The 43,289-nt window shown below is 42.4% G+C and carries 39 protein-coding genes and 2 pseudogenes; 14 read left to right on the top strand and 27 right to left on the bottom strand.

Going from position 1 to position 43,289, the window contains the following annotated elements:
• Positions 1-200: 200 nt before the first annotated feature.
• Entirely contained in the window at positions 201-767 is a 567-nt protein-coding gene (gmhB, locus tag ABR397_RS16855; RefSeq protein ID WP_350306773.1) for a D-glycero-beta-D-manno-heptose 1,7-bisphosphate 7-phosphatase, read from the bottom strand.
• A 184-nt stretch (positions 768-951) separates the two neighbouring features.
• Here gmhB and metN point away from each other — a divergent pair, with 184 nt between their 5' ends.
• The 6 genes from metN (at position 952) to proS (ending at position 6,602) form a co-directional block, all read left to right on the top strand.
• A complete protein-coding gene (metN, locus tag ABR397_RS16850; protein WP_350306772.1) occupies positions 952-1,983 on the top strand; it encodes a methionine ABC transporter ATP-binding protein MetN in 1,032 nt (343 codons plus the stop codon).
• A complete protein-coding gene (locus ABR397_RS16845) occupies positions 1,976-2,629 on the top strand; it encodes a methionine ABC transporter permease MetI (RefSeq protein WP_350306771.1) in 654 nt (217 codons plus the stop codon). Before metN ends, ABR397_RS16845 begins: the two co-directional genes overlap by 8 nt.
• 64 nt (positions 2,630-2,693) lie before the next feature.
• The gene (locus ABR397_RS16840) at positions 2,694-3,509 is read left to right on the top strand and encodes a MetQ/NlpA family lipoprotein (protein ID WP_023044732.1); all 816 of its coding nucleotides are present in this window, start codon (positions 2,694-2,696) and stop codon (positions 3,507-3,509) included.
• 196 nt (positions 3,510-3,705) lie between these two features.
• Positions 3,706-4,053, top strand: coding sequence for an Rcs stress response system protein RcsF (gene rcsF / locus ABR397_RS16835; RefSeq protein WP_350306770.1), 348 nt, complete (start codon positions 3,706-3,708; stop codon positions 4,051-4,053).
• On the top strand, positions 4,050-4,757 hold the full coding sequence (gene tsaA / locus ABR397_RS16830) for a tRNA (N6-threonylcarbamoyladenosine(37)-N6)-methyltransferase TrmO (protein ID WP_350306769.1): 708 nt from the start codon (positions 4,050-4,052) through the stop codon (positions 4,755-4,757). Before rcsF ends, tsaA begins: the two co-directional genes overlap by 4 nt.
• Before the next feature lie 126 nt (positions 4,758-4,883).
• Positions 4,884-6,602 carry a proline--tRNA ligase gene (proS, locus tag ABR397_RS16825; RefSeq protein ID WP_350306768.1) on the top strand — a complete coding sequence of 573 codons (1,719 nt, stop codon included), beginning with the start codon at positions 4,884-4,886 and terminating at the stop codon, positions 6,600-6,602.
• Positions 6,603-6,722: 120 nt separating this feature from the next.
• On the opposite strand, the gene nlpE is transcribed toward proS, so the two are convergent.
• On the bottom strand, positions 6,723-7,388 hold the full coding sequence (gene nlpE, locus ABR397_RS16820) for an envelope stress response activation lipoprotein NlpE (protein ID WP_350306767.1): 666 nt from the start codon (positions 7,386-7,388) through the stop codon (positions 6,723-6,725).
• Positions 7,389-7,720: 332 nt separating this feature from the next.
• On the opposite strand from nlpE, the gene rof reads away from it, so the two are divergent.
• A complete protein-coding gene (gene rof, locus ABR397_RS16815) occupies positions 7,721-7,987 on the top strand; it encodes a Rho-binding antiterminator (RefSeq protein ID WP_350306766.1) in 267 nt (88 codons plus the stop codon).
• A gap of 41 nt (positions 7,988-8,028) precedes the next feature.
• Here the strand turns inward: rof and tilS are convergent, their stop codons facing one another.
• The gene (gene tilS / locus ABR397_RS16810; RefSeq protein ID WP_350306765.1) at positions 8,029-9,357 is read right to left on the bottom strand and encodes a tRNA lysidine(34) synthetase TilS; all 1,329 of its coding nucleotides are present in this window, start codon (positions 9,355-9,357) and stop codon (positions 8,029-8,031) included.
• A gap of 33 nt (positions 9,358-9,390) precedes the next feature.
• On the opposite strand from tilS, the pseudogene ABR397_RS25475 reads away from it, so the two are divergent.
• Positions 9,391-9,465, top strand: a pseudogene (locus ABR397_RS25475) (IS200/IS605 family transposase); the annotation flags it as partial.
• 170 nt (positions 9,466-9,635) lie between these two features.
• On the opposite strand, the gene accA reads toward ABR397_RS25475, so the two are convergent.
• From accA to rpsB, 17 genes are all read right to left on the bottom strand, one after another.
• Positions 9,636-10,595 (bottom strand): acetyl-CoA carboxylase carboxyl transferase subunit alpha, encoded by a 960-nt coding sequence (gene accA / locus ABR397_RS16805; protein ID WP_350306764.1) that lies wholly within the window; start codon positions 10,593-10,595, stop codon positions 9,636-9,638.
• Positions 10,596-10,608: 13 nt separating this feature from the next.
• Positions 10,609-14,091 carry a DNA polymerase III subunit alpha gene (dnaE, locus tag ABR397_RS16800; RefSeq protein ID WP_350306763.1) on the bottom strand — a complete coding sequence of 1,161 codons (3,483 nt, stop codon included), beginning with the start codon at positions 14,089-14,091 and terminating at the stop codon, positions 10,609-10,611.
• 57 nt (positions 14,092-14,148) lie between these two features.
• Positions 14,149-14,736: a ribonuclease HII gene (gene rnhB / locus ABR397_RS16795; protein ID WP_407072884.1), complete on the bottom strand. Its 588-nt coding sequence runs from the start codon at positions 14,734-14,736 to the stop codon at positions 14,149-14,151.
• Positions 14,736-15,920 carry a lipid-A-disaccharide synthase gene (lpxB, locus tag ABR397_RS16790; RefSeq protein ID WP_350306761.1) on the bottom strand — a complete coding sequence of 395 codons (1,185 nt, stop codon included), beginning with the start codon at positions 15,918-15,920 and terminating at the stop codon, positions 14,736-14,738. Before lpxB ends, rnhB begins: the two co-directional genes overlap by 1 nt.
• Positions 15,921-15,924: 4 nt before the next feature.
• Positions 15,925-16,713, bottom strand: a complete 789-nt coding sequence (gene lpxA / locus ABR397_RS16785) for an acyl-ACP--UDP-N-acetylglucosamine O-acyltransferase (protein ID WP_350306760.1) — start codon at positions 16,711-16,713, stop codon at positions 15,925-15,927.
• Positions 16,714-16,716: 3 nt separating this feature from the next.
• A complete protein-coding gene (fabZ, locus tag ABR397_RS16780) occupies positions 16,717-17,169 on the bottom strand; it encodes a 3-hydroxyacyl-ACP dehydratase FabZ (protein ID WP_021324819.1) in 453 nt (150 codons plus the stop codon).
• Positions 17,170-17,289: 120 nt separating this feature from the next.
• Positions 17,290-18,318 (bottom strand): UDP-3-O-(3-hydroxymyristoyl)glucosamine N-acyltransferase, encoded by a 1,029-nt coding sequence (gene lpxD / locus ABR397_RS16775; protein WP_350306759.1) that lies wholly within the window; start codon positions 18,316-18,318, stop codon positions 17,290-17,292.
• Positions 18,319-18,321: 3 nt separating this feature from the next.
• A complete protein-coding gene (gene skp / locus ABR397_RS16770) occupies positions 18,322-18,819 on the bottom strand; it encodes a molecular chaperone Skp (RefSeq protein ID WP_350306758.1) in 498 nt (165 codons plus the stop codon).
• 126 nt (positions 18,820-18,945) lie between these two features.
• Positions 18,946-21,339 (bottom strand): outer membrane protein assembly factor BamA, encoded by a 2,394-nt coding sequence (bamA, locus tag ABR397_RS16765; protein WP_350306774.1) that lies wholly within the window; start codon positions 21,337-21,339, stop codon positions 18,946-18,948.
• Positions 21,340-21,373: 34 nt separating this feature from the next.
• Positions 21,374-22,729: a sigma E protease regulator RseP gene (gene rseP / locus ABR397_RS16760; RefSeq protein WP_350306757.1), complete on the bottom strand. Its 1,356-nt coding sequence runs from the start codon at positions 22,727-22,729 to the stop codon at positions 21,374-21,376.
• Between the two features lie 29 nt (positions 22,730-22,758).
• Entirely contained in the window at positions 22,759-23,607 is an 849-nt protein-coding gene (gene cdsA, locus ABR397_RS16755) for a phosphatidate cytidylyltransferase (protein ID WP_350306756.1), read from the bottom strand.
• A gap of 9 nt (positions 23,608-23,616) precedes the next feature.
• The gene (gene ispU, locus ABR397_RS16750; protein WP_407072885.1) at positions 23,617-24,312 is read right to left on the bottom strand and encodes a (2E,6E)-farnesyl-diphosphate-specific ditrans,polycis-undecaprenyl-diphosphate synthase; all 696 of its coding nucleotides are present in this window, start codon (positions 24,310-24,312) and stop codon (positions 23,617-23,619) included.
• Positions 24,313-24,600: 288 nt separating this feature from the next.
• Complete coding sequence (ispC, locus tag ABR397_RS16745; protein WP_350306754.1) at positions 24,601-25,797, bottom strand: 1-deoxy-D-xylulose-5-phosphate reductoisomerase; 1,197 nt, start codon at positions 25,795-25,797, stop codon at positions 24,601-24,603.
• Positions 25,798-25,938: 141 nt separating this feature from the next.
• Entirely contained in the window at positions 25,939-26,496 is a 558-nt protein-coding gene (gene frr / locus ABR397_RS16740; RefSeq protein WP_350306753.1) for a ribosome recycling factor, read from the bottom strand.
• Positions 26,497-26,615: 119 nt separating this feature from the next.
• The gene (pyrH, locus tag ABR397_RS16735; RefSeq protein ID WP_350306752.1) at positions 26,616-27,344 is read right to left on the bottom strand and encodes a UMP kinase; all 729 of its coding nucleotides are present in this window, start codon (positions 27,342-27,344) and stop codon (positions 26,616-26,618) included.
• Positions 27,345-27,493: 149 nt separating this feature from the next.
• Positions 27,494-28,351, bottom strand: a complete 858-nt coding sequence (gene tsf / locus ABR397_RS16730) for a translation elongation factor Ts (RefSeq protein WP_350306751.1) — start codon at positions 28,349-28,351, stop codon at positions 27,494-27,496.
• A gap of 150 nt (positions 28,352-28,501) precedes the next feature.
• Positions 28,502-29,227 (bottom strand): 30S ribosomal protein S2, encoded by a 726-nt coding sequence (gene rpsB, locus ABR397_RS16725; RefSeq protein WP_350306750.1) that lies wholly within the window; start codon positions 29,225-29,227, stop codon positions 28,502-28,504.
• A 428-nt stretch (positions 29,228-29,655) separates the two neighbouring features.
• On the opposite strand from rpsB, the gene map reads away from it, so the two are divergent.
• From map to ABR397_RS16705, 4 genes are all read left to right on the top strand, one after another.
• Complete coding sequence (gene map / locus ABR397_RS16720) at positions 29,656-30,453, top strand: type I methionyl aminopeptidase (RefSeq protein WP_350306749.1); 798 nt, start codon at positions 29,656-29,658, stop codon at positions 30,451-30,453.
• 137 nt (positions 30,454-30,590) lie between these two features.
• Positions 30,591-33,239 carry a bifunctional uridylyltransferase/uridylyl-removing protein GlnD gene (gene glnD, locus ABR397_RS16715; protein WP_350306748.1) on the top strand — a complete coding sequence of 883 codons (2,649 nt, stop codon included), beginning with the start codon at positions 30,591-30,593 and terminating at the stop codon, positions 33,237-33,239.
• A 49-nt stretch (positions 33,240-33,288) separates the two neighbouring features.
• Positions 33,289-34,113 carry a 2,3,4,5-tetrahydropyridine-2,6-dicarboxylate N-succinyltransferase gene (dapD, locus tag ABR397_RS16710; protein WP_350306747.1) on the top strand — a complete coding sequence of 275 codons (825 nt, stop codon included), beginning with the start codon at positions 33,289-33,291 and terminating at the stop codon, positions 34,111-34,113.
• Positions 34,114-34,325: 212 nt separating this feature from the next.
• On the top strand, positions 34,326-34,712 hold the full coding sequence (locus ABR397_RS16705; RefSeq protein ID WP_350306746.1) for a DUF3461 family protein: 387 nt from the start codon (positions 34,326-34,328) through the stop codon (positions 34,710-34,712).
• A 59-nt stretch (positions 34,713-34,771) separates the two neighbouring features.
• Here ABR397_RS16705 and ABR397_RS16700 read toward each other — a convergent pair whose 3' ends face one another.
• Positions 34,772-35,221 (bottom strand): flavodoxin, encoded by a 450-nt coding sequence (locus ABR397_RS16700; RefSeq protein WP_350306745.1) that lies wholly within the window; start codon positions 35,219-35,221, stop codon positions 34,772-34,774.
• Positions 35,222-35,765: 544 nt separating this feature from the next.
• Here ABR397_RS16700 and ABR397_RS16695 point away from each other — a divergent pair.
• Positions 35,766-36,932, top strand: coding sequence for a hypothetical protein (locus ABR397_RS16695; RefSeq protein WP_350306744.1), 1,167 nt, complete (start codon positions 35,766-35,768; stop codon positions 36,930-36,932).
• Positions 36,933-37,065: 133 nt separating this feature from the next.
• Here ABR397_RS16695 and truC read toward each other — a convergent pair whose 3' ends face one another.
• The 3 genes from truC to ABR397_RS16680 form a co-directional block, all read right to left on the bottom strand.
• Positions 37,066-37,836: a tRNA pseudouridine(65) synthase TruC gene (gene truC / locus ABR397_RS16690; protein WP_350306743.1), complete on the bottom strand. Its 771-nt coding sequence runs from the start codon at positions 37,834-37,836 to the stop codon at positions 37,066-37,068.
• A 1-nt stretch (position 37,837) separates the two neighbouring features.
• A complete protein-coding gene (locus ABR397_RS16685) occupies positions 37,838-38,170 on the bottom strand; it encodes a YqcC family protein (protein ID WP_350306742.1) in 333 nt (110 codons plus the stop codon).
• Between the two features lie 207 nt (positions 38,171-38,377).
• Positions 38,378-38,491 (bottom strand): helix-turn-helix domain-containing protein, encoded by a 114-nt coding sequence (locus ABR397_RS16680; RefSeq protein WP_407072883.1) that lies wholly within the window; start codon positions 38,489-38,491, stop codon positions 38,378-38,380.
• A gap of 57 nt (positions 38,492-38,548) precedes the next feature.
• Here ABR397_RS16680 and tnpA point away from each other — a divergent pair, with 57 nt between their 5' ends.
• A complete protein-coding gene (tnpA, locus tag ABR397_RS16675) occupies positions 38,549-38,974 on the top strand; it encodes an IS200/IS605 family transposase (protein WP_350306741.1) in 426 nt (141 codons plus the stop codon).
• Positions 38,975-39,505: 531 nt separating this feature from the next.
• Here the strand turns inward: tnpA and syd are convergent.
• From syd to ABR397_RS16660, 3 genes and pseudogenes are all read right to left on the bottom strand, one after another.
• Positions 39,506-40,057, bottom strand: coding sequence for a SecY-interacting protein (syd, locus tag ABR397_RS16670; RefSeq protein ID WP_350306740.1), 552 nt, complete (start codon positions 40,055-40,057; stop codon positions 39,506-39,508).
• 1,041 nt (positions 40,058-41,098) lie between these two features.
• Complete coding sequence (locus ABR397_RS16665) at positions 41,099-41,545, bottom strand: hypothetical protein (protein WP_350306739.1); 447 nt, start codon at positions 41,543-41,545, stop codon at positions 41,099-41,101.
• Between the two features lie 177 nt (positions 41,546-41,722).
• Positions 41,723-41,923 (bottom strand): annotated as a pseudogene (locus ABR397_RS16660) (hypothetical protein); the annotation flags it as partial.
• Between the last annotated feature and the right edge of the window lie 1,366 nt (positions 41,924-43,289).

The raw sequence follows: 43,289 nt of genomic DNA, 5'->3' as shown, positions 1-43,289 counted from the left end.
CTGCGTATACTACGCTTTTCGCCCGCAGAGTCAAGCGCTTATTTGCTTTGCTCTGCCTGGCCTCACACGCTTTGTCAGCGTTGTGTCGGTCAGTGGTGGCGCATTATAGGGCGTTCTTCGCCGCTGGCAAGCGTTTATTTAAAAAAAACTTTTGTTAGCGCAATTTTTCAACAAGACGGTGATATAAAGAACAAAAAAGCCTACTTTCTAATGCTTTTAATCGCTTTAGGCAAGTCTGCAAGGTTATTTATTATCAAATCAGCCGCTTGTTCTGCTTCATTTGTAATTGGTTTACCTGTACGAACTAATACCTTAGTACCAACTTTCGCCATCACCGCCGCTTGCATATCTTCCAATTTGTCACCAACCATATAAGAAGCAGCCATATCAATGCCAAGCTCCTTCTGTGCATCCAGCAGCATACCTGGTTGTGGTTTACGACAATCACAACTCTTCTTATATTGTTCTTCAGTCGCATCTGGATGATGGGGACAATAATAAATGCCATCCAAATCTACTCCGCGATCTGCCAGTGACCAATCCATCCACTCTGTCAGTTGCAAGAATTGTTCTTCATTGAAAATACCACGGGCAATACCTGACTGGTTTGTGACTAATATCAGCGCATACCCCATTTTTTTCAATTCAATCATGGTTTCAATGGCACCATCGATAAACTGAAAATCATCTATTTCGTGTACATAACCATGATCGATATTTATTGTTCCGTCACGATCTAAAAATACGGCAGGAATACCTTGTGTCACCCGATTGCTCCAAGCAATGTAAGAAGTTCTCAGTATCGCATGATTTAGCCATGAATGAGAATGCAACAATTAATTTATTCCCAGTTGACTTAGACGTCTAGACACCTTAACATCCGATTTAACTAGTAGTTTGTTTTCTCAAAATGCTCAAACTACCAATTTTCGAATTTTTATAAGAATAAAAATGATAAAACTGTTTCATATCAATAAAATATTCCAGCAGGGTGCCCGTTCTATCAACGCACTTTCAGATATCAGTCTGCATGTTCCGCAAGGACAAATTTATGGTGTCATCGGTTCATCCGGTGCGGGCAAAAGTACGTTGATTCGCTGTGTGAATATGCTTGAGCGTCCAACTTCCGGGCAAATACTGGTTGATGGCCAGGATTTGACTATCCTATCTGATAGTGATTTAACCCATGCGCGTCGCCGTATTGGCATGATTTTCCAACACTTTAATTTGCTGTCTTCGAGAACAGTTTTTGGCAACATAGCCTTACCTTTAGAATTAGATAATGTTCCAAAGGCGGAAATAAAAAAACGGGTAGATGAGTTATTAGAACTTGTTGGCCTTGCAGATAAACACGATGCTTATCCGGCAAATCTCTCTGGTGGACAGAAACAACGTGTTGCTATTGCTCGTGCTTTAGCCAATTCACCTAAAGTACTTTTATGTGATGAAGCAACCAGTGCTTTGGATCCAGCAACAACCCGGTCTATTCTGGAATTATTGAAAGATATTAATCGCCGTCTAGGTCTGACTATTCTGTTAATTACACATGAAATGGATGTCGTCAAACGTATATGTGACCAGGTTGCCGTTATCAGCGGTGGGCAGTTGATTGAACAGGATATTGTCAGTGAAGTGTTTTCTCATCCCAAAACACCTATCGCTCAGGCATTTATCCAGTCAACTTTGCATTTGGATATCCCTGAAGATTATGTGCAAAAAATGCAAAGCACCCCAGCCCCAGAACTTAGCCCATTATTGAAACTGGAGTTCACCGGTCAGTCTGTAGACGCACCTCTGATTTCGATGGCAGTACGTCGTTTTGATATTGATATGAATATATTAAGTTCCCAAATTGATTATGCCGGTGGAGTAAAATTTGGTGTGATGTTAGCGGAATTACACGGTGAAAATGGCGGTGTTGAGTCAACAATTAAATTTTTACAAGACCATCATGTGAAAGTAGAGGTTCTCGGTTATGTCTGAAGGGATGATCTTATTGCTGGCTAAAGGCGTCTGGGAAACTCTGGTAATGACTTTTGTTTCTGGTTTCTTTGGCTTTATTATTGGGCTGCCGATAGGTGTCTTGTTATATGTCACCCGCCCTGGTCAGATTATGGAAAACAGTAAACTCTATCGTTTTCTTTCAGCGATGGTGAATATTTTCCGTTCTATCCCATTTATTATTTTACTGGTATGGATGATTCCTTTTACCAGATTAATTGTTGGAACATCTATCGGTTTACAGGCCGCCATTGTTCCATTAACCATAGGTGCCGCACCATTTATCGCCCGTATGGTGGAAAATGCTTTATTGGAAATTCCATCAGGATTAATTGAAGCAGCTCGCGCAATGGGAGCGACTCCGTTCCAGATTGTGAAAAAAATTCTGTTACCTGAAGCGTTACCAGGTTTGCTTAATGCAGCTACAATTACCCTGATTACGTTAGTAGGTTATTCCGCAATGGGAGGTGCTGTAGGTGCAGGCGGATTAGGCCAGATTGGCTACCAATATGGTTATATCGGCTATAATGCAACAGTAATGAACACCGTATTAGTGTTACTGGTTATTTTAGTTTACTTAATTCAATTAAGTGGTGACCGTTTAGTTAAAGCCACAACACGCAAATAATAAAGTTATTTTAAAACAATACCGGTATCGGTGCTAATAAATCAGTATTCAATAGGGGTAAAGTATGTCTGTTAAATTAAGAACCATCGCAACTATCAGTGCTCTTTTAGGTTCATTAATTCTGGCTGGTTGCGGGCAGGAAAAACAAGATCCAAACCATATTAAAGTAGGCGTTATCGTTGGTGCAGAACAAGAAGTTGCTGAAATTGCAAAAAAAGTAGCTAAAGATAAATATGGTCTTGATGTAGAACTGGTCACTTTTAATGATTTTGTATTGCCAAACGAGGCCCTGAGTAAAGGTGATATTGATCTAAATGCATACCAGCACAAACCTTACATGGATCAACAAATCAAAGATCGTGGTTACAAACTGGTCACTGTTGGCAACTCTTTTATTTATCCAATTGCGGGTTATTCCAAGAAAATTAAATCCCTAGATGAATTACAGGATGGTTCTCAAATTGCGTTACCAAATGATCCAACGAACTTAGGCCGTTCTTTATTACTGTTACAGAAACAAAACTTAATCAAACTGAAAGATAACATAGGATTATTACCAACAACTCTGGACATTGCTGAAAATCCTAAAAATCTAAAATTGGTTGAGCTGGAAGCGCCGCAATTACCACGTTCATTGGACGATCAAAAAATTGCTCTGGCAATCATTAATACGACATATGCCAGCCAAATTGGCCTGACTCCGGCAAAAGACGGTTTATTTGTCGAAAATAAAGATTCTCCATATGTAAACCTGCTGGTTAGCCGTGAAGATAATAAGGACGCTGAAAACGTTAAGAAATTCGTTAAAGCATATCAATCCGATGAAGTTGATGAAGCTGCCAATAAAATTTTTAACGGTGGTGCGGTGAAAGGCTGGTAATCTTTCATATTACACTCATCGATATTAGAATAATCAGGCGGACAGATTGTCCGCCTGATTTGTTATGGCATCATGGTTTCGATATTTTTTTGTTAACCTGATTCTATTCTCTTAACTCTGACAGTAAAAATTCGAGGATCTATTAATGCGTAAGCTGTTTATCTCTTTGTTAGCTCTATTCATAACAGGATGTTCAATGCAACAGACAGCATTTACTGACTCTTCTCAGTTATCGGATATGAAGCTCAAACAAGCATTAACCGAAGAAAAAAAGAATCTTTCTTCATCCGTAAAATTGTATACCAAGAGTGAAGAGTTAATAAATGCCGCATTTAAAGATTTAGGAATTGTTTCTGGTCAATCATGCCGTGGTTCTTTACAGGATCCACCAGCTAATATCGCCGTAGCACGTAACCAGATGATAACGAAGGCCGCTCATTTGAATGCTAACGCAGTTTTATTACATCAGTGCGAGATGTTATCAGGTCAAGGATGCTACCAGATAGCAATATGTGAAGGTTCAGCTCTGCTTATTACTCAATGACCGATTTTCATTTCACACAAATAGGGGTTATCCATTCCCCTTACAAAGAAAAATTCGCCATTCCACGCCAACCAGGTCTTATTGAAGATGGAGGAGGACAATTGGTACTTCTTCCACCCTATAATCAACCAGATGCAGTTCGTGGTTTGGAACAATTTAGTCATCTGTGGGTTATTTTTATTTTCCACCAAACAATGGATGGCGGCTGGAAGCCAATGGTACGTCCTCCCCGTTTAGGCGGCAATGCAAAAATGGGCGTATTCGCAACCCGTTCAACTTTCAGACCGAATCCAATTGGTATGTCTCTGATTGAACTTAAAGGAATTGAATACAGAAAAGGCAATGTTACTCTGGAATTGGGCAGCCTGGATTTAGTTGATGGCACACCGGTTATTGATATCAAACCTTATCTGCCTTTTGCTGAATGTCAGCCACACGCTGTAGCAGGCTTTGCTCAAGCAGCACCTTCTGCCGGTATGGAAGTGATATTTTTACCTGCCGCCGAACAACAGCTCATCTCAGTTCAAAACACTTACCCGGATTTACGCCGTTTTATCAGTCAGGTCTTGGCTCAAGACCCTCGTCCTGCTTACCGGAGAGGAGAACAGGAAAATCGAGAATATGCCGTTCATTTACTGAATTTTAATGTACGCTGGAGAATCTGTGGCACATTGACTGAAGTGTTTTCCATTGAACCCCTTTAAAAATCAGTATATGCCCTTTTGACATCTTAAACTCGCTGGTAGACTAAAGACTTATTTTCGTTTTTTTATTAGCTGGCAAATTTCTGCCAGTCAGAAGCAATTTGCTGCTCTAATGGAACCCTAACAATGCGCACTAGCCAATATCTGCTCTCTACATTAAAAGAGACTCCTGCCGATGCAGAGGTTGTCAGTCATAAACTGATGCTTCGTGCGGGCATGATCCGTAAGCTCGCTTCAGGTCTGTATAATTGGATGCCTACAGGTGTCCGCGTACTAAAAAAAGTTGAGAAAATTGTTCGTGAAGAGATGAACAATGCCGGAGCAATTGAAATATCTATGCCCGTCGTACAGCCGGCAGATTTATGGCAGGAAAGTGGTCGCTGGGAACAATACGGCCCAGAATTACTGCGTTTTGCTGACCGGGGGGATCGCCCTTTTGTGCTGGGTCCAACTCATGAGGAAGTCGTTACTGATCTGATCCGCAATGAAGTCAGCTCATACAAACAGTTACCGCTGACTTTATTCCAGATCCAGACTAAATTCCGGGACGAAGTTCGCCCTCGCTTTGGTATAATGCGTTCTCGGGAATTCTTAATGAAAGATGCTTACTCTTTCCATACCACCCAAGAATCACTACAAGAAACTTACGACAATATGTACGAAGCCTACAGCAAAATCTTTACCCGTATTGGTTTGGATTTCCGTGCTGTTCTGGCAGACACCGGTTCTATCGGCGGTAGTGCTTCCCATGAATTTCAGGTTCTGGCTGCCAGTGGAGAAGATGATATCGTTTTCTCAACTGAATCCAATTACGCAGCTAATATTGAATTGGCCGAAGCTGTCGCTCCTGCTTATGATCGTGCAACACCAACAGAAGAGATGTATCTGGTAGACACCCCAAATGCAAAAACAATTGCTGAACTGGTTGAACAATTCAATCTGCCAGTTGAAAAAACAGTTAAAACTCTGATGGTTCATGCAGCAGAAGATACAGGCCATAAATTGATCGCCTTACTGGTCCGCGGCGACCATGAACTTAATGAAATTAAAGCAGAGAAATTATCTTTGGTTGCCAGCCCTCTGACTTTTGCTACCGAAGAAGAGATTCGTGCAATTATAGGTGCTGGTCCAGGCTCACTGGGACCTGTCAATCTACCAATACCTGTTATTATTGACCGCAGTGTGGCGGTGATGAGTGACTTTGGCGCAGGTGCCAATATTGATGACAAACACTATTTCGGGATCAACTGGGAACGTGATTTACCAATACCAACAGTCGCTGATATCCGTAATGTTGTTGAAGGTGATACCAGCCCGGATGGTAAAGGAACATTACTCATCAAACGCGGCATTGAAGTTGGTCATATTTTCCAGCTTGGCACCAAATATTCTGATGCAATGAAAGCAACCGTTCAAGGCGAAGACGGCCACAATCAGACCGTCACTATGGGTTGTTATGGTATTGGCGTTACCCGTATTGTCGCCGCAGCGATTGAACAAAATCACGATGACCGCGGTATCATCTGGCCTGATGCAATTGCACCATTCCAAGTCGCTATTCTGCCAATGAATATGCATAAATCATATCGTGTTAAGGAAGTTGCAGAGAAGCTGTATGCCGATCTGCGCACCAGCGGTATTGATGTTATTTTCGATGATCGTAAAGAACGCCCAGGCGTGATGTTTGCTGATATGGAGCTTATTGGCGTGCCACACACTATCGTTATCGGTGACCGCAATCTTGATAATGGCGAAGTAGAATATAAATATCGTCGCAATGATGAAAAACAGATACTGAAGCTAGACAATGTTGCTGATTATTTGAAGCAACAACTTAGTTGTTAATTAGGGTTATTACAATAACTCATTGAGCAGTATGGTGATAATGGTCAGACCACAAAGACGCAGTAAGTAAACTCGTTTTACTCTTCTGGCCCATTATCACCATTCATACTGAAACTAGAATTATTTCTTCATATTACAAGATTTCGATTTATCGAAATGAATTTTACCTGTCTGAACCAAAGCAGAATTAAATAGCCCATCCTCCATTGAAGGACTCACGCTATAATAGCCCTCAACTTCAACATAAACCGGCGTTCCACCTTCTACGCCAGCTTGATGATAGCCTTGCTCCAAATCCAAACTTTCCGGCACATCATAACGCTTACCTGTACTACAATCGGTGAATGAAGCGGCATCAGCTAGGTAACTGTATTCACCCGTCAGTTTTTCTGGTTTTACCCGTTTCAGCTCATAGTTGAATGACGATTCAATTGTGTTGCCTTCCATATCCAGCATTACCAGATTTCCATCCTTCGGCAGATAGTAATATTTCTGGTCATCTGATTTTGCCAGACGGATTTTTTCTCCATCTTTCGCCCATTGACCGGATTCAAAGAATGACTGATCACCATCACGAGAACCAAGATAAGTTTGTTCCAGAATATAAGTACCATCATCATCCAATAACAGTGTGGTATCAATACCAGAACAATCTGCACAAGGAAGAACACCATGAAAAGTCTGATCCATTGGCTGTGAACTCGTTTGCTGTACCAAGTTACTTTTACATCCCACCAACGCAGATACGCCCACAGCAACTAACGCTGTTAAAAGTTTTTTATTCACATTTATCTCCAAACAGTATAATGAGCTCTGTAACTCATCTTAATTAGTAACACAAAGAACATAAGATTATTGCAGCTTAATAGCGCAAATACCGCCCTTTTTAAGGATGTTACTCAATAGTAGCGAAATGATATGAGCCGATTTTAATACTTTTGTCAGGAACTTGCTGTGAAATAAGACTTTTATTTATTTACCGTTCAGATGGAACAACCAAAGTTATTCATTAATCACGATTGATTTCCTGTGCTATAGTCATTAATAGTGCTTTTGAGTTACAATTTTTAACAACCACAGGCGGCAATAACCGCCACTAACCATAGTGGTGAGCAAATATGTCTATAAATACTGAATATCAACCAATTAACTGTGACGACTATGACAACCTTGAATTGGCTTGCCAACATCAGCTCCATCTACACATAAAATTACGAGGTGGTGAAGTTATTGAAGGGAAAGCCTGTGATTTGATTTTGAAAAAGAAAGTTGAATACCTGATAATCGAAGCAGCAGATAATCCCCGAGAACTGCGGTTGGATCATATCGCCAGTTTCAGCCACCCTGAAATCGGTACTGTTATTGTTGAACATTCCGAATCCTGATAAGAAACAAGAAACAGCCGCCTCTGGCGGCTTATAACTCTTTATTTTAACAACGTTTTATTCCAGTTAATTGTCAATACTCTCTGCCCTTCTGCCGCTTCGCTTCCTTTAGTGATAAAAATACCTAATGCAGCTATCAGTTGTTCATTGTAATAAAGCAATGGAATTCGCTCTCTAAGCCACGGGGCAACCCCAAGCTCCTGCCACAATTTTTTACTGTGTCGGGAGTGTTGACGACCCACAATACTCATCATTCCCTGAACACCAAAGCGGATAGTCACCCGCTCATTATTAGCCGGAGTCCTTACTTGAATACCACGATCAGAAATATTCAGTTCTCCCAAGCGATCCGGTAATACCAACGGATTACAAATATCCCACTCAAGAACAGTGTCTCTCAAAGATTGCAATTGAGGAACCAACCAAAGTTTTTGCTTATAACGCCGTACATTATACTGCCCAAATTGTAGCAGGGGTTCAGCATCAGTACGAGCAAGAACCACCTCATACCAAAGCCTGTGAAGCTGCTCCCGTGAGGGCATTTTCATATCATGGTAACCAAACCAACGGCGTAACAAAGCATTTCGTTTAGCTTCTGAGCACGCTTCTAAAAGTGAAATACCTAAAGCGCCATCCTGAGTTACCAGCTCTTTCAGAGATTCATTCAACAGCTCATCCAGAAGCTGCTCCTGCTCACCACATAAACTTGCGCTACGAGCAACAGATTGTGGGAAATGCGGCCAGCGTTGATTCAGTAACGGCATAACATGTAAGCGCAGAAAATTCCTGTCATAACGATCATCCTGATTACTGCCGTCTTCGATCCAACTCAGACAATGTTCACTGGCATATATTTCCAACTCACTCCGGCTATAACCAAGCAGTGGGCGAAACAATAATGTATCAGCAAACTCGGCAACCGGAGGCATAGAAGCAAGACCAGCCGGACCGCTACCACGCTTTAACGCCAGCAAAAAAGTCTCCGCCTGATCATCAAGATGTTGAGCAGTTACCAAAATTTCATCTTTTTGTAATTCACACCTGAACATCTGATATCTGGCATCACGGGCAGCAGCTTCAATGCCCTTTTCACGAGCATCTATCGTTACTCTTTCAAAACAAAACTGCACTTGCCAGTCATCACAAATCTGTTGGCAATATTCAACCCATTGATCTGCTTTTGGATTCAAACCGTGGTGAATATGCATTGCTCTCAGCTGAACTTCCTGATTGTGCTGATTACGCCAATTGACCAACACATGCAGCAAAACTGAAGAATCAAGACCGCCACTGAATCCAACCAGAATTTTCTTATGTTCACCAAGCTGCTTAGCTAAAGTGAAAAATAGTCGCTCATCAATTTTTGTCATTACAGACTCAAGAGTTCCTTAATTTGCAACAATTTTGCATGCAGTGCAGGCGACGCAACGATTGAAACGTTGAAAACCTATGTCAGATCGCAGGAAACCCCTCGTTAGCTCCCCTTTATATCGCCGCCCGATTGGGCGACGGTTTACGGGGCAATTGCTAAGAACCACTGCTCCCCAGATAATATTTTCTACTATTTCGAAACAGTAAAGGATGGACGTAGCTGAAATTTATCAATTACAGTCACGTCCATCCCTTACTTAAGCAATTAATTCAGATCTCAACAGTAACCATATTGCATCAGGCGCTGATAACGACGGCTCACCAATTCTTCAGGTGACAAATGATCAAGAGTTGCCAGATCAGCCAATAACTGAGCTTTTAGTGATGCGGATATTACTTCGTAATTACGATGCGCGCCACCTAATGGCTCAGGGATCACGGTATCGATTAATTCCAGCTCTTTTAAGCGAGAAGCAATGATCCCCATTGCTTCTGCCGCCAGAGGTGCTTTTTCCGCACTTTTCCACAGAATTGAGGCGCAGCCTTCCGGGGAGATAACAGAATAAGTACTGTATTGCAGCATATTCACTTTATCACCGACACCGATTGCCAGCGCACCACCAGAACCGCCTTCACCAATCACAGTACAAATAACAGGCACAGACAAACGGGACATTTCACGCAAATTGCGGGCAATAGCCTCAGACTGACCACGCTCTTCCGCACCAACGCCAGGATATGCGCCAGGAGTATCAATGAAAGTAATAATTGGTAGTTTAAAACGTTCCGCCATTTCCATCAGACGCAGAGCCTTACGATAGCCTTCCGGCGCCGGCATACCGAAATTACGGCGGATTTTTTCTTTTGTTTCACGGCCTTTTTGATGACCAATAATCATCACTGGACGCCCATCAATACGAGCTAGACCACCAACAATTGCTTTGTCATCAGCGTAAGCGCGATCACCCGCCAGCTCTTCAAAATCAGTAAAAATATGCTGAATATAGTCCAATGTATAAGGACGACGTGGATGACGGGCAAGTTGAGCAATTTGCCAAGCACCTAAATCTGAAAAGATTTTGCGAGTCAATTCCAAACTTTTTTCCCGCAAACGTTGTACTTCTTCATCCAGATTTATATCTAATTTTTCATCTTGACGGCTAACTGCGGTTAGCGAATCAATTTTCGCTTCCAGCTCAGCAATCGGCTGTTCAAATTCAAGAAAATTCAGACTCATAACATTCCTACTTTTAGTCAAATTCTAATTCTACCTGCTCATTACCCAGCAGAGTCCGCAAATCTGTCAGAAGGTTATCCGTTGGCGTTACCCTCCACGTCGCGCCAAATCTTAAACGGGCGCGGGCGTCTTCCCTCTGGTAATAAAGATGAACTGGTATCGTTCCAGAACGATGTGGTTCCAAGGCACCACGAAGACGATTCAACAATTGATCATCAATTTGCCGGTCTAACAACGAGATAGCAAGCCCACGCGCATATTTTTCACGCGCTTCACTAATATCCATTAATTCACGGGCTGTCATTTTAAGGCCACCGTTGAAATCATCAAAGCTGACCTGCCCCGTAGCTATCAATATCCGGTCCTGTTCCAACAAATGCCGGTATTTCTCCAGGGCATCGGAAAATAGCATGACTTCCAGACGTCCTGAACGGTCATCCAATGTACAAATACCAATCCGGTTACCCCGTTTGGTTATAATCACTTTAGACGCCAGCACTAAACCTATCACAGTCGTTACTTGACCACGCGGTGTCGGATTCACATCTTTTAACCGTAATCCATTAGTATAGCGCTCAATTTCTTTTAAATAACGTGTGATCGGGTGCCCAGTTAAATAGAGCCCCAACGTTTCCCGTTCACCATCAAGAACAACCTGTTCCGGCCATTGAGAAATATTGGCATAAGAGCGCTCAACTTCTTCCGGCGCTTCAGCTAATACACCAAACATATCAGTCTGACCAATGGCTTCTGCTTTAGCGTGTTGATCTGCTGCTTTCAGGGCATCTTCCAGAGAGGACATCAGTGCCGCACGGTGCGGCCCCAGACGGTCAAACGCCCCTGACATGATCAGCTTTTCCATCACCCGACGATTTAATTTTTTAGTGTCAACGCGGGCACATAAATCAAACAGTTCTCTAAAATAGCCGCCTTTTTGACGAGCTTCGATGATCGCTTCAATCGGCCCCTCACCTACCCCTTTAATTGCGCCTATACCATATACGATCTCCCCATCATCATTAACATGGAAATGATACAAACCGCTATTAATATCAGGTGGTAATATTTTCAGCCCCATGCGCCAGCATTCATCAATCAGCCCAACGACTTTTTCTGTATTATCCATATCAGCAGTCATTACCGCAGCCATAAATTCAGCCGGATAATGTGCTTTCAACCATAAAGTCTGATAAGAGACCAATGCATACGCAGCGGAGTGAGATTTGTTAAATCCATAACCAGCAAATTTCTCTACCAGGTCAAAGATTTTCATTGATAGTTCGCCATCAATGCCGAGTTTTTTGGCTCCATCCTCAAATACGGAACGCTGCTTCGCCATCTCCTCCGGCTTTTTCTTGCCCATTGCCCGTCGGAGCATATCTGCACCACCGAGAGTATATCCCGCCAGCACCTGAGCAATCTGCATCACTTGTTCCTGGTAAAGGATAATACCGTAGGTTGGCTCCAAAACCGGTTGTAAAGATTCGTGCTGCCATTGTACATCTGGGTATGAAATCTCTTCCCGACCATGTTTGCGGTCAATGAAGTTGTCCACCATGCCTGATTGCAAAGGGCCAGGGCGAAACAGCGCCACAAGCGCAATCATGTCTTCGAAACAGTCGGGACGCAGACGTTTGATAAGATCCTTCATACCACGGGATTCGAGCTGGAATACCGCTGTTGTTTCAGCGCGTTGCAACATATCAAAGCTTTTGACGTCGCTCAGCGGAATCGCTGCGATATCAATTGGATCCAGATCTTTCTTCGCCCTGCGTGCGTTGATCATTTCCAGCGCCCAATTGATGATAGTCAACGTCCTCAGCCCGAGGAAGTCGAATTTCACCAACCCAGCATATTCCACATCGTTTTTATCAAACTGAGTAACCGGGTTCAAACCTTCCGGGTCACAGTAGAGAGGCGCGAAATCCGTGATCTTAGTTGGGGCGATAACAACCCCACCAGCGTGTTTTCCCGCATTACGGGTAACACCTTCCAATTTACGCGCCATATCTATCAGCGCTTTAACTTCTTCATCCGCCTCATAGATTTCAGGAAGTTGCGGCTCTGCGATAAATGCCTTTTCCAATGTCATACCAGGATCAAGCGGTATCAATTTGGAAATTCTGTCAACAAACCCGTATGGATGCCCCAGCACACGGCCAACATCCCGGATGACAGCTTTCGCGGCCATCGTACCGAATGTGATGATCTGAGATACGGCATCACGACCATATATATCAGCCACATGATCAATCACCATATCACGTTTTTCCATACAGAAATCGACGTCAAAATCGGGCATGGAAACACGTTCAGGATTAAGGAACCGTTCAAACAGCAAATCGAATTCCAAAGGATCGAGATCAGTTATTTTCAGAGCATAAGCCACCAAAGAACCGGCGCCAGATCCACGCCCTGGACCAACAGGAACACCATTGTCTTTCGACCACTGAATAAATTCCATCACGATCAGGAAGTAGCCAGGAAATCCCATCTGGTTGATAACCCGAAGTTCAACATCAAGCCGCTCATCATATTCAGGACGCTTTTCCGCCCGTACTTCAGGATCCGGGTAAAGAAATGCCAAACGCTCTTCTAACCCTTGTTTAGAGCTATCGACCAGATAATCTTCCGTGCTCATTTCTCCCGTCGGAAATTGCGGCAGGAAATACTCACCAAGGCGAATAGTGACATTACAACGCTTAGCAATTTCTACACTGTTCTCCAGCGCTTCGGGAATATCAGCGAATAGTTCACACATCTCCTGTTCACTACGCAGATATTGCTGAGGACTGTAATTTTTCGGGCGTTTTGGATCAGCTAATGTATAACCATCATGAATCGCCACACGGATCTCATGAGCATCAAAATCTTCACTGTCGATGAAACACACATCATTAGTCGCAACAACAGGCAAGTTCTTTTCTGTCGCCAGTGCAACCGCTGCATGAAGATAACTTTCTTCATCTGCACGGCCAGTACGAATTAGCTCCAGATAATAACAATCGGGGAAATGCTCCTGATAAAACTCAATGCATTGGTCTACCATAACCTGATTACCACGTAACAGGAATTTGCCAACATCTCCCATACGGCCACCAGAGAGCAGGACCAACCCTTCTTTATGGTTTATCAGCCATTCTTGTTTAATTGTCGGGCCAACAGCGCCATACCCCTTCTGATAAGCCTCTGATATCAGTAACGTCAGGTTATGATAGCCAGTATTATTGCGCGCAAGAACAGTCAGGTTAGCGTACTCATCACCGAGCAACTCGCTTTCCATACAGAAATCAGCACCAATAATCGGTTTTATTCCCGCCCCATGAGCACTGCCGTAAAATCTCACCAGCCCACACAGGTTAGTAAAATCAGTGATCGCAAAAGCTGGCATACCTAATTGAGCAACCTTTTTCACTAAAGGGCTGGTTTTGGCTAAGCCATCAATCATTGAATAGTCGCTGTGGACACGTAAGTGTACAAAACGGGGTTCGGCCATGTGTTTGTCCAGATAATATTGATTTGAAGAATAGCTGTATTCAGTCAACAAGTTAACTTAAAGGCCAATTGCTCTTTTAACCGGCGCAAAACTTTTACGATGATGTTTTGTCGCTCCCAACAGAGCCAACTTTTCTAAATGAAATGCCGTTGGGTAGCCTTTATGTTTAGCAAATCCATATTCAGGAAATAATTGGTCAAGTTCAACCATTTCCCGATCTCTAGTCACTTTCGCCACGATAGAAGCTGCACTAATTTCAGCAACCAGCCCATCGCCTTTTATCACAGCTTGTGCAGGCATTGACAATTTAGGGCAACGATTACCATCAATCAGTACATATTCAGGCGAAATAGATAAGCCAGCCACAGCCCTTTGCATCGCAAGCATAGTTGCATGCAAGATATTCAGTTGATCAATTTCTTCTGACTCTGCGCGCCCCAAACTCCAACACAACGCTTTTTCTGTAATCTCCAGATATAACGCTTCACGGCGTTTCTCACTGAGTTTTTTAGAATCAGCCAACCCGGCGATCGGCCTGGATGGATCTAAAATAACAGCGGCGGTCACAACTGCACCGACTAATGGGCCTCGGCCAACTTCATCAACTCCGGCAATCAGATTTGCCTGAGGATATATAAATTCCATCATTTTCCTGCTAATTCCAGTACAGCTTGTGCAGCTTGTTCATCAGCATGACAGCGGATGCTTTCGTGCAGATGTAAAAATGTCTGTTTCAATGCTTCAACTTTTTCACTACCTTGCAGTAATGACAACAATTCATCTGCAAGTTCCTGCGGCTGACACTTTTCCTGCAATAATTCTTTAACCAGCTCTTTACCGGATAACAAGTTCGGCAATGAAACATAAGGTGTTTTTACAAGACGTTTTGCCAGCCAGAAAGTAAAGGGTTTCATCCGGTAACCCACGACCATCGGGCATTTTGCCAGCATACATTCCAGAGCAGCCGTGCCAGATGCCAAAAGTGCGGCATCACTTGCAATCATAATTTCACGCGCTTTGCCATCCATAAGGCGAACATTCAGATCTGGCGTAGTTTCCTGTTTGATTCGCTCGAATTGTTCACGCCGTTTAGCATTCACTAACGGCACAAACACATGTAAATCTGGCATCTTTTGCCGCAATAACTGAGCAGTTTTTAAAAAATCAGCACCCAGCATCTCAACTTCAGAATGGCGGCTCCCTGGCAACAAAGCCAGGCAAACGGCCTCTTGCGGGATACCTAATAGCTCACGTGCTGCCGCTTTATCCGGCTGTAACGGCATAGCATCCGCCATTGTATGCCCAATAAACCGGCAAGGGACATTAAACTTATCGTAAAACGCTTTTTCAAAAGGTAAGAAGGCCAAGACCATATCGGTGGCTTTACCAATTTTGAAAACACGTTTTTGACGCCAGGCCCATACCGACGGACTAACATAATGAATAGTACGGATGCCCTGCTGTTTTAACCGGCCTTCCAATGTAATATTGAAATCCGGCGCATCAATGCCCACAAACACATCAGGTTTCAGTTCTGTGAAACGGGTTGTCAGATCCTTACGGATTTTCAGCAAACGAGGAAGACGTTCAAGAACTTCGACAACCCCCATTACAGCCAGCTCTTCCATCTCATACCAGGCTTCACAACCTTCAGCCTGCATAAGAGGCCCCGCAACACCAACAAAACGGGCATTGGGTATTTTGGCTTTTAATGCACGGATTAAACCTGCTCCAAGGATATCACCGGAGGTTTCTCCGGCGACTAATCCAATCGTCAGCGGGTGCAGACTATCAATAGAAGAAATGGTAGCCAAAGGAGTAACCTTCATCTACTTAACGGATAATGCCACGGGTAGAATTTGCCAGAAAATCGCTGAAGATCTTTACATGCTGATTATCTTCAGCCAACTTCGCAATTTCCTGCTGTGCTTCTTCTAAAGTTTTTCCGTTACGATACAATAACTTGTATGCATTTCTGATGAGATGTAATGAATCTTTATCAAAACCGCGACGTTTCAAACCTTCAATATTAATGCCAAAAGGTGTTGCATGATTACCCTGAGCAATAACATATGGAGGAATATCCTGCACCACACCGGAGCACCCACCCACCATAGCATGAGAGCCAATCTGACAAAACTGATGAATCGCGCTCATACCACCGATGATGACATAATCCCCCAGAATAACATGCCCTCCCAGAGTACCATTATTAGCAATGACACAACGATCACCGATAATACAGTCATGAGCGATATGTGCATTAATCATCAACAAATTATCATTGCCGATTTTCGTTAAACCACCACCTTGCTCAGTTCCACGATGAATGGTCACACTTTCGCGGATACGGTTACGATCACCAATTTCAACTCTGGTTGGTTCACCATGATATTTCAGATCCTGATTCATTTCCCCAATCGAGGCAAACTGAAAAATCTGATTATCACGGCCGATTTTAGTTATTCCATTGACAACAATATGAGATTTCAGCTCTGTACCTTCGCCAATTTCAACCTGAGAACCAATGCAACAAAATGGGCCAATACGAACATTGGCGCCAATAACCGCGCCATCTTCTACAATAGCGCTAGGATGTATATAAGCGGTTTCATCAATCATAGACTAGACCTCACGACGGCGAGCGCACATCATTTCTGCTTCGCAAACCACTTCTCCATCGACTTTTGCTACGCCTCTACAACGAGCAACCCCTCGACGCTCTTTAATAAATTCAACTTCTAAAATCATTTGGTCCCCAGGCACTACCGGGCGTTTAAAACGGGCACCATCAATAGCGGCAAAATAATAGAGTTCATTTGGCTCCAGTTTACCTACACTCTTAAATGCCAGAATTCCGGTGGCCTGTGCCATAGCTTCAAGGATCAGAACACCAGGGAAGATAGGTTTGCCTGGGAAATGCCCCTGGAAGAAGGGTTCGTTAAAAGATACATTTTTAACTGCACGTAGGAATTTACCTTCCTCAAAATCAAGAACGCGATCCACCAATAAAAACGGATAACGATGCGGAAGCAGATCTAAAATTTCTTCAATGTGCAGAGTATGATTATCACTCATCTAAATACTCTTCCTGTCTAAAAAGGACTAATTATATTAACGACACGGCCCGCTTAAACCCCAAATCCAGAGTTCCCAGGCAGGCCGCAAAAATAAAATACAACCAAAAATATAGTGCAATTACTCTTTTTTGCCTTCCAGCTTACTCTCCAATGACTTAAGACGTTTATTCATTTCATTGATATTCATGACTAAAGCTGCTGTCTTACGCCAAACTTTATTTGGTTGTAACGGAATACCAGAAGAGTATACACCAGGTTCAGTGATTGGGCGCATCACCATACTCATCCCCGTGACTGTTACCTTATCACAGATTTCCATATGTCCATTAATGACACTGGCGCCACCAATCATACAATAACGACCAATTTTCAGACTACCGGCCATGATCACACCGCCAGCAACTGCTGTGTTATCACCAATGATAACATTATGGGCAATCTGACACTGGTTATCGATAATGACGCCATTACCGATAATAGTATTGTCCAAAGCACCCCGATCGATAGTTGTGCAGGCGCCAATCTCAACCCGGTCACCAATAATGACTGAACCTAATTGAGGGATTTTAACCCAATTACCGCGATCATTCGCATAGCCAAAGCCATCAGATCCGATAACGGCCCCTGACTGAATCAAACACTGCTCACCAATTTCAATATCATGATAAACAGAAACATTTGCCCAAAGGCGGCTTCCCTCGCCAATATGCGTATTTTTACCAATAAAGCAGCCAGCCCCGATCACAACATTGTCACCAAGAACAACGCCGGACTCGATAACAGCATTAGCGCCAACGGAAACATTTTTACCCAGTATTGCCTGAGGTGAAATCACCGCAGAAGGGTGAATATCCTGTGCGGGAACCGGTGTTGTATCCATAATCTGGGCCATATAGGCATAGGCCAGATAAGGATTGGCAACAACTAATGCCGGAACATTACAATAAGGAAGATCTGACTCGCGAAGAACAACAGCGGCAGCCTGACATTCACCTAAACGTTCACGGTAACGGCTGTCAGACAAAAAAGTGATCTGTTCGTTATTAGCCGAATGCATTGGGGCAATACTGGTGATGACCACATCGCCATCACCATGTAATTGTGCATTCAACTGCTGAGCTAAATCAGCCAATCGAATTGAAGGCATCTATTATTTAACCTGTTTCAATACACTTGCCGTAATGTCTTTGCCAGATACTGAATAAGCAACAGCATTCGCATCAACCACAACGTCATAGCCTTCTTTACCTGCAACTACTTTGATTGCGTCCTGGATACGGCTCAGAATTTTATTGCGTTCTTCCATTTGGCGACGACGATTATCTTGCTCAAAAGTCTGGGCTTTTTTGCCGAACTCTTCACGTTTAGCCATAACGTCTTTTTCCAGATTAGCGCGCTCGCTGGATTTCATGGTAGAACCATCGCGCTGTAATTTCTGAATTTTGGTCTGCAAATCAGCTTCCATTCTTTGCAGTTCAGATGCGCGGCTTTTGAACTCATTTTCCAACTGTTTCGCAACAGCTTCACGGGCAGGCAACTGCTGGAAAATCTCACCGACATTTACAACGGCAATCTTGTCTGCTGCCTGAGCACCAGCAGAGAAAGCTAATGCAATACCGAGGCTTGCTGCACACAACAATTTCTTCACTATAAACTCCTTAAACCACGCTATCTGTAACATATTGGAAAACTTCGTTAATGCCCTGAAACCAATGATTTCAAAGCTTGCTTTATCAATAATCTGTTTTATCAATAATAAGATAAAAACGCATTATCACCAGGTTTTGCCAATATTAAATTGGAATTGTTCTGATCTATCGCCTTCGTAGTCTTTGATCGGCTTAGCATAAGAGAACACCAGCGGTCCCAAAGGAGATATCCATTGCAATGCAATACCCGCTGAAACACGGATATTACCTGGTTTACTGTAATCAGGTATACCTTTGGCTTTCATTACAGCAGAATCACTCCAGTCAGTATCCCAAACTGTACCTGAATCAATAAAGAATGAAGTTCGGACAGAATTCGAGTATTTACCATCAAGGAATGGCGTTGGTGTGATCAACTCAAGGCTGGCGACTGCCATTGCGTTCCCCCCCACAGCATCACGGGATGGGCTATTTTCCTTAGGACTTCCGTCCTTATTCAAGTAAATAGCCTTAGGACCGATATTGTTGGAACGGAAACCACGAACGGTACTGGCGCCACCTGCATAGAAGTTCTCATAGAATGGCAACCCTTTACCACCGATCCCATCACCATAGCCTAAACGACCGCGCCCCAAAATCACCCAAGTACGCGCATCATTAATTGGATAGTACGCAGACGTATCAAAAGTCACTTTATAGAATTCGTTATCCGAGCCAGGGATGGTTACTTTACCGTTCAGAGTCGATTTCACACCCGATGTTGGGAAGAAACCACGGTCAAGGTTGTTGTACGTCCAACCTACATTCAGAGAGAAATCATCCGCTTTAAAGTCAGCTTTTCTTTCAAGACTTGGATTCTCACCCATAGACTTCAGATAACGCCACATTGCTGCCTGAGGGAGCATCTCGGATAGAGAGTTATGAATATAGCCCAACCCAAAACGTAAGGAGTTATTTTCATTAATCGGGAAACCAAGGAAACCATCTACACCATAGCTTTGGTTGGTATAACCGGACAAATCAGCATCATCAGCTCTGAAATCGTTATAGAATACCCGGCCACCGAGACTCACCCCATTAACCGTAAAATAAGGATCAGTGAAAGAGATTTCTGCATAGGTTGAGTAATCATTCTTACTGGCATTAACCCCAACAGAGTTACCTGTTCCCAACCAGTTATCCTGCTGAGCGCCAATCTGGAAACTGACGCCACTTTCAGTACCGAAGCCAACTCCAAAATTCAGAGAACCGGTATTGCGTTCTTTAACTTTATAAACAATATCTACCTGATCAGAGCTGCCGGGTATACGCTGAGTTTCAACATCTACAGTTTCGAAATAACCCAAGCGGTTAAGACGTTCTTTACCCAATTCAACCAGATCACTCCCCAGCCATGCCCCTTCCATCTGGCGCATTTCACGACGCAAAACGGAGTCTTTACTGGTGTCATTGCCAGAGAAACGGATTTTACGAACATAGAAACGGTTACCTGCATCAATATTGACATGCAGTTTCACTGTTTTGTCCTGATCATTAATTTCAGGTTGAGTCATCACCCGTGGGTAAGCATAACCATAACGGCCAAGCAAATTTTTGATTTCACTTTCCATTTTAGTCACCTGAGTCCCGTTATACAGAGAACCAGGCTCAATGTTAGCCAATTTAGTGATTTCTGACTGATAACCCGCCATATTACCGTTCAGGTCAATACCAGATATTTTGTATTGATTCCCCTCAGTAATATTCAACGTGACATAAATACCTTTTTTATCCGGCGTCAAACTGACCTGAGTCGAATCAATGTTAAAACGGGCATAACCGCGATCAAGATAAAAACTGCGCAACACTTCAAGGTCGCCAGCCAGTTTTTGTTTCTGATATTTCTGATCAGCAGTCAGATTCCACCACGGCACATCATCTCTGAGTTGGAAACGATTCAATAACTCATCAGAAGAAAATGATTTGTTACCTACGATGTTAATCTGCTGAATTTTTGCCGAAACACCTTCAGCGAAAACCAGTTTTAAATCGACACGATTGCGTGGCAGTGGCGTAACAACCGCTTTTACACTGGCGTTGTATTTACCCACACTGTAATAGAAATCCTCCAGCCCTTTTTCGATATTGGACAACATAGTGCGGTCAAGTGCTTCACCGACCCGAACACGAGATGCCTCAAGATTCTGTTTCAGCATGTCATCTTTCACCGATTTATTGCCAGAGAAAGTAATGCTGGCAATAGTCGGCCGTTCTTTTACCTGAACAATAAGTGTATTGCCATCACGCAGGACACGAACGTCTTCAAAGTTACCAGTAGCAAATAGTGCATGAATGGTACGACCGATATCTTCATCGCTGACCGTATCACCTACGCGAACTGGCATGTTCAGTAATGCTGCGCCTACGGCAACGCGTTGAAGACCTTCAAAGTGAATATCCCGAACTACGAACCCGTCTGCACCGTACGCAGTGGCGCTGCCAAACAGCAGCGACGCTATGAGTAACTTTTTCATCGCCATCGTTGTAATGCGTCTTCCTAACCAGTCTTCCGCTTTAGAAGCGGGAGAAATCATTGAAAAGTGCAAGCCCCATCAATAACACCAATACTATGGCACCGATGCGATAGCTGAAGTCTTGTACACGCTCGGAAACCGGCCCGCCTTTTATCTTTTCGATAATCAAGAAGAGCAAGTGTCCACCATCTAACACAGGTAATGGAACCAAGTTAATGATCCCAAGATTGACACTTATTAGCGCCAAAAACATCAAATAATACACCAAGCCTGAATCAGCCGACACCCCTGCCCCTTTGGCAATAGAGATAGGCCCACTCAAGTTGTTAACTTTCACATCACCGACGATTAGCTTACCCATCATATTGACAGTTAACCGCATCAGCTGCCAGGTCTTGTCTCCTGCCTGATAAATGGCAGAGAAAGGCCCGTATTGCTGAACCATTTTATATTCGTCTGCTAATGGAATAACCCGCAGTTCCACACCGGCAAAGCCAACTTCCTTACCCTTGGCTTGCTGTCTTACTTCCGGCGTTATAGAGAGAGAAATAATATGACCAGCCCTATCCACTGAAAGTTCCAGTGGGACATTCGGATTATTACTAACAAAGGATGTAAAAGTATGCCAAGCATCTAATTCCTGACCATTGACTTTAACTATCCTATCCCCCTTTTGTAAACCGGCCTTTTCCGCGGCGGTACCAGGAGTCACATTCTCCAGTTGAGAATCCAAACGAGGGCTGACAGGCATAATCCCTAATGACAACACGGGATCCTGCTTATCGGGGTTAAAACTCCATTGTCGCAAATCCAGAATCTTCTCTACCGGATGCGATGAGCCTGGAGGTATAACCTGAACAGTCATGTTCTCATCACCTATCTTACCTATCAGAGCAAAACGAACTGAATTCCAGTCAGGCGTTTCGATACCATCTACGGATTTTAGTTCCATTCCTGATGAAATATTTGCTTGTGCCGCAATAGAATCTGGTTTGATATCTGCAACGACAGGACGTATTGCCGGCACGCCAATAATAAACACCAACCAATAAACCACAACCGCCAGTAAAAAGTTAGCAATTGGCCCTGCACTGACAACCGCAGCGCGCTGACCAATAGTTTTACTATTGAATGCCATATGACGGTGTTCAGGAGAAACAGGTGAAACACGCTCATCAAGCATTTTCACATAGCCCCCCAGCGGAATAAGGGCTATGACATATTCAGTTCCCTGACGATCGGTACGCCGCCATAGCGCTTTACCAAAACCAATGGAGAAACGTTCAACATGAATACCACACTTTCTGGCCACCCAAAAATGACCGAACTCATGCACAGTGATCAATATACCCAGCGCAATAATAAAAGCCGCCAGATTCCAGAGAATTCCCATCATATTCCTTTAAACGCCATCAAACAGAGAAATCAAAATACCAGCAATATCAGACCGGCAAAGACAGGGATCGCCGCAGTCAGGCTATCAATACGATCCATCACACCGCCATGTCCCGGAATTAGCTGACTGCTGTCTTTAATACCAGATTCACGTTTGAACATACTCTCAGTCAAATCACCAAATACAGAAGCGATAACGACAATAGCAGAACACAACATGAGTTTTTCAGGCATTACTGGCACTGGAGCATATTTACCAAATAACCATGAAATAATAGCCGCAGTTATTAAACCACCCACTAATCCTTCCAGCGTTTTCCCTGGCGAGACTTTTGGCGCCATTTTGTGTTTACCTAAAGTACGTCCGAATAGATAAGCACCAGAATCAGCTCCCCAAACCAATAACATGACATACAGCAACCACCATGCGCCGTGATATGAATTGTCATCATATCCCTGAGTCCGTAAAACCATCATTCCACAGTAAAACGGCACTAATGTCAGGGCTCCAAACAAGAGGCGCAATAACATGGATTTCTTCCAGATTAAAGCGGAAGAGGGATAGGTAATCACCAGAAGAGTCGCAACGATCCACCAAATCATCCCCATCCACAGGATAAAGGTAATTTGCTGTTGTTTAATCAGATCAGTGAAATCCGGCAGAGTATATTGCAAGGCCAATAAACCGATAGCGAACAAAACAGCCAGAATAACCCGTTTCTTTTGGCTAAATAAGCTGGCAAATTGCCCCCATTCCCATGCAGCAAGGACTGAAACAGCTATAATAACCAGCCCGAAAGCGGCTGGCGGCAGCAAGAACAAAGCGGCAATCACAAGAGGGATTAATATCACAGCCGTTATAAGGCGGTACTTCAGCAAGAGCTCCTCCTATGATCCCACATCGGCATCGTCTGGTATTGTTCCGCCAAACCGGCGTTCTCTTTTCGCAAAGGCATTAATTGCACCTTCAAAAACGGTTTCATTAAAATCAGGCCAGAGTATATCGGTAAAATAGAATTCTGCATAAGCTATCTGCCATAACAGAAAATTACTGATACGATGCTCACCACCAGTTCTGATGACCAAATCAACTTGAGGTTGCTGGTTCAGATTAATGTAATTATTGACTAATTCCTCAGTAATATCCTGTGGTTCAAGGGAATTATCCTTAATCTGCCGGGCAATTTTCTGAACACTTTGAACTATATCCCAACGACCACCATAATTTGCAGCAATATTAAGTTGCAGACCAGTATTATTAGCAGTCAACTTAACCGAGCGGCGGATACGCTCTTGTAAACGCTCACTGAACCGGCAGATATCGCCAATAACAGATAATCTAATATTATGCTTATGTAAACTTTTGATTTCACTATCTAGTGCAAAAATAAACAACTCCATTAAAGAGCTGACTTCCTGCTCCGGCCGGTTCCAGTTTTCACTGCTGAAAGCGTACAGAGTCAACGACTCAATTTTGTGTTTAGCCGAGAAACTCACCGCACTCCGTACCGCCTTAATCCCTGCACGATGACCAAAAACTCTTAATTTCCCACGTTTTTTTGCCCAACGGCCGTTACCATCCATAATAATGGCAACGTGTTTAGGTAATAATGACGACAAATCGTTCTGATGATCGCTGGATAATATCACTCAATTAATCCTTTACTGGTTAGGGTAATTCTCTTGCAAATTCAAGCATCCAAACATAAAAAAGCCGTGTCTTGTATCACGATCACGACTTGGTTAAAAGCCTAATTATCTGAAAGAAAACTCTCCAAAATCTGAACTGTTAATTATACCAACCAACAGTTATACGAAAACTATACCACCAGGTAAAAATGCGAACAAATACCCATTTGCCAATCAGCAATACTATCGAATAAATGAACTGATCGTCTTTATAGCTAAATCTCTTGCGAGCTGATCAATCTGTAAGACTTCTTCAATGCTCTGAGGTTCCGGTAAATTTAATTTTTCTACAACCTGCCGGTTTATAATAGCAATATCTGTGAAAGAGATTCCATTTTGTAAAAAAACTTTAACGATTTCTTCATTCGCTGCATTCAGCGCTGTAGTTGCAGCCTGACCTTCATGGCATGCTTCAATAGCCAGCTTCAAACAGGGATACCGTCCATAATCTGGTTTCGAAAAAGTCAGTGAGCCTAAAGAACAAAAATCAAGAGGTTCAACACCAGAAGCAATACGATTTGGGTATGCCATTGCATAGGCAATCGGCGTACACATGTCCGGTGTTCCTAGTTGAGCGATAACGCTACCATCCTGATAACGGACCATTGAGTGAATGACAGACTGAGGATGAATCACCATTTCCATTTCCGCAGCAGATGCATTGAACAAACAACACGCCTCAATGTATTCCAAGCCTTTATTCATCATTGTCGCAGAATCTACAGAAATCTTGCGCCCCATCGACCAATTCGGGTGAGCACAAGCCTGTTCCGGCGTCATAAAAGCCAGCTGTTCCAAAGGAGTATGGCGAAAAGGCCCACCCGAACCTGTCAAAATGATATTAGCAACCCCGTGTTGTTTCAGATCCCCGTACCCAAGATTCTGTTGTATTACCTCAGGTAAACTCTGGAAAATAGCGTTATGCTCGCTGTCAATGGGTAGCAATTGAGCATTATGCTTCACCACGGCATCCATAAAAAACCGGCCGCTGGTGATCAAGGATTCTTTATTCGCAAGTAAAATTTGTTTACCCGCCCGGATAGCAGCCAGTGTTGGCAGTAAACCCGCAACACCGACAATCGCAGACATTACCTGATCAACATCACTCAAAGCAGCCAGATCACATGCAGCCTGTTCGCCGAAAAGTACTTCGGTCTTACAACCTTGTTCAATAAGCAACTGTCTAAGTTCTTTTGCGGAAACTTCATCCGCCATCGCAGCATATTGAGGCTTAAATTCCAGACATTGTTCAGCCATAACCTGAACATTCTTCCCGGCGGCAAGCGCCGTTATTTCAAATTTATCAGGATGATTGCGAACTACAGCAAGTGTACTTTTGCCTATGGAACCTGTGGAACCAAGGATGGTCAACCTTTTCATACTGATGCTCTGAATTGCTCTGTTTGATGTGTATTGATACTTGTCTGATTTGCCTGGTATGAATACCCATGACCTCAGAGAAATGCCGGATAAAAAATAGCGCCGCACGATAGCGACGCTTAATGTATCTCATGAAAGAGATTAGAACTCCATCAGTTCTTCTTCTTTCTTAGCTAAAGCTTCATCAACTTTTTTGATAAAACTATCAGTCAACTTCTGAATATCATCCTGTGCACGACGCTCATCATCTTCACTGATCTCTTTATCTTTCAGCAAAGCTTTGATTTTATCGTTAGCATCACGACGGATATTACGCACAGAAACACGCCCTTGTTCAGCTTCGCCACGAACCACTTTAATCAGATCTTTACGACGTTCTTCTGTCAATGGGGGCAAAGGAACACGGATTGTTGTACCCGCAGAAGAGGGATTCAGACCTAAATCAGAAGCCATGATTGCCTTTTCAATCGCCGGAGTCATAGTACGATCAAATACCGTGATAGCCAGAGTACGAGCATCCTCAGCGATGACGTTAGCAATCTGACGTAGAGGTGTAGGCGCACCATAATACTCAACAGTGATACCATCCAACAGACTTGGAGAAGCACGGCCAGTGCGAACCTTACTGATTTGGTTTTTAAGTGCTTCGACGCTTTTTTCCATACGGTCTTGTGCGTCTTTTTTGATTTCATTAATCACGTTACAAACCCTTGGGAACTGGTTGTTTTTCAAGCCATAAGTCATTATGACCATGTTTATTACATTTGACGTATCAGGCGACTAATCATACCGCCAAACATTTCTGGTGTCTCTGAACATTATTCGTGGAAAATCAGAGTACCTTCATTTTCACCCATTACCACACGACGCAGCGCACCCGGTTTATTCATATTAAATACACGAATTGGTAAGCTATGATCACGAGCCAGAGTAAATGCCGCCAAATCCATGACTTTTAATTCACGCTCTAATACCTGCTGATAAGACAGCTTATCGAACAATACCGCTTCCGCATCTTTAGCCGGATCAGCAGAGTAAACACCATCTACTTTAGTTGCTTTTAGCACAACATCTGCTTCAATCTCAATACCACGTAAACATGCTGCCGAATCGGTAGTAAAGAACGGATTGCCAGTACCCGCAGAGAAAATAACAACCCGACCATGACGTAACAAACTAATCGCTTCTGCCCAACTATAGTTATCGCAAACGCCATTTAAAGGAATGGCAGACATTAGACGGGCGTTCACATAGGCGCGGTGTAATGCATCCCGCATTGCCAGACCATTCATCACTGTTGCCAACATGCCCATGTGATCGCCTACTACACGGTTCATTCCTGCTTCAGCCAAGCCCGCGCCACGAAACAGGTTACCCCCGCCAATGACGACGCCGACCTGTATGCCTAACTCAACCAGTTCTTTAATCTCTTGAGCCATGCGGTCTAAGACGCTGGCATCTATACCAAAACCTTCTGCACCTTGCAGGGCTTCGCCGCTGAGCTTAAGCAGGATACGCTGATATACGGGTTTTGCATTGGTTGCCATGATGTTCTGTCCTAAAGCAGAAAAGTATATTGGGGATTTACATACATCCGAGCCACGCTGACCAGATGCAAAAAACTCAACGCCTACTAGAATAGACGGTTTAGATTAGATAAAACAGAACCGCCATTTGGCGGCTCTGTTTATAGAAATTAAGACTGTTTACTCATTGCAGCAACTTCTGCTGCGAAGTCAGCCTCAACTTTCTCAATACCTTCGCCAACCTCATAACGGATGAAGTTAGTCACTTTAGCATTGTTCTCTTTCAGCAGATCGCCAACCGTTTTGCTTGGGTCCATCACGAAATGCTGACCAGTCAGAGAGATCTCGCCGGTGAATTTGTTCATACGGCCAGAAACCATTTTCTCTGCGATTTCGCGTGGTTTACCAGACTGCATTGCGATATCGAGCTGGATTTGATGCTCACGCTCAACAACTTCAGCAGGGACATCGCTTGAGTTAACATATTCTGGCTTGCTTGCAGCAATGTGCATAGCCACATGCTTAATCAGCTCTTCATTAGCGCCTTCAGCCGCAACCAGAACACCGATACGCGCACCATGCAGGTAAGTACCCAGTTGTTCACTTTCTAATACAGAAACGCGACGAATGTTGATGTTTTCACCGATTTTAGCAACCAGTGTAGTACGTTGTTCTTCGAACTTAGCTTTCAGAATTTCAATGTCAGAGACTTTATCAGCCAATACTGCTGCCATAACTTCTTTACCGAAAGCGATGAAGCCAGCATCTTTAGCAACGAAGTCAGTTTCACAGTTCAGCTCAACCAAAGCACCGAATTTACCATCAGTAGCTACTTCCGTCAGGATGATACCTTCAGCAGCAACACGGCCAGCTTTCTTAGCCGCTTTCGCCTGACCTGATTTGCGCATGTTGTCAATGGCTAACTCGATGTCGCCATTAGCTTCAACCAGCGCTTTTTTACATTCCATCATACCTGCGCCAGTACGCTCACGCAGTTCTTTTACCAAAGCAGCGGTAATTCCAGACATTTGTTTTATTCCTCGATGTATCCCGCAGGAAGATAAGATCCCACATGGATAGTTCTTATATCAGATACGTAAAAGGGGGCCATAACAGGCCCCCCTAACCAATATATTTCAATACCTGGTTAATAAGGGCTCAACAATGAGCTTGCCTTATTATTCAGCTTCTACAAAGCTTTCTTCTGCCTGAACAGCCAGATCTTGAGAACGACCTTCACGAACAGCGGTAGCAACAGCACCCAAATACAGTTTTACTGCACGGATTGCGTCATCGTTACCCGGGATGATGAAATCAACACCATCTGGATCAGAGTTAGTATCAACAACAGCGAATACTGGGATACCCAGATTGTTCGCTTCTTTGATAGCAATGTGTTCATGTTCAGCATCGATAACAAACAGAGCGTCAGGTAAGCCGCCCATATCTTTGATACCGCCCAGGCTGTTTTCTAACTTACCAAGTTCACGAGAACGAATTAACGCTTCTTTCTTGGTCAGTTTGTCAAAAGTACCGTCCTGAGACTGTGCTTCTAAATCTTTCAAACGCTTGATAGACTGGCGAACGGTTTTCCAGTTAGTCAGCATACCGCCTAACCAACGGTGATTAACGAAGAATTGATCACAGCTCAGAGCTGATTCTTTAACCGCTTCGCTTGCAGCACGCTTAGTACCAACAAACAGGATTTTGCCTTTGCGTGAAGCAATTTTGTTCAGTTCAGCTAACGCGTCGTTGAACATTGGAACAGTTTTTTCCAGGTTGATGATATGCACTTTATTACGAGCGCCAAAGATGAATGGTTTCATTTTTGGGTTCCAGTAACGAGTCTGGTGACCGAAGTGAACGCCCGCTTGCAGCATATCGCGCATGGAAACAGTTGCCATTGTAAACCTCTGTAAAATATTAAGTTGGGGTTATGCCTCCACGAGCCCCATAACACCGACTCTTTAGCTGCATGTTCTGCATGAGAGCACCCCGGTGTATGTGCCGACCCGTGTGTGTTATTTACACAATGAGTATATTTAACGCCTCTGGTGTTTTGCCTTAGAAACAAATACACAGAACGCCGGCGCGCTTTATATCATAAACCGGCTTAAGACACCAACTTTTGTTGTCATTTTCTGATAGCACAATATGGAAAGAAAAACACGGTTATGATGGATATTCCTAATAAATACAAGTAACGGGGAAAATATGGCTGCCAACGGTTATTGGCAGATATTCTGTAGGCTGATACCATTGGTTCAATAATTTTTTTCCTATTGATAATCATACAACCAGCAGATTTGCTGGCTTTGAATGGACAAGTTTCATGGCAATCTCAATTAAAACCTCTGAAGATATTGAAAAAATGCGCGTCGCCGGCCGCCTAGCGGCGGAAGTACTGGAAATCATTGAACCTTACGTCAAACCCGGTGTGACAACAGGTGAATTGGATCGCATCTGTCACGATCACATCACCAATAAACAACAGGCTGTTTCAGCTTGTCTTGGTTATCACGGTTTCCCAAAATCTGTCTGTATTTCGGTTAATGACGTCGTTTGTCACGGTATCCCAAGTGATGATAAAGCGCTGAAAAATGGCGATATCGTTAATATTGATGTGACTGTTATAAAAGAGGGCTTTCACGGCGATACTTCAAAAATGTTTATTGTTGGTAAACCAACCATTCAGGGTGAACGTCTATGCCGCATCACTCAAGAAAGCCTCTATCTGGCACTGAAAATGGTAAAACCAGGTATTCGCCTACGCACTCTTGGTAAAGCCATTCAACAGTTTGTTGAAGCCAAGAATTTTTCTGTGGTCCGTGAATATTGTGGTCATGGCATCGGCGCAGTCTTCCATGAGGAACCTCAAGTACTGCACTATGATGCAGATGATGGCGGTGTTGTACTGCAAAAAGGGATGGCTTTCACTATTGAACCTATGGTTAACACTGGCGATTACCGCATCCGCACCATGAAAGATGGCTGGACAGTCAAAACCAAAGATCGCAGTTTGTCTGCTCAATATGAACACACGATTGTTGTGACTGATAACGGCTGTGAAATCATGACGTTGCGTAAAGAAGAGGAACCCATTCTTTCCGCCGTCCTAGTTAATGAATGAGTTAAACGCTAAATTGTGAAGCCTTACTGAAACATACAGGGCTTCCAATCTCTTTCTCTGGCAATATCTCCTGTTCAACACGATATTTTCTCAGTAATCTGGCCGTTATGATTCGCTTTTCTCACGGGTTCATACCTATGCCAGCAGATATCGCCACAATTCAGGCTCCTATCCCGCCACTTTCTCCAGCTGATTTTTCCTGTGATGATCTTCACTACCCGGTGTTGAAACAACACCTCGAAGAATTTCAACTTTGGCTCGAACATGCATTTAAAGCAGGAATTTCCGCAGAAGCCCTGATTTCTGCCCGCAGTGATTACATAGATCAATTACTAAAACAGTTATGGAATGTTCATGGGTTTGATAAAATTTCATCACTTTCATTGATTGCGGTCGGCGGATATGGCCGCCGGGAACTGCACCCGCTATCTGATATTGACGTGCTGATCCTCAGTGAGCAGCCTCTCACACAACATCAAGCTCAGAATATTGGACAGTTTATCACCCTGCTGTGGGATATTCGGCTGGAAGTAGGCCATAGTGTTCGTACCTTCGAAGAATGTTTGCTGGAAGGGCTGTCAGACCTGACTGTTGCGACAAATTTAATCGAATCACGGTTAATCTGCGGCGATCTGTCACTTTTCCTTCGATTACAGCGACATACCTTCAGTGATGGTTTCTGGCCTTCTACTGAATTCTTTGATGCCAAAATTGTCGAACAACATGAACGCCACCAGCGCTATCACAGCACCAGTTACAATTTGGAACCTGATATCAAAAGCAGCCCCGGAGGGTTACGGGATATCCATACCTTGCTGTGGGTTGCCCGCCGCCATTTTGGAGCAACCTCAATAGATGAGATGGTCGATTTCTGCTTCCTGACAGCGGAAGAGCGTAATGAATTGAATGAGTGCCAAAGCTTCCTTTGGCGTATCCGCTTTGCCCTTCATCTGGTCGTTAATCGTTATGATAATCGCCTGTTGTTTGATCGCCAATTCAGCATTGCTCAGTTACTGGGTTATCAAGGCGAACGTAATCAGCCGATAGAGCGGATGATGAAAGATTTTTACCGGATGACACGCCGCGTCAGCGAACTCAACAATATGCTGCTGCAACTGTTTGATGAAGCTATTCTGGCGCTGGAAACCAGTGAAAAATCCCGCCCACTGGATAATGAATTCCAGCTACGTGGACAACTAATTGATCTGGTCGATGAGACGCTGTTTATCAAAGATCCTACAGCGATTATACGAATGTTTTATCGCATGGCTGAACATACCGAAGTTCAGGGCATTTATTCTACTACGTTACGCCAGCTCCGTTATGCCCGCCGCAATTTAAATCAGCCATTGTGTGAATTACCCGAAGCCCGCAAAATTTTTATGGATATTCTGCGTCACCCGAGGGCGATTGAAAGCGCATTTGTCCCCATGCACCGTCACAGTGTTCTTGGCGCTTATACACCACTTTGGGGCAACATTGTCGGCCAGATGCAATTTGATCTGTTTCACGCATACACCGTCGATGAGCATACAATCCGCGTGCTGAGAAAACTGGAAAGTTTTGCTGATGAGAACAACCGTGCAGCCCATCCGCTCTGCGTTGAACTATACCCGCGTTTACCTCAGCTTGAAATCCTGCGTCTTGCTGCGCTGTTTCACGATATCGCCAAAGGACGTAATGGCGATCATTCTGAACTTGGCGCTGAAGATGCGCTGGCATTTTCACTGCAACATGGGCTTAACTCACGAGAAGCTGACTTGGTGACCTGGCTGGTTCGTCATCACCTATTAATGTCAGTCACGGCTCAACGGCGAGATATCCAGGATCCGGAAGTCATTAAACAATTTGCCCATGAAATACTCAATGAAACCCGGTTACATTATCTCATTTGCCTGACAGTCGCGGATATCTGCGCAACCAACGTCAACCTGTGGAATAGTTGGAAGCAGAGCTTATTACGGGAACTCTATTTCTCTACAGAGAGCCAATTGCGCCAAGGAAATACACCGGATTTGCGGGAACGCATCCGTCATAACCGCTTTCAGGCTCTTGCGCTTCTGCGCCAGGACAATATTAACGAGCAGAGACTGCATCAGCTTTGGAGCCGTTGTCATGCAGATTATTTCCTTCGCCATACCCCAAGGCAACTGGCATGGCACGCCCGCCACCTAGCGGCGCATGATTATCAAGAGCCGCTGATACTGATCAGTACTAAGCCAACTCGCGGCGGTACCGAGATTTTTATCTGGAGTCCGGACCGCCCTTCCCTATTTGCGGCAGTTGTCGGCGAACTAGATAGACGCAATCTGAGCGTTCATAACGCTCAGATATTTACTAATCGTGATGACATGACGATGGACACTTTTCTGGTACTGGAACCCAATGGTCATCCTCTAGCGCCGGATCGTCACGAAATAATACATAACGCACTTTTGCGGGTCGTTCTGGATCCTTATACCAGGACCCCCAAAGCACGAAGATTGCCAACCAAACTGCGTCACTTCAATGTACCAACAAAAGTGATCTTCCTGCCTACCCACAATGAACGACGAACCTATATGGAACTATTCGCACTGGATCAACCAGGATTACTGGCCAGAGTCGGCAATATTTTTACCGAAATGGGGGTTTCACTGCATGGTGCGCACATCACTACGATCGGCGAACGTGTCGAAGATTTTTTTGTGCTGGCGGATAAGGACCATAAAGCATTAGATAAAAAAGTCAGAGAAGAATTGTCAGAAAGGTTGACAGAAACCCTAAATCCAAAGGATAAAATATAACTGAACACAAGCCCCCATGATTCGGCTGATAACCAAGGAAACAGATGTAATGCAGCAATTAAAATCCATTATTGAAAGTGCTTTTGAAAATCGCGCCACTATTACTCCAGCAACAGTCAACAGTGAAACACGTGATGCCGTTACTCAGGTCATCAATCTGCTGGACAGTGGAAAACTGCGTGTTGCAGAGAAAATTGACAGTCAGTGGGTCACTCATCAATGGCTGAAAATGGCGGTACTGCTCTCTTTCCGTATTAATGAAAATCAGGTCATGGATGGCGCCGAAAGCCGTTATTTCGATAAAGTCCCGATGAAATTCGCTGACTACGATCATGCGAAATTTGAAAAAGAGGGTTTTCGCGTGGTTCCTCCTGCGACAGCGCGGCAGGGAGCCTTTATCGCCCGCAACTGTGTGCTGATGCCTTCGTATGTCAACATCGGCGCCTATGTTGACGAAGGAACAATGGTAGATACCTGGGCAACTGTCGGCTCCTGTGCCCAAATTGGTAAAAACGTCCATTTATCCGGCGGCGTCGGTATCGGCGGCGTGCTGGAACCATTGCAGGCCAACCCGACCATTATTGAAGATAACTGCTTTATCGGCGCCCGTTCAGAGATCGTAGAAGGTGTCATTGTCGAAGAAGGTTCTGTGATTTCAATGGGCGTCTACATCGGTCAAAGTACCAAAATCTACGATCGTGAAACAGGCGAAATCCATTATGGCCGGGTCCCTGCCGGCTCTGTTGTTGTCTCTGGCAACCTTCCATCGAAAGATGGCAGCTACAGCTTGTATTGTGCTGTTATTGTGAAAAAAGTGGATGCTAAAACACGGGCAAAAGTGGGCATTAATGAACTCTTAAGAGCAATAGATTAAACTTTAAAATAGCGGATAATAAGTCCGCTATTTTTTTGCTTTTTATCATCATTACCGACCTCAGTAAGTGTTATTAATATAGATAGTTTGAACGTGGGCAATGTGCACAACCCCAAACGTACGCAGAGTACATAAGGCGTTTAAGCATAATCCAAATTCAAAACGACGCATTAATAACAACCTACTGGGAAAAATACCCTTAAGGTGGCGCCATGTACGATAACTTAAAGAGTCTGGGGATCACATATCCCGAAGAGATTGACCGCTACAGTCTGCGTCAGGAAGCTAACAACGACATCCTGAAAATCTATTTTCGCAAAGATAGAGGAGAATTCTTTGCCAAAAGCGTGAAATTCAAATATCCACGTCAACGCAAAACGGTTGCTTCAGACAATGCAGAGCAAGGATACAAAGAGATCAACGAAATTAATACTAACCTGCGTTATGTAATTGAAGAGTTGGATCAAATTTGCAAACGTGATCAGGCAGAAGTCGATTTGAAACATAAAATCCTTGATGACCTGCGCCATCTTGAACACGTTGTTGCCAATAAAATTGCCGAGATTGAAGCCGATCTGGAAAAATTAACCCGGAAATAAAGCAGTTCATATATTAATGCACCGCTTATATCCTATCCGGTATAAGCGGTGTATTAAAATTATTCAACTAATTCGCCCCACTGTTTGATCCAGGACTGAGCAAAAACTTCCGGTTCAGCTTCTTCCATCGCATCCACCAGAAGAACCTCGCCGATTCTTATTGCTCCCTGCTCATGTAACAGCTCATCAAAAGTACGACCACCACCACAAAAATTCTCATAACTGCCATCACCCAAAGCGATAACGCCATAGCGTAATTCCGGCTGATAACCTAATTCATCCCGCAAAGCACAATAAAGCGGCTGAATATTATCAGGCAAATCCCCTTGTCCAGTCGTTGAAGTGATAACTAAAATTACCTGATTCAGATAGGATTGCCACTGTTCCAGCTCCCCCTCTTCAAATACTTCTATCTCATGGCCTTGTTGTTCAAGGATCAGCTGTGCTTCTTCTGCAACCACCAAAGCATTACCGTAAACAGTACCAACAAAAATACCAATCTTCGCCATCGCCTATTATCTCTTTTTAAAGGAATTATTAATTATCCTCGCTGGCAAGCACAGAAAATTCAACCCTTTTCAAATCAGGGATAATTACTTTGCCAGCTAAGTCGTCGCACCAATCAAATGTTGCCACTGTTGGGCTCCTTCTGTCATGTAAACAATATATCATCAGCACTAATGACTAATGATATATCTGTCAGGCTAATTACGGACAGATGCACTGATCAATGATTGTGGCTATTCTACATAAAACAGTCACAGATAATCACCAACATTGCACCTTTAACAACTCCTGCAAAATTAAATATAATTCAAATAGATAATTTAAATTTCCTCTAAAAACCACCATTAAGTAGCAAAACAAAGTGGTATTAAACTAAGTTCTTCCGACAATAATAATTTAATATTAACGTTAATTCTTGGGAAAATTTTAGCTGATAATATTTTCATTGCTATTAAACATTACTTATATTCTATTTCAATGAAAATAATAGTAGAATGAAATTACTAGAATGACAGAAGTAAGTACTGCGTAAGGAGGATGATCACCATGTTTAATAATAGAGCTGTCGTGCTTAGTGTGTTATTAAGCGCCGCAAATATCACTGGCTCATCTGGTCTAATGATCTGGATAGATACCATATTTAAAGATGGAAACATAGTTTTAAATGCTTATATTCCTGTTTTTTCCTATTTATTAGGACTCTCTCTGGGATGTATAACAATATCCTTTATCATCCAAAAAGTGAATACTATTTCTTTCAGTAATAATCTCTTTGGATTATTCTTATTATTAGCAACTGTCAATTGCATTCTCTTTTCAGGAGAAAAAATATTTATTCCTATTTGGCTGGATGCTCTGCATAGAATATTATGGGGAATAATAAGTGGATTTATTGTCATAATGGGAAGAAGTATTCTTGTAACCGAAGGAAACGAAAATAAAACTAATAATAATTTCTCTATTTTAAGCCTTGCATTATTAAGTCTGCCATTTTTAATCCCTGCGATTTTCTCTCTCCTTAGTTTAAATTCCCGTACATCAGCAGATTTCTTTGCTGCATTTATTTATTCCATTTCTTTAATTGTCTATTTTACCAGTCATAAGAATAACATTTTAAGAAAACCCAAACAAGACATTAAAAACCCCATGATTATAAAAAATAAATTAGGTATTTTCTTTGCCTTTTTTAGTTTGGTTATAATAAATGTTTGTTTCTTTCTATCCTTAATTATTATACCAGCAATCAGGACAGAATATTTCGAATATATTAACATAGTTCATATGTATACTATATTGTTGATTATATGGTTCCCTTGTGCAATTGCGATCACTAAAGTAACGAAACCAGTATCTTTCAGAAAAAAAATCATAGTAGGTAATATCATTCAATTATTTGCCCTTGGATGCTGTTTACTTGGCATTATCATGGGTTCGGGTATATTTTACTTATTATTTACGATCCTGGTATTTTTAGCTAATACGCTGATGCAACCTGTTTTTTTCTCTTACCTGGGTTTATATTCTAAAGACTCTATTTATACCTTGGGTATGCAATCAGGCATTTATGTATTTATTACTATGATTATTCTTTTCTATACTATTTACTTAGGTGCTGAAATTAGAGAAATAGTCGCTATATTCACAACATTATTAATTTCTTCAATAGTCACCTCAACTGTTTTCCGCTCAATAATTAAATCTAAAAAACAATAATATTAGCCAGTAGAAACCAATAAGATTATATATTAACAATTACCATTTATAATATTCCCCTCAACCTTGCCTTGTCTCTTAATTAATGACCTCAATCAAGAGACAAGGAAAACAGGTATTCTTTGAAAACATCCTAATCTATAACGTTTTCCATCCTGCTCGCTTCATCATATTCCAAATCTGGCATAATGCCTTGCCAGCCAAATTGTTGCATCAAATGTTGCCACGACGCATCCCATTTTGCCGTAAGAGATAACTTCTCACCGGTAATAGGGTGATCCAATTCAAGCAAACTGGCATGCAGCATCAACCGGCTGGTTTGGTAATGGGTGGTAATCCCTCTGTTTTGCCGTAAATCACCATGTGTCGTATCACCAATAATTGGATGACGAATATGTGCCATATGCCGTCTCAATTGATGTTTCCGGCCTGTTTTCGGCGTCAATTCCAGCAGACTAAAGCGTGATGTAGGATAACGGCCAATCTCTACCGGACATTCTACTTTCGCCAGTGGTCGGAAATAAGTCACACTAGGTTGAGCCTCTTTATCACTGTCTGCAAATTTATCGGCGATTCTATCCAACTCTTCAACCAGAGCATAATCGATAATATCGGGTTCCAGCACATAGCCACGCACGACAGCATGATAAGTTTTTTGCAACTGATGATATTCAAACTGTTGAGAAAGCTGACGAGCAACATCACTGGAAAGCGCCATTAACAATACGCCTGATGTCGGCTTGTCCAGACGGTGTACAGGGAAAACATGCTGACCAATCTGATCGCGCAATGTCTGCATCACAAAGCGTGTTTCGTGGCGCGCCAACCAACTACGATGAACTAACCAACCGGCAGGTTTATTAACCGCTACAATATACTCATCCTGATATAACACTTCCAACATATCAGAAATCACCCTGAATAAATAAGCGATCCAATGCGCGAAGATGTTCAAGCAGTTGCTGACAACGCCCGGTAGCCTCTTCTTTATAGGACTCTTCAAAATAAGGAGCGATAGCGAATGCCACAGGCAACCCTGCGCCCTGTTCCAGCAACGCATACATTCTCGGAATTAATACCCACTGCAACCACTCTTCAGCCAGCATCGTATCAATTGAAAATGGTTCAACACTTTCGAAAGATTCCGCTTTAGGGGGATGACTTTGCCATAGGTCAATTTCCCTCATGGCTTGTTCAATTAGTTGTAATTTTTGCAGAATTTGTTTTTCAGTACTCATATTTTCAGTCTGATAAATATTTATTCAAAGCTACCAAGCTCATAAGAATATCATTAATAACCCGTGACTGCTCCTAGCCGTAAACGGCGAGGCTTCCCACTTCTCAGACCGCTTTTCTTTCGGGATAAGGCTTTTTGTTTCCGCCGCAGATTGCGGCTGTTGCGGTTCAAAGAATCGCGGCAGAGTATTTACCCGTCACACTACGTGTCATAGTGATGCTTGATACCTTGCCGATGATTTCCCGACTGCACCGAACTGGGCATTCAGAAATTCAGCCTGTTCAACAGTGGGATAGAGGCGGACTTTAATGGCTCTTTTCATGATAACCACTCATTGATAGAATTCTATCATTCTAGGGATTTTCAGAGCGCATTTCAAATGAGTGCACACAATGATGAATTAAAAAATTATCTACGTCGGCGACACAGTGTCAGCAGGTTAGTTGTCCATTTAATCTTTACAACAACGTATCGTCGTCAGCTCCTCGATGGAACGATGATCCAACAAATCCGAGAGGCTTTTTTATCCGCAGCCAAACGGCTTGAGATTGAGATACTGGAAATGGACGGAGAAGCTGATCACGTTCACATATTGGTGGCTTATCCGCCCAAATTGGCAATCAGTGTACTGGTTAATAATTTAAAATCAGTCAGCAGCCGCCATGTCAGAACTTTAAATACGCATTTATCTCGTCAGTCAAAAACCAGTGCACTATGGTCACGATCTTATTTTGCATGTAGTGCAGGCGGCGCAACGATTGAAACGTTGAAAACCTATGTCAGATCGCAGGAAACCCCTAGTTAGCTCCCCCTTATATCGCCGCCGGATTGGGCGACGGTTTACGGGGCAATGGCTAAACTGAAAATTTGCTTTTTCCATCAATCAAATAAAAAGAAATAAAGAGAAGGGAGCGAACCAGCGCTCCCTTTAAGTTGTGCTTTTATAGCAGTCCGGCTAATAGTTTGCTCCCTGCTCACTCCCTGACAGATTATCCTTAATTGGTTATCCCTTACCCATCATTTTTATTTATATTGCATACAATCCTATTATGCATTGCATCAGTCATCCTGACCATCATCACCCTATTTGTCCTTGAGAAGTTATGCGCAATGATTCCTTTCCTGCGAGGAACAGAATGAATTAATTCGCTGAATGAAACAAGCTATGCAAATGGAACCAATAAGTCAGTAAAGGAAATTAAATCTGTAATTATTTATAGGCTATTGAAATAAAATAAAAATAATAAACTGATGTTAAACTTACTAAAGTAAACAATGACATCTCTTACATAAAGTGTAAGAGATATCTCACAAATTCAGAGTTAAAAATCCGGGACTAACGAATGAAGACGGGCTCGATTGCCCCAAGAAACTCAGCTAAGTCGGTAAATAGGCGAGTTCGTTTGCTACTGCCAAACTGCTCCAGAATCACTTCACCAGTCAAATTACATAGAGAAATGAGACTCATATCCGCATCCATAGTAGCGATAAATGCCGTTGGCGATAGTTTCAGCCGCTTTTGCGTCACCAAATGCCCTATCAGGTTCTCCTGTAAACGGATAAAGTCATCCTCACTCCAGACCTGAATCAAACTAAACTGCTGGTCTTCAAACATCACCGTCATATCACCGGCCAATTGCGATGTATAAAAATCATGAATTGCCGGCTGTAATTGGATATCCAGTGCAACTTCAACTCTATTCAGCTTATCTTCCAAAGGAAAAGGCTGCGGAAGCCAGTAAACCATGTCATGACCAGTATGGGTAATGCAAGGTGATGGCACACCATAAAGCTCACTGCTGGCAGGTGAGGCCCCGGTTTCCTTTTGCCATAAATCAACATAACGACGGGTAAAATCAGCCAACGCCGCTGTAACATTAGAAATCATATTATTTTCAACCAGTCACTGTTAGGGTGTACTTAATGTTATTGTAAACCAAATATTCTGACTGTTCCCCTACCCAAAGGCTATAGATATCTACACATCACCAAACTGACCTAAAATATTTGCGGCTAACATTGTACGTGGTGGCGCGATTATTGATGAGTAACATGATCCCCACGCAAAGGATATTCGCCAGACGCTGGATGCAATCAAAAATAAAGATCACCTGATTGCTACAACGTTTCAGACAGTAGGAGAAAAGGGGTGAGATGGTTTTGCTTTACTGCGAGTGACTAAGGTACCTACACAGTTAAAACGTTAATCCCCAGAGAGGGATTCTCGCCATCGTAAAGGAGTCCTTTATCACGGTTTTAACGTTAAATCACATTAAAGGCATAAAAAGAGGCATAGCTTAAATCAAACCGCAGAAAATCAATGCTATTGGTGGATGAAAGCAGTGTAAATCCAGTTTAAACGAGCATATTTAAGATATCGCGGTGTTACATAATAACGCTAAAAGTCACCCGGTTCGTATTCGGTTAAATCATTTATTTGAGGATTTTGTTATTCCTATTTTTCATGAGTAATTATTTAACTGGCTGATGAAAAATTTATTCCCAATTGAAAACGCTATTAAAGTCGATTCCTTTTGGAAAATAGGTTGTCTGATTAACCGATTAATATTTTTATATATCACTTTTTACGGGATATACAAGCATTAATAAAGCCAATTCTTTTTCTTATTTTCATTGATAGATTTATGATAAGCAGGTTTTAAACGTTGTTTTTACTGCTTTTACTATTTGATTTTTATTAAGTTTAATCATCATGGCATATTATGTTTTACGTTTTATCAACGTTGATTCTAATCGCTTTTTATCTTTACTGACACTGTTTTACTGGCAGTTATGAGTAGTTTTAATAAATCAGCCTCGTTTGTTTTATCTTCATAAATCGAACCGGTAGTGATGTGATGTATTCCTGAAACTAACTTCACTGGATATAAAGATGTCAGAGTATTCGGTGGAGAAAAAGGGGTGTCCATCACATCACTACACCTTTTTCCCAGGCGGACAACGAGTTATACAATAGACCTAAATCGTTTTGGTTTTCGGTGGTCACAGATTGGCTAAGACGTTGAGCGTCTTCTGCCGATAAGCCAAACATCCATCTCAGGCCACTAACGGCATCGGCTGTTTTTATTCCACCTTCCATTTCGGCTTGGTAGGTTAGTGTGCATAACCCACCGCTCCCGGCACAATTAGACAACATTTCCGCCCGTTGCGCGGCGCTCAGTTCTCCGTATTTGTTCCAGATGGCTTCGGTAGCGGTGCCTTGTTTATTGGCCTCTTGAAGCTCTCTGGTTAGATTGTAAACACTCATGGAATGCAGGTGATTGAAGAGGATCACGATTTCACCAGCATTAGCACCATTTGCGTTATCAGTTGCAATGGCCTCTGCAACACCTCCACCAATTTTCTCATGAAACATCCAAGTTAAACGAAGTTATAAAAATTCCTCTTTTTTATAAAATAATTAAATAGGTTCATATGAAGACTATCAAGATTGAGAATAAATGCTAAAGAGTTCCCTATCTTGTGATAGTGAATTTGTGTTAGGAAGATAGGCACTATAATAGCGGTCACTCAATAGCAATTGAGTGACCGGTTGGTAGGTGTTATGGGATATCCCGGCGTCATTCGGTGTGGCGATATTGACAACCGGGATATTGCCCTGATTTTGTACCTGTGTGTGGCTATTATCCGGTGTTATCCCGGCTGCCATAGCCGGATGAAGGGGATAAACGGCGGTCAGGTAAATTAAAAGATAACTCGTGGCCCTGACCACTCGGGTGTTGCGTTGATCCATCGGACTTTCTCTTTTCTTAAGTTAATCTGGTTTTGGTGATAAAACGGCAATATTTCCATAGAAAATATTGAGAATTTTATAGTGACATAAGAAAACTATTCTAATGTGTGATTATTTGTCCATCTGAATGGATAGTGCGAAATGCGATCAATGCCTAGATCTTTAATCCTGACAATGGGGAATTCGATATATTAAATGCCGTAAAATGGTGATAAGGATGAAGGTAATCTTTTATACATCAATAGCAATTCTTTAAGTTATTTAATGGTATTGTGTCCCAAATCCAGCAGGCGTGCGATATCCTGCTGACTATTCTCCAGCGCATTTGTTGCCCGGTGAGCGAGTAGCAACGTCAGTTTTCAAGCGTGATTTGATTGTTTAGCGGTGTTTTTAAATAGACTGATTGACTAAAAGTCTGAAAAATTTTACGGGTTTTTAATTGTTTAAAAAGAGATTTATTTTACATTTAGGATATTTTTTTACGCTTTTTATCTTGGTTTCATTAAAATAGGCTCGTCATGTGATTTTAGATAAATCTGTAAATTAATTTAATGATGTCTTATTAAATTAACAATAGTGAAAAGTCTGTGAAATTAATTACCCAGAAATTTTATAATGATTAAACAGATATTTAAGCGTTAAATCACATTAAAGGTAATTAAATAAAACCATATAAAAGCAATGCCATTGGGCAAGATAGTGTCGTGTAAAACAGGATTAAATTGGCGATTTAAGAGACTGTAATTTAAATCATGTATTTACGGATTTTTTTACTCCTTTTTTCATTTTCGGTTTTTTAACTGACTGATAAAAATTTTATTTACAGGTTAAAAACATTATTAAAATTTGTTCATTTTTAAAAAAATATTATCTAATTTATCTATTTAACATTCTTATTCCCCCTTTTTTAATAGGTATATAGGCATTAATAAATCCAATTGTCTTTTACCGATATTTTTATAATTGAAAAGTTTTTAACTGTTATTAAAATCCATTTTTTAATCGATGCAATAAGGTTTTAGCCGTTGTTTTTACTGCTTTTACATTTGCTTTTTATTAAGTTTAATCATTATGGTATATTGTATTTTACGTTTAATCAACGTTGATTATACTTGATTTTATCTTTGCTGACACTGTTTTACTGGCAGTTATGAGCAGTTTTTATAAATCATAATCCTTTATTTTATCTTCATAAATCAACCTGTAAATAGTCTGATGGTATAAAGATACTCTTTTATGTTTTTTCGGATAATCAACATCTTTTTTAAGCGTTTAAATCCTGCCAGATTAACCGTTTTATCCATTTATTATAAAGAAACGACTAAGAATCACATTCACATCAGGTTTTTAAGATAATATTATTTTT

It is taken from the genome of Photorhabdus viridis, assembly GCF_040256935.1.
Taxonomy (GTDB): Bacteria; Pseudomonadota; Gammaproteobacteria; order Enterobacterales; family Enterobacteriaceae; genus Photorhabdus; species Photorhabdus viridis.
Note: the sequence above shows the minus strand (reverse complement) of the source record. Positions and strands in the feature narration are given on the sequence as shown.

Bases quoted from the DNA above. Each gene is read 5' to 3' on its own strand.
- metN (WP_350306772.1), top strand. From the start codon at position 952: ATGATAAAACTGTTTCATATCAATAAAATATTCCAGCAGGGTGCCCGT.
- ABR397_RS16845 (WP_350306771.1), top strand. From the start codon at position 1,976: ATGTCTGAAGGGATGATCTTATTGCTGGCTAAAGGCGTCTGGGAAACT.
- ABR397_RS16840 (WP_023044732.1), top strand. From the start codon at position 2,694: ATGTCTGTTAAATTAAGAACCATCGCAACTATCAGTGCTCTTTTAGGT.
- rcsF (WP_350306770.1), top strand. From the start codon at position 3,706: ATGCAACAGACAGCATTTACTGACTCTTCTCAGTTATCGGATATGAAG.
- tsaA (WP_350306769.1), top strand. From the start codon at position 4,050: ATGACCGATTTTCATTTCACACAAATAGGGGTTATCCATTCCCCTTAC.
- proS (WP_350306768.1), top strand. From the start codon at position 4,884: ATGCGCACTAGCCAATATCTGCTCTCTACATTAAAAGAGACTCCTGCC.
- rof (WP_350306766.1), top strand. From the start codon at position 7,721: ATGTCTATAAATACTGAATATCAACCAATTAACTGTGACGACTATGAC.
- tilS (WP_350306765.1), bottom strand. From the start codon at position 9,357: ATGACAAAAATTGATGAGCGACTATTTTTCACTTTAGCTAAGCAGCTT.
- accA (WP_350306764.1), bottom strand. From the start codon at position 10,595: ATGAGTCTGAATTTTCTTGAATTTGAACAGCCGATTGCTGAGCTGGAA.
- dnaE (WP_350306763.1), bottom strand. From the start codon at position 14,091: ATGGCCGAACCCCGTTTTGTACACTTACGTGTCCACAGCGACTATTCA.
- rnhB (WP_407072884.1), bottom strand. From the start codon at position 14,736: ATGGAATTTATATATCCTCAGGCAAATCTGATTGCCGGAGTTGATGAA.
- lpxB (WP_350306761.1), bottom strand. From the start codon at position 15,920: ATGAAGGTTACTCCTTTGGCTACCATTTCTTCTATTGATAGTCTGCAC.
- lpxA (WP_350306760.1), bottom strand. From the start codon at position 16,713: ATGATTGATGAAACCGCTTATATACATCCTAGCGCTATTGTAGAAGAT.
- fabZ (WP_021324819.1), bottom strand. From the start codon at position 17,169: ATGAGTGATAATCATACTCTGCACATTGAAGAAATTTTAGATCTGCTT.
- lpxD (WP_350306759.1), bottom strand. From the start codon at position 18,318: ATGCCTTCAATTCGATTGGCTGATTTAGCTCAGCAGTTGAATGCACAA.
- bamA (WP_350306774.1), bottom strand. From the start codon at position 21,339: ATGGCGATGAAAAAGTTACTCATAGCGTCGCTGCTGTTTGGCAGCGCC.
- rseP (WP_350306757.1), bottom strand. From the start codon at position 22,729: ATGATGGGAATTCTCTGGAATCTGGCGGCTTTTATTATTGCGCTGGGT.
- ispU (WP_407072885.1), bottom strand. From the start codon at position 24,312: ATGGATGGTAACGGCCGTTGGGCAAAAAAACGTGGGAAATTAAGAGTT.
- ispC (WP_350306754.1), bottom strand. From the start codon at position 25,797: ATGAAAAGGTTGACCATCCTTGGTTCCACAGGTTCCATAGGCAAAAGT.
- pyrH (WP_350306752.1), bottom strand. From the start codon at position 27,344: ATGGCAACCAATGCAAAACCCGTATATCAGCGTATCCTGCTTAAGCTC.
- tsf (WP_350306751.1), bottom strand. From the start codon at position 28,351: ATGTCTGGAATTACCGCTGCTTTGGTAAAAGAACTGCGTGAGCGTACT.
- rpsB (WP_350306750.1), bottom strand. From the start codon at position 29,227: ATGGCAACTGTTTCCATGCGCGATATGCTGCAAGCGGGCGTTCACTTC.
- map (WP_350306749.1), top strand. From the start codon at position 29,656: ATGGCAATCTCAATTAAAACCTCTGAAGATATTGAAAAAATGCGCGTC.
- glnD (WP_350306748.1), top strand. From the start codon at position 30,591: ATGCCAGCAGATATCGCCACAATTCAGGCTCCTATCCCGCCACTTTCT.
- dapD (WP_350306747.1), top strand. From the start codon at position 33,289: ATGCAGCAATTAAAATCCATTATTGAAAGTGCTTTTGAAAATCGCGCC.
- ABR397_RS16705 (WP_350306746.1), top strand. From the start codon at position 34,326: ATGTACGATAACTTAAAGAGTCTGGGGATCACATATCCCGAAGAGATT.
- ABR397_RS16700 (WP_350306745.1), bottom strand. From the start codon at position 35,221: ATGGCGAAGATTGGTATTTTTGTTGGTACTGTTTACGGTAATGCTTTG.
- ABR397_RS16695 (WP_350306744.1), top strand. From the start codon at position 35,766: ATGTTTAATAATAGAGCTGTCGTGCTTAGTGTGTTATTAAGCGCCGCA.
- truC (WP_350306743.1), bottom strand. From the start codon at position 37,836: ATGTTGGAAGTGTTATATCAGGATGAGTATATTGTAGCGGTTAATAAA.
- ABR397_RS16685 (WP_350306742.1), bottom strand. From the start codon at position 38,170: ATGAGTACTGAAAAACAAATTCTGCAAAAATTACAACTAATTGAACAA.
- ABR397_RS16680 (WP_407072883.1), bottom strand. From the start codon at position 38,491: ATGAAAAGAGCCATTAAAGTCCGCCTCTATCCCACTGTTGAACAGGCT.
- tnpA (WP_350306741.1), top strand. From the start codon at position 38,549: ATGAGTGCACACAATGATGAATTAAAAAATTATCTACGTCGGCGACAC.
- syd (WP_350306740.1), bottom strand. From the start codon at position 40,057: ATGATTTCTAATGTTACAGCGGCGTTGGCTGATTTTACCCGTCGTTAT.
- ABR397_RS16665 (WP_350306739.1), bottom strand. From the start codon at position 41,545: ATGTTTCATGAGAAAATTGGTGGAGGTGTTGCAGAGGCCATTGCAACT.